The organism is Burkholderia metallica (genome assembly GCF_902832845.1).
GTDB lineage: Bacteria > Pseudomonadota > Gammaproteobacteria > Burkholderiales > Burkholderiaceae > Burkholderia > Burkholderia metallica.
Genome location: NZ_CADFDB010000006.1, coordinates 341,575 through 397,433, shown reverse-complemented (window position 1 = coordinate 397,433; position 55,859 = coordinate 341,575). Strand labels below are relative to the sequence as shown.

General features: G+C 67.1%; 56 protein-coding genes (1 of these 56 running past the window's edge). 28 read left to right on the top strand and 28 right to left on the bottom strand.

What is annotated here, in order from left to right:
* On the top strand, window positions 1–886 hold the 3' portion of the coding sequence (locus HWX08_RS19395) for an epoxide hydrolase family protein (RefSeq protein WP_174920124.1). 440 nt of this gene lie to the left of the window's left edge; the window shows 886 of its 1,326 coding nt (coding positions 441–1,326); its start codon lies off the left edge, out of view; the stop codon is at window positions 884–886.
* Between the two features lie 270 nt (window positions 887–1,156).
* On the opposite strand, the gene HWX08_RS19390 is transcribed toward HWX08_RS19395, so the two are convergent.
* The 14 genes from HWX08_RS19390 to HWX08_RS19325 form a co-directional block, all read right to left on the bottom strand.
* Complete coding sequence (locus tag HWX08_RS19390; protein WP_174920126.1) at window positions 1,157–2,182, bottom strand: MerR family transcriptional regulator; 1,026 nt, start codon at window positions 2,180–2,182, stop codon at window positions 1,157–1,159.
* Window positions 2,183–2,307: 125 nt separating this feature from the next.
* Window positions 2,308–3,774: a xylulokinase gene (gene xylB, locus HWX08_RS19385; protein WP_174920128.1), complete on the bottom strand. Its 1,467-nt coding sequence runs from the start codon at window positions 3,772–3,774 to the stop codon at window positions 2,308–2,310.
* Entirely contained in the window at window positions 3,771–4,706 is a 936-nt protein-coding gene (locus tag HWX08_RS19380) for an AraC family transcriptional regulator (protein ID WP_174920130.1), read from the bottom strand. The genes xylB and HWX08_RS19380 overlap by 4 nt, the downstream gene beginning before the upstream one ends.
* Before the next feature lie 32 nt (window positions 4,707–4,738).
* Window positions 4,739–5,932, bottom strand: coding sequence for an ABC transporter ATP-binding protein (locus HWX08_RS19375; protein ID WP_174920131.1), 1,194 nt, complete (start codon window positions 5,930–5,932; stop codon window positions 4,739–4,741).
* A gap of 3 nt (window positions 5,933–5,935) precedes the next feature.
* A complete protein-coding gene (locus HWX08_RS19370) occupies window positions 5,936–6,970 on the bottom strand; it encodes an NAD(P)-dependent alcohol dehydrogenase (RefSeq protein WP_174920133.1) in 1,035 nt (344 codons plus the stop codon).
* Between the two features lie 10 nt (window positions 6,971–6,980).
* A complete protein-coding gene (locus HWX08_RS19365; RefSeq protein ID WP_107310675.1) occupies window positions 6,981–7,820 on the bottom strand; it encodes a carbohydrate ABC transporter permease in 840 nt (279 codons plus the stop codon).
* A complete protein-coding gene (locus HWX08_RS19360) occupies window positions 7,808–8,776 on the bottom strand; it encodes a carbohydrate ABC transporter permease (protein ID WP_226243243.1) in 969 nt (322 codons plus the stop codon). Before HWX08_RS19360 ends, HWX08_RS19365 begins: the two co-directional genes overlap by 13 nt.
* Window positions 8,760–10,025, bottom strand: a complete 1,266-nt coding sequence (locus tag HWX08_RS19355) for an ABC transporter substrate-binding protein (RefSeq protein WP_264162242.1) — start codon at window positions 10,023–10,025, stop codon at window positions 8,760–8,762. Before HWX08_RS19355 ends, HWX08_RS19360 begins: the two co-directional genes overlap by 17 nt.
* A 190-nt stretch (window positions 10,026–10,215) precedes the next feature.
* Complete coding sequence (locus HWX08_RS19350; protein ID WP_174920137.1) at window positions 10,216–11,175, bottom strand: amidohydrolase family protein; 960 nt, start codon at window positions 11,173–11,175, stop codon at window positions 10,216–10,218.
* A gap of 1 nt (window position 11,176) precedes the next feature.
* Window positions 11,177–12,124 carry a YncE family protein gene (locus HWX08_RS19345; protein WP_174920139.1) on the bottom strand — a complete coding sequence of 316 codons (948 nt, stop codon included), beginning with the start codon at window positions 12,122–12,124 and terminating at the stop codon, window positions 11,177–11,179.
* A gap of 43 nt (window positions 12,125–12,167) precedes the next feature.
* A complete protein-coding gene (locus HWX08_RS19340; RefSeq protein ID WP_174920141.1) occupies window positions 12,168–13,460 on the bottom strand; it encodes an MFS transporter in 1,293 nt (430 codons plus the stop codon).
* A 194-nt stretch (window positions 13,461–13,654) separates the two neighbouring features.
* The gene (locus HWX08_RS19335; RefSeq protein ID WP_174920143.1) at window positions 13,655–14,572 is read right to left on the bottom strand and encodes a dihydrodipicolinate synthase family protein; all 918 of its coding nucleotides are present in this window, start codon (window positions 14,570–14,572) and stop codon (window positions 13,655–13,657) included.
* A gap of 8 nt (window positions 14,573–14,580) precedes the next feature.
* Entirely contained in the window at window positions 14,581–15,753 is a 1,173-nt protein-coding gene (locus HWX08_RS19330) for an L-rhamnonate dehydratase (RefSeq protein WP_174920145.1), read from the bottom strand.
* A 50-nt stretch (window positions 15,754–15,803) separates the two neighbouring features.
* Window positions 15,804–16,859, bottom strand: a complete 1,056-nt coding sequence (locus HWX08_RS19325) for a 4-hydroxythreonine-4-phosphate dehydrogenase PdxA (RefSeq protein WP_174920147.1) — start codon at window positions 16,857–16,859, stop codon at window positions 15,804–15,806.
* 114 nt (window positions 16,860–16,973) lie between these two features.
* On the opposite strand from HWX08_RS19325, the gene HWX08_RS19320 reads away from it, so the two are divergent.
* Complete coding sequence (locus HWX08_RS19320) at window positions 16,974–17,921, top strand: LysR family transcriptional regulator (protein ID WP_174920149.1); 948 nt, start codon at window positions 16,974–16,976, stop codon at window positions 17,919–17,921.
* Between the two features lie 255 nt (window positions 17,922–18,176).
* Here HWX08_RS19320 and HWX08_RS19315 read toward each other — a convergent pair whose 3' ends face one another.
* On the bottom strand, window positions 18,177–19,454 hold the full coding sequence (locus HWX08_RS19315; protein ID WP_174920150.1) for an MFS transporter: 1,278 nt from the start codon (window positions 19,452–19,454) through the stop codon (window positions 18,177–18,179).
* Window positions 19,455–20,103: 649 nt separating this feature from the next.
* Here HWX08_RS19315 and HWX08_RS19310 point away from each other — a divergent pair.
* From HWX08_RS19310 to HWX08_RS19270, 9 genes are all read left to right on the top strand, one after another.
* Entirely contained in the window at window positions 20,104–20,631 is a 528-nt protein-coding gene (locus HWX08_RS19310; RefSeq protein ID WP_174920152.1) for a CS1 type fimbrial major subunit, read from the top strand.
* Between the two features lie 89 nt (window positions 20,632–20,720).
* Window positions 20,721–22,976, top strand: a complete 2,256-nt coding sequence (locus HWX08_RS19305) for a TcfC E-set like domain-containing protein (RefSeq protein ID WP_174920154.1) — start codon at window positions 20,721–20,723, stop codon at window positions 22,974–22,976.
* Window positions 22,977–23,009: 33 nt separating this feature from the next.
* Window positions 23,010–23,696: a pilus assembly protein gene (locus HWX08_RS19300; protein ID WP_174920156.1), complete on the top strand. Its 687-nt coding sequence runs from the start codon at window positions 23,010–23,012 to the stop codon at window positions 23,694–23,696.
* A complete protein-coding gene (locus HWX08_RS19295; protein WP_174920322.1) occupies window positions 23,696–24,169 on the top strand; it encodes a hypothetical protein in 474 nt (157 codons plus the stop codon). The genes HWX08_RS19300 and HWX08_RS19295 overlap by 1 nt, the downstream gene beginning before the upstream one ends.
* Window positions 24,170–24,411: 242 nt before the next feature.
* Complete coding sequence (locus HWX08_RS19290) at window positions 24,412–25,383, top strand: hypothetical protein (RefSeq protein WP_174920158.1); 972 nt, start codon at window positions 24,412–24,414, stop codon at window positions 25,381–25,383.
* Window positions 25,384–25,391: 8 nt separating this feature from the next.
* Entirely contained in the window at window positions 25,392–26,429 is a 1,038-nt protein-coding gene (locus HWX08_RS19285; protein ID WP_174920160.1) for a hypothetical protein, read from the top strand.
* 8 nt (window positions 26,430–26,437) lie between these two features.
* Window positions 26,438–26,989: a hypothetical protein gene (locus HWX08_RS19280; RefSeq protein WP_174920162.1), complete on the top strand. Its 552-nt coding sequence runs from the start codon at window positions 26,438–26,440 to the stop codon at window positions 26,987–26,989.
* Window positions 26,990–27,305: 316 nt separating this feature from the next.
* Window positions 27,306–27,881, top strand: a complete 576-nt coding sequence (locus HWX08_RS19275) for a hypothetical protein (RefSeq protein ID WP_341773838.1) — start codon at window positions 27,306–27,308, stop codon at window positions 27,879–27,881.
* Window positions 27,882–28,055: 174 nt separating this feature from the next.
* On the top strand, window positions 28,056–28,742 hold the full coding sequence (locus tag HWX08_RS19270) for a hypothetical protein (RefSeq protein WP_174920165.1): 687 nt from the start codon (window positions 28,056–28,058) through the stop codon (window positions 28,740–28,742).
* Window positions 28,743–28,785: 43 nt separating this feature from the next.
* Here HWX08_RS19270 and HWX08_RS19265 read toward each other — a convergent pair whose 3' ends face one another.
* The 3 genes from HWX08_RS19265 to HWX08_RS19255 form a co-directional block, all read right to left on the bottom strand.
* A complete protein-coding gene (locus HWX08_RS19265) occupies window positions 28,786–29,871 on the bottom strand; it encodes an ATP-binding protein (RefSeq protein WP_174920167.1) in 1,086 nt (361 codons plus the stop codon).
* Window positions 29,872–29,875: 4 nt separating this feature from the next.
* On the bottom strand, window positions 29,876–30,613 hold the full coding sequence (locus HWX08_RS19260) for a response regulator (RefSeq protein WP_174920168.1): 738 nt from the start codon (window positions 30,611–30,613) through the stop codon (window positions 29,876–29,878).
* A gap of 106 nt (window positions 30,614–30,719) precedes the next feature.
* Window positions 30,720–31,613, bottom strand: coding sequence for a LysR family transcriptional regulator (locus HWX08_RS19255; RefSeq protein ID WP_226263664.1), 894 nt, complete (start codon window positions 31,611–31,613; stop codon window positions 30,720–30,722).
* A gap of 173 nt (window positions 31,614–31,786) precedes the next feature.
* On the opposite strand from HWX08_RS19255, the gene HWX08_RS19250 reads away from it, so the two are divergent.
* Window positions 31,787–32,800 (top strand): NAD(P)H-quinone oxidoreductase, encoded by a 1,014-nt coding sequence (locus HWX08_RS19250; protein WP_174920324.1) that lies wholly within the window; start codon window positions 31,787–31,789, stop codon window positions 32,798–32,800.
* 132 nt (window positions 32,801–32,932) lie between these two features.
* Here HWX08_RS19250 and HWX08_RS19245 read toward each other — a convergent pair whose 3' ends face one another.
* Both HWX08_RS19245 and HWX08_RS19240 read right to left on the bottom strand, forming a co-directional pair.
* The gene (locus HWX08_RS19245) at window positions 32,933–33,271 is read right to left on the bottom strand and encodes a hypothetical protein (RefSeq protein ID WP_174920170.1); all 339 of its coding nucleotides are present in this window, start codon (window positions 33,269–33,271) and stop codon (window positions 32,933–32,935) included.
* 172 nt (window positions 33,272–33,443) lie between these two features.
* On the bottom strand, window positions 33,444–33,599 hold the full coding sequence (locus tag HWX08_RS19240) for a DUF3309 family protein (protein WP_069258938.1): 156 nt from the start codon (window positions 33,597–33,599) through the stop codon (window positions 33,444–33,446).
* 209 nt (window positions 33,600–33,808) lie between these two features.
* Between HWX08_RS19240 and HWX08_RS19235 the strand changes: the two genes are divergently transcribed.
* The 6 genes from HWX08_RS19235 (at window position 33,809) to HWX08_RS19210 (ending at window position 39,379) form a co-directional block, all read left to right on the top strand.
* Window positions 33,809–34,483 carry a histidine phosphatase family protein gene (locus HWX08_RS19235; RefSeq protein ID WP_174920172.1) on the top strand — a complete coding sequence of 225 codons (675 nt, stop codon included), beginning with the start codon at window positions 33,809–33,811 and terminating at the stop codon, window positions 34,481–34,483.
* Window positions 34,484–34,502: 19 nt separating this feature from the next.
* Window positions 34,503–35,534, top strand: coding sequence for a phosphotransferase (locus HWX08_RS19230; protein WP_174920174.1), 1,032 nt, complete (start codon window positions 34,503–34,505; stop codon window positions 35,532–35,534).
* 54 nt (window positions 35,535–35,588) lie between these two features.
* Window positions 35,589–36,353 carry an SDR family oxidoreductase gene (locus HWX08_RS19225; RefSeq protein WP_069261050.1) on the top strand — a complete coding sequence of 255 codons (765 nt, stop codon included), beginning with the start codon at window positions 35,589–35,591 and terminating at the stop codon, window positions 36,351–36,353.
* Between the two features lie 7 nt (window positions 36,354–36,360).
* Window positions 36,361–37,119 (top strand): SDR family NAD(P)-dependent oxidoreductase, encoded by a 759-nt coding sequence (locus HWX08_RS19220; protein WP_174920176.1) that lies wholly within the window; start codon window positions 36,361–36,363, stop codon window positions 37,117–37,119.
* A 33-nt stretch (window positions 37,120–37,152) separates the two neighbouring features.
* The gene (locus HWX08_RS19215) at window positions 37,153–38,397 is read left to right on the top strand and encodes an acyl-CoA dehydrogenase family protein (protein ID WP_107310692.1); all 1,245 of its coding nucleotides are present in this window, start codon (window positions 37,153–37,155) and stop codon (window positions 38,395–38,397) included.
* A 76-nt stretch (window positions 38,398–38,473) separates the two neighbouring features.
* The gene (locus HWX08_RS19210) at window positions 38,474–39,379 is read left to right on the top strand and encodes a LysR family transcriptional regulator (protein WP_069258943.1); all 906 of its coding nucleotides are present in this window, start codon (window positions 38,474–38,476) and stop codon (window positions 39,377–39,379) included.
* Between the two features lie 28 nt (window positions 39,380–39,407).
* On the opposite strand, the gene HWX08_RS19205 is transcribed toward HWX08_RS19210, so the two are convergent.
* From HWX08_RS19205 to HWX08_RS19185, 5 genes are all read right to left on the bottom strand, one after another.
* A complete protein-coding gene (locus HWX08_RS19205) occupies window positions 39,408–40,427 on the bottom strand; it encodes an AraC family transcriptional regulator (protein ID WP_174920178.1) in 1,020 nt (339 codons plus the stop codon).
* Window positions 40,428–40,527: 100 nt separating this feature from the next.
* Window positions 40,528–41,724: a porin gene (locus HWX08_RS19200; protein ID WP_069258945.1), complete on the bottom strand. Its 1,197-nt coding sequence runs from the start codon at window positions 41,722–41,724 to the stop codon at window positions 40,528–40,530.
* Window positions 41,725–41,862: 138 nt separating this feature from the next.
* A complete protein-coding gene (locus HWX08_RS19195; protein WP_174920180.1) occupies window positions 41,863–43,047 on the bottom strand; it encodes an MFS transporter in 1,185 nt (394 codons plus the stop codon).
* Window positions 43,044–44,450, bottom strand: coding sequence for a D-arabinono-1,4-lactone oxidase (locus HWX08_RS19190; RefSeq protein WP_174920182.1), 1,407 nt, complete (start codon window positions 44,448–44,450; stop codon window positions 43,044–43,046). Before HWX08_RS19190 ends, HWX08_RS19195 begins: the two co-directional genes overlap by 4 nt.
* Window positions 44,451–44,524: 74 nt before the next feature.
* Window positions 44,525–45,751 (bottom strand): amino acid deaminase/aldolase, encoded by a 1,227-nt coding sequence (locus tag HWX08_RS19185; protein WP_174920184.1) that lies wholly within the window; start codon window positions 45,749–45,751, stop codon window positions 44,525–44,527.
* Window positions 45,752–46,180: 429 nt separating this feature from the next.
* On the opposite strand from HWX08_RS19185, the gene plcR reads away from it, so the two are divergent.
* Together plcR and HWX08_RS19175 are read left to right on the top strand one after the other, a co-directional pair.
* Window positions 46,181–46,894: a phospholipase C accessory protein PlcR gene (gene plcR, locus HWX08_RS19180; protein WP_174920186.1), complete on the top strand. Its 714-nt coding sequence runs from the start codon at window positions 46,181–46,183 to the stop codon at window positions 46,892–46,894.
* Window positions 46,895–46,958: 64 nt separating this feature from the next.
* Window positions 46,959–48,335, top strand: a complete 1,377-nt coding sequence (locus HWX08_RS19175; RefSeq protein WP_174920188.1) for a pectin acetylesterase-family hydrolase — start codon at window positions 46,959–46,961, stop codon at window positions 48,333–48,335.
* An 82-nt stretch (window positions 48,336–48,417) separates the two neighbouring features.
* Here the strand turns inward: HWX08_RS19175 and HWX08_RS19170 are convergent, their stop codons facing one another.
* The 3 genes from HWX08_RS19170 to HWX08_RS19160 form a co-directional block, all read right to left on the bottom strand.
* Window positions 48,418–49,545 (bottom strand): J domain-containing protein, encoded by a 1,128-nt coding sequence (locus HWX08_RS19170; RefSeq protein ID WP_174920190.1) that lies wholly within the window; start codon window positions 49,543–49,545, stop codon window positions 48,418–48,420.
* A 108-nt stretch (window positions 49,546–49,653) separates the two neighbouring features.
* Window positions 49,654–49,986 carry a DUF4148 domain-containing protein gene (locus tag HWX08_RS19165; RefSeq protein ID WP_174920192.1) on the bottom strand — a complete coding sequence of 111 codons (333 nt, stop codon included), beginning with the start codon at window positions 49,984–49,986 and terminating at the stop codon, window positions 49,654–49,656.
* 153 nt (window positions 49,987–50,139) lie between these two features.
* Window positions 50,140–52,518 carry a DNA polymerase II gene (locus HWX08_RS19160; protein WP_174920194.1) on the bottom strand — a complete coding sequence of 793 codons (2,379 nt, stop codon included), beginning with the start codon at window positions 52,516–52,518 and terminating at the stop codon, window positions 50,140–50,142.
* 352 nt (window positions 52,519–52,870) lie between these two features.
* On the opposite strand from HWX08_RS19160, the gene HWX08_RS19155 reads away from it, so the two are divergent.
* The 8 genes from HWX08_RS19155 (at window position 52,871) to HWX08_RS19120 (ending at window position 55,796) form a co-directional block, all read left to right on the top strand.
* A complete protein-coding gene (locus HWX08_RS19155) occupies window positions 52,871–53,155 on the top strand; it encodes a hypothetical protein (protein WP_069258954.1) in 285 nt (94 codons plus the stop codon).
* A gap of 273 nt (window positions 53,156–53,428) precedes the next feature.
* Window positions 53,429–53,632 (top strand): cold-shock protein, encoded by a 204-nt coding sequence (locus tag HWX08_RS19150; protein WP_069258955.1) that lies wholly within the window; start codon window positions 53,429–53,431, stop codon window positions 53,630–53,632.
* 233 nt (window positions 53,633–53,865) lie between these two features.
* A complete protein-coding gene (locus tag HWX08_RS19145; protein ID WP_174920196.1) occupies window positions 53,866–54,021 on the top strand; it encodes a hypothetical protein in 156 nt (51 codons plus the stop codon).
* A 411-nt stretch (window positions 54,022–54,432) separates the two neighbouring features.
* Window positions 54,433–54,711 carry a hypothetical protein gene (locus HWX08_RS19140; RefSeq protein WP_069258956.1) on the top strand — a complete coding sequence of 93 codons (279 nt, stop codon included), beginning with the start codon at window positions 54,433–54,435 and terminating at the stop codon, window positions 54,709–54,711.
* A gap of 47 nt (window positions 54,712–54,758) precedes the next feature.
* Window positions 54,759–54,968 (top strand): hypothetical protein, encoded by a 210-nt coding sequence (locus HWX08_RS19135; RefSeq protein ID WP_069258957.1) that lies wholly within the window; start codon window positions 54,759–54,761, stop codon window positions 54,966–54,968.
* Between the two features lie 34 nt (window positions 54,969–55,002).
* Entirely contained in the window at window positions 55,003–55,215 is a 213-nt protein-coding gene (gene rpsU, locus HWX08_RS19130) for a 30S ribosomal protein S21 (RefSeq protein WP_069258958.1), read from the top strand.
* Between the two features lie 9 nt (window positions 55,216–55,224).
* Window positions 55,225–55,431, top strand: a complete 207-nt coding sequence (locus tag HWX08_RS19125; RefSeq protein ID WP_069258959.1) for a hypothetical protein — start codon at window positions 55,225–55,227, stop codon at window positions 55,429–55,431.
* Between the two features lie 50 nt (window positions 55,432–55,481).
* Window positions 55,482–55,796, top strand: a complete 315-nt coding sequence (locus HWX08_RS19120; protein ID WP_107310704.1) for a hypothetical protein — start codon at window positions 55,482–55,484, stop codon at window positions 55,794–55,796.
* Window positions 55,797–55,859: the final 63 nt, after the last annotated feature.

The following is a 55,859-nucleotide window of genomic DNA, read 5'->3' as shown; positions in this document are numbered from 1 at the left end:
TGTCACGCACGGCTGGCCGGGTTCGATCGTCGAACAGCTGAAAATTGTCGATCCCCTTACCAATCCGACAGCGCATGGCGGGTCGCCGTCGGACGCTTTCGACGTCGTGATTCCGTCGTTGCCGGGGTACGGTTTCTCGGGCAAACCCACGACGACCGGCTGGGATCCCCAGCGCATCGCGCGCGCGTGGGTCGTGCTGATGCAACGTCTCGGGTACGAGCGATACGTCGCGCAAGGCGGTGACTGGGGAAATGCGGTCACGGAGCAAATGGCCCTGTTGAAGCCGCCGGGGCTGCTCGGCATTCACACCAACATGCCGGCGACCGTGCCGGACGACATCGCGACGGCACTGAAATTCGGCGATCCGGCACCGTCCGGACTCTCGTCCGATGAAAAACACGCGTTCGACCAACTCGATTTCTTCTACAAGCACGGGCTCGGTTACGCGCAGGAAATGGCAAACCGGCCGCAGACGTTGTATGCGATCGAAGATTCGCCCATCGGCCTCGCCGCGTGGATGCTGGACCACGACGCGTCGGGTCTCGCACTCATCACACGCGTCTTCAATGGCGAGTCTGAAGGGCTCACACGAGACGACGTTCTCGACAACGTCACGTTGTACTGGCTGACGAACACGGCCGTTTCATCGGCGCGACTGTACTGGGAGAGCAAGCTGAGCTTCTTTGCCCCGAAACATGTCGTGATTCCGGTGGCCGTCAGCGTCTTTCCGGACGAGATCTACGCTGCGCCGAAGCGTTGGGCGGAAGCCGCTTATCCCAGGCTGGTTCACTTCAATCGGTTGTCGAAAGGTGGGCACTTTGCAGCGTGGGAGCAGCCTCAAGCGCTATCGGAAGAGCTTCGCGCGAGTTTCAGGACGCTGCGCTGAACGCAGTGAATGACGCAGCCTGCCGCGAGGTTTACGCGCCAACCTGTCGCGATGGCGTGCCGGACTGCCGATGTGCGTCATCGTTGCAAGCGCCGCAGTAGAGCGGTTTCACAAACTCCGCCACCCGCCCCGTACCAGTGACGCGCCCTGACGCAACTCGCTGATTTTCTGCGCACACCATTGCCGATACTCTGGCGCCCTACGGCACCGGCGGCCCGGACCCGATACGCCGGTCATCGCCGACAGTAACTGCGAACCCGGGCGACACCATCACCCGCCCTCCGGCCGCCGCGCGATCCTTGCGCGGACGGCGGGCGACGCCAGACAAGTGGCCACCGCTTCATACCCGGGTGCGCCGGGGTACGGTGCGACGCGGGCCGGCGGGCTATGGTTGGCGGGACACAGAATGATCGCTTCGTCGGGGCCGACGGCCGACAGGTCCAGTATCGACGACGAGCGCGTCAGCATGAACAGCGGCCGCCGGCCGTCGGCCCTGGCGCGGCGGCGAAGGTACGCAATCAACGCCTCCTGCGTCGGCCGGTCGAGATCCTGTTCGATCATGTCCACGACCCGGGCGCCGATGCCGTCCGCTTCGAGGCCGACGAGCAGCGCGGTCAGCGCCGCGGACGGTGTGGCGCCTTCGTCCGCGAGCCATGCCGACGTGCGCTCGACGCGCGCCTTCAATGCCGGATCGGCCTGCAACGCGGCGAAGGCAGCCGCGCCGTCGTGCTCGAGCCGCTCCAGCCCGATGAACGCAGCGCCGGGCAATGCGTCGGCCAGCCGCAATGCGAGCCGTGTCTTGCCGCTGCCCAGCGAACCGATGATGTAGTTCAGCGGACGGATATCGCGCCACTCGAACCATTCGCCGCCCCACGGCCACGGCAGGCTGAACGCGACGCCGGCAGCCGCCGGATCGAGCAGGCGCGTCAGTTCGCCGTCGTCGGGCATGCGGCCGCGCGCGAGATCGGCGCGGATCGCGCGAACCTTGTCGACCTGGCCGACCAGATCCTGAATGCCGCGTTCGAGCGTCGCTTCATGCGTCGCCAGTGCATCGCTCAGGCTGCGGGCGTCGCCGCTCAGCACGTTCGCGACTTGGGCAAGGCTCAAGCCGAGCGCGCGAAGCGCCGCGATGTCGGCGGCACGCGCCAGATCCTCCGGGCCATAGGCCCGGTATCCGGCCACCGTTCGCGCGGGCGTGACCAGTCCTTGCCGCTCGTACAGCCGCAGCGCCTTGACCGATACGCCGAGCCGGGCAGCGGCTTCCGATGCGCTCAGGCCACGCGTGACGTCGTTCATGGGTCACCTTCGGGTCGTCGATTCGTGACGATCAGCATAAAGGCGGCCCCAGGGGCCGGGTCAAGCGGGCGTGATGTCCGCGGCGACGCAGCCCGAGAAGAGATACACGCCCACGCGGCGAGCGCTCAGTCAGCCGCCGCGAACTCGTCCTTCAACGCGCGATACAACCGCCGATACCGCGCGAGCCGCCCGGCCAGCAGATCGACCGATGCGGCATCGGGCGTGACCGTCTCCGTGACGGGCGGCGCGACGCAGACTTCCGCGAGCGCGTCGTCGGTCGCGGCGACGCGCGCGAGCCGCGCGGCCCCCAGCGCTGCGCCAACCGCGCCGTCCGCGTGACGATGCATCGCAAGCCCCGTCGCATTCGCGCACAGCCGTGCCCAGAACGCGCTCTTGGAGCCGCCGCCGATGAACGACACCGCGTCGAGCGTCGTGCCGGCCGCGCGCAGCGCGTCGTAGCCGTCGGCCATCGCGAACGCGACGCCTTCCATCACCGCATACGCGAGATCGTCCGCGGCGTGCTCGTTGGCGAGCCCGAAGAACACGCCGCGCGCATGCGCGTCGTTGTGCGGCGTGCGTTCGCCGCCGAGATACGGCAGGAACAGCGGCGCACGCGCCGGGTCCGCGCGCTCGGCGCGTGCGGCCAGCTCGCCGGCGGTCGTGCCGTGCGCGCGGGCGAGCCAGTCGAGGCTCGCGGCGGCCGACAGGATCACGCTCATCTGGTGCCAGCGCCCTTCGATGCAATGGCAGAACGCATGCACGGCCGCGTCCGGGTTCGGCGCGAAGCGGTCGTTGCCGGCGAACAGCACGCCCGACGTGCCGAGCGACAGGAAGCCGCTGCCGGCGCCCGTCACGCCCATGCCGATTGCGGACGCCGCGTTGTCGCCGGCGCCGCCGGCGATCGTCACGGGCCCGGCGATGCCCCATTCGCGGCGCAGCGAGTCGCGCAATTGCGCGGCGGGCGCGTTGCCTTCGACGAGGCGCGGCATCTGCGCGCGCGTCAGCTCGGTCGCGGCGAGCATCCGGTCGGACCAGTCGCGGCGCGCGCAGTCGAGCCACAGCGTGCCCGACGCATCGGACATCTCGGACACGAATTCGCCGGACAGGCGCCAGATCAGGTAGTCCTTCGGCAGCAGCACCTTGTGCACCGCGCGGAATACGGCCGGTTCGTACTTCGCGAGCCACAGCAGCTTCGGCGCGGTGAAACCCGGCATCGCCATGTTGCCGGTGATCGTGCGCGATTCGGGCACCAGCGCTTCGAGTTCGACGCATTCGGTGCCGGCGCGCGTGTCGTTCCACAGGATCGCGGGGCGCAGCACCTGGTCCGCGCGGTCGATCAGCGTCGCGCCGTGCATCTGCCCGGACAGCGCGATGCCGCGCAGCGCGGCGAAGCCGGCCGGATGCGCGGCGCGCACCGACGCAATCGCGTCGAGCATCGCGTGCCACCACGCCTGCGGGCTCTGTTCGGACCAGTGCGGATGCGGCCGGCTGATCGACAGCGCGGCCGAGCCGGTCGCGAGGGGCACCGAACGGGAATCGGTGAGAAGAACCTTGACCTCGGACGTGCCGAGATCGATGCCGAGAAATGTCACGGGTGAAGCGTCCTGTCTGGGGCGCGCGGCGGCGTACGCCGAAGCGGCGGTGCGTCGTCGCGGCCGTGCGGTTCGTTGAGCCGGTGCAGCGCGCGGAACTTCGACGGCGGCACCTGCTTCATCGCGAGAAACTGACGGTTGAAGTTCGACAGGTTGTTGAAGCCAACCCGGTAGCAGATGTCGGTCACCGTCAGGTCGGAAAACATCAGCAGCTCGCACGCCTCGTTGATGCGCAGCCGGTTCAGGTAGCGCACGAACGACGAGCCGGTATGGCGGCGAAAAAACCGCGTGAAGGTGCTGACGCTCATCCCGGCGAACGCGGCGACGTCGGTCTCGCGCAGCATGCCGGGCAGGTTCTGCTGCAGGTACGACAGCACCTGGTTGATGGTCGACGACATGTAGTGCTGCGCGTCGCTGCGGTAGCCGGGGCCGGCGAGCACGCGCCGCTCGCGGCACGACGACAGCCGGTCGAACAGCGACATCAGGATCTCCACGCGCCGGCAGCCGTGCGCGTTCGCGAGTTCGAGCATTAGCGGCGCGACGTCGAGCCCGACGCGATCGGGAAACTGCACGCCGCGCGCCGCATCGTCGATCAGGTCGATCACCGGCTGCAGCTCGCTGAACGCGCCGACCATCTTCTCGATCGCATCGCGCGAGAACTGCAGCACGACGTCGCGCGACGGCACGCGTTCGCCGTCGGCGAGTTCGCTGACCCAGTTGTGCGGCAGGTTCGGCCCGGTGACGATCAGGTTGCCGGGGCCGAAATCGCCGATGTGATCGCCGACGAACATCTTGCCGTGCGACGACTGGATCAGATGAATCTCGTACTCGGGATGGAAGTGCCACTTCGCGACCGAATGCGGATAGTCGTGAATCCACGCGCGGAACGACTCGTCGCGGTGGGTGGGAACGATCTCGAGATCCGGGTTCATCGTGAGCTCCGTCTGCGGGGCGTGCCGGCGTGCTACGAACGGGACATCGACCAGCCCGTCGCGGCGGGCGGCGCGGCGCGCGAAGCGGCCGCCGGCGGCGCCGCGTGCGCGATCGGGTTCGCGTCCGGCAGCGCGACGTTGCGCTCGGTGCCGGCGTCGAACAGATGCAGGGCTTCTTCGTCGAAGCGCAACGCTACCACGGCGCCCGGCGCCGGAGCCATCGGGGCCGGCACGAGGGCCGCGCACGGCTGGCCGCACCAGTCCAGCGTGACGAGCGCCTCGGCGCCGAGCAGTTCGACGAGTTCGACGGTGCCGGTCAGCGCGAGCGGGCCCGGGGTCGGATCGGTTTCGGCGACGAGCCGCAGGTGGTTGGGGCGGATCGCGGCCTTCACCTGCTGGCCGTCGTGCAGCCCGGCGAAACGCGGCGATGCGAGCGGCCAGCGCGTGCCGTTGCATTCGAGCAGCACGTTCGCACCGAGCCGCTCGATCGTGCCGTCCGCGAAGTTCATCGCCGGGGTGCCGACGAAGCCGGCGGCGAAGACCGTGTGCGGCTGCCCGTACAGTTCGGCCGGCGTGCCGATCTGCTCGATGTGGCCGCCGCGCATCAGCACGACACGGTCGGCGAGCGTCATCGCCTCCAACTGGTCGTGCGTGACGTACAGCGTGGTCGTCTTCAGCCGCTGGTGCAGCCGCTTGATGTCGCCGCGCAACTGCGTGCGCAGCTTCGCGTCGAGGTTCGACAGCGGCTCGTCGAACAGGAACACCGCGGGCGTCTTGATCATCGCGCGCGCGATCGCCGCACGCTGCTGCTGGCCGCCCGACATCGTTCGCGGGCGGCGGTCGAGCAGCGCGTCGAGGCTCAGGATGCGCGCGACGTCGCGCACGCGGCGGTCGATCTCGTCGGCCGGCACCTTCAGGCGTCGCAGGCCGAACGCGATGTTGTCGTACACCGTCATGTGCGGGTACAGCGCGTAGTTCTGGAACACCATCGCGACGTTGCGCTCGCGCGACGGCAGGTCGTTGACGACCGCATCGCCGATCACGAGCTCGCCGCCGGTGATCGCCTCGAGGCCCGCGATCATCCGCAGCATCGTCGACTTGCCGCAGCCGGACGGGCCGAGCAGCACGATGAATTCGCCGTCGGCGATCTCGAGGTCGAGGGGGTGCAGCACGGCGGGGCCGCCGTCGTAGTGCTTCGACAAAGCCTTGCAGGTGATCCGGGCCATGGCTCAATCCATTTCGATCTGAATCTTGACGTCGCGCGGGTGGCCGCTCGCCGCTTCCTCGAACGCGCGCACGCCTTCGGAGAACGGGAACGTGCGCGAGATGAACGGCTTCACGTCGATCGCGCCGGACGCGATCAGCGCGAGCGCGCGCGGGAAGATGTTCGCGTAGCGGAACACCGATTCGATGCGGCCTTCCTTCGCCTGCAGCGCGACCACGTCGAGCGGCACCGGGGCGACCGGCATCCCGATCAGCACCGCGCAGCCGCCCGGGCACATCAGGTCGACGAGATCCGCATACGCGTTCGCGCTGCCGCTCGCCTCGAACACGACGTCCGCGCCCCAGCCGCCGGATGCTTCCGCCACCGCATCGGCGAGCGGCCGCGTGCGCACGTCGACGGTCGTGACGGCCGGGTTGTCGGCGAACAGCGCGAGCTTGTCGGGCACGATGTCGGCGAGAATCACGCGCGCGGCGCCGCCCGCGAGCGCGGCGAGCGCCGTCATCGCGCCGATCGTGCCGGCGCCGATCACCACCGCGAGGTCGCCCGGTTTCATCGCCGCCTTTTTCGCGGCCTGCAGGCCGATCGATAGCGGTTCGACGATCGCGCCTTCGGCGAACGACACGTTCTCGGGCAGCCGGTACGTGAACGCGGCCGGATGCACGACGTAAGGCGTCAGGCAGCCGTGTATGGGAGGCGTCGCCCAGAAACGCACGTCGGGATCGAGGTTGTAGAGCCCGCGCAGCGTCGCGGGAGAATCGAGGCGCGGCACGCCGGGCTCCATGCACACGCGGTCGCCGACGCGCAGGTGCGTGACGCCGGCCCCCGTCTCGACGACGGTGCCGGACGCCTCGTGGCCGAGCACCATCGGCGCGTCGACGCGGAACGGGCCGATCCCGCCGTGAACGTAGTAGTGCACGTCGCTGCCGCACACACCGACCGTATGCACCTTGATCCGGACGTCGCCGGGGCCGACCGCCTGCGGCAGGTCGATGTCGCGCAGCGCGAGCTCGCGCGTGCGTTCGAGTACGAGCGCTTTCAACACATCCTCCTTATTTTCCGTTGACCATCGAATTGAGCAGCCGGCTCAGGATGCCGACGAACACGAGCGGCGGCAGCGCGAGCAGCACCGTCGACGCGTTGATCACGCCCCACGGCACTTCCTGGCCGAGCGACGTGAACGCGGAGGCGACCACCGGCAGCGTCGCGCTGCGCGACGACGTGAGCGCGAGCGCGATCATCAGTTCGTTCCACACCAGCACGAAGCTGAACACGATGCCGCCGAGCAGCGTGCTCGCGCACACCGGCAGCGCGATGTGCCAGAACACCGCATACGGGCCGTAGCCGTCGAGCGCGGCGGCTTCCTCGATCTCGCGCGGCAGCCGGCGGAACACCGGAATCGACAGCCACGTGATGGTCGACAGCGTGACGAGCAGGTACGTGACGATCATCGACAGCTTCGTGTCGTACAACCCGAGATCGACCCAGATCGCGATCAGCGGCAGCGCGACCGCCACGGGCGGCAGGAAGCGCAGCGACAGCAGGAAGAACTGGATGTCGCGCTTGCCGCGCACCGGATAGCGCGCGATCGCATACGCGGCCGGCACGCCGAGCACCGCGCCGATCAGCACGGCCGCGCCGACGATCGCGATGCTGTTGCCGAGCCCGATCAGCACCTCGGGGCTCGACAGCACCTGCTCGTAGTTCGCGAGCGTCGGCGTGAAGAAGAAGCGCGGCGTGGGCGTGACGATGTCGAGCAGGTGCTTGAGCGAATTGAGCACTGCCCAGAACAGCGGGAACGCGGCGACGAGCAGGATCGCGCCGGCGATCGCGACGGTCGATGCGGTCGAAATGCTTGCGCCGCCGCCGCGGCGGGCCATCAGTCGTCCCATTTGTTGACCCTCTTCCAGATGAGCGTGAAGACGAGCGTGGTCGCGACCATCATCAGCACGGCCATGCTCGACGCATACGACACCTTGCCGGCGAGGCCGATGCCCTGCTGGTACGCGTAGAGATCGAGTGTCTCGGTCGCGATGCCGGGGCCGCCCTTGGTCATCACGTAGATCAGGTCGAACGAGCGCAGCGATTCGACCATCTTGATGAACACGAGGCTCACGAGCGGCGCCTTCAGCATCGGCAGCGCGATGTACGCATGCACCTGCCACGTCGTCGCGTAGTCGAGCCGCGCGGCTTCGAGCGGTTCGGGCGGCAGCGTCTCCAGCAGCTTCAGGATCACGACCGCGAAGAACAGCCCCCATTGCCATACGTCGACGAGCGCGACCGCGTACAGCGCGAGATGAGGATCGGCGAGGAACGCGGTGTTTTCGATGCCGATCGTGCCGAGCAGCCAGCTCAGGATGCCGGTGAGCGGCGCATACATGAACTTCCAGATGAACGCGGCCGACACGCGCGGCAGCAGCACCGGCATGATCAACACCAGGGACGCGACGCGGCGCCAGCGGCCGTGTACGCGCTCGAACAGGAACACGGCGAGCGCGATCCCGACGATCACCGCGCCGGCCACCGTGACGACTTCCCACAGCACCGACACCTCGATCGCGTTCAGGAAGCGCCGGTCGGCGGCGAGCCGCACGAAGTTGCGCAGGCCGACGTATTCGCTGTCCGGATAGCGCAGCACGCGGTTGCGCAGCGCGAGGTTGATCGCGGCGACGGTCGGGACGAGGCTCAGGACCGCGAGCAGCGCGAGCGTCGGCGCGAGGAACACCCACGGCAGGCTCGTGCGGTCGCGGCGCGCGCGGCCGCGCCGCGCGGACGGTGCGGCAGGCGGGGAAGGGGCCGGGCGGACGTCGAGCGCGCGTCCGCCGGCGCCGTCATTTGCGAGCGCCATGTTCGAGCGCGTCCTTCGCGTACTGGGCCGCATCGTCGAGCGTGCCGCGCACGTCCGTCTGCGTGCCGGTGAACACCTGTTCGAGCGCGATGCCGAGGTTGTCGCCGATGTCGGGCCACTGCGGCGTGCGCCAGATCGTCACCTGCGTGACCGGGTTGGTGTCGTTCAGCCCGGCCTGGATCTGCGGTGCGACGTGCTGCCTGAAGTACGGGCTCGCGATCGTGCTCGATCGGTTGTAGTCGCTGAACACGCCGTTGCGCAGCCGCGCCTGCTCCTGGTCCTTGCTGGTCGCCCACGCGATGAAGCGGCCAGCGGCCATCCGCGTGCAGTCGTCCTTCGCGCCGACCGCCGAGATCGCGAAGCCGTGTCCGTAAGCGGCCGACGGCAGCGGCGCGGGCGGGCGCGTGTAGCCGACCTTGCCGGCCACGCTCGACTTGCTCGCATCCTCCATCCAGTCGGCGAACGGCGTCGATTCGATCATGAATGCGACCTTGCCCGAGCGGAACGCTTCGAGCGCGTTGCTCCAGTCGTAGGTCGCGGCGCCCGGCGGCGCGTACTTGAACAGTTCGCTGTAGAGTTGCGTGGCCTTCACCGCGGCCGGCGAGTTGAACGCGGGCTGGCCGGCCTTGTCGGTCCACGCGCCGCCCATCCCGAGCATGAATGGCGACCAGCGCCATACGTTCATCCCCGAGCCGCGCTGGCCGCGCGCGACCCAGCCGTACAGCTTCGGCGGCGCGTTGAGCTTCCTGATCGCGGCGACGAGCTGGTCGAGCGTCTTCGGCACCGGGATGTGCGCGGCGTCGAGCAGGTCGCGGCGGTAGAACAGGAAGTCGCCGCCGCCGATCAGCGGCGCGAAGTACGCGACGCCGTTGTAGCTTGCGACCGCGCGGCGGCCGGGCAGGAAGTCGTCGTAGTCGTATTCCTTCGGGTAGTACTTGAGGAGCGGCACGATCCAGTTCGCCGACGCGAATTCGGCGACGTTCGCCTCGTCGACGTAGTAGATCTGGTACGAACCCGCGCCGGTCGACGCGTCGAGCCGCGATTTCGCGCGGCGGTCGTTTTCGCCGAAGTAGCTGATCTCGACCTTCGTGCCGCTCTTCTTCTCGTAGTCGGCCAGCGATTTTTCCATCACCGACAGGCCGAGGCTCTTCTGCGCGAGCACCCGAAGGGTCGGCACCTTGCAGGTTTGCGCGGCCGCGACGCCCGGCAGACAGGCGCCGAGCAGCAGGCCGGCTGCGACGATTCGCATCTTGTTCACCCGTGTCTCCTTGATTCTGCTTGTTCGAATGCCGCCGATGACGGCAGGAACAATGGTGTGACGGGGGCGATGCGATCACCACATCAAAAGAATTCGCGGACCGATACTTTTTGCTCAGCGTGCGTCGTGCGATGCACAAAATGTGGTGGTGGGGTGCGGGGGCGAGGCGGGGCAGCGTGCGTTATCCAGTGATCGGGCGAGCCGACGCATCGAGTGCGATCCGGTACACCCGCAGCGCGTTGTCATGCCAGATCGCACGGCGCGCGGCGTCGTCGAGGTGCGTCATCGAACGCGCGAACGTACGCAGCAGCGCGGGATACGACACGCGCAGGCCGGCCACCGGGAAGTTGCTCGCGAACAGGCAGCGCTGCGCGCCGAAGATCGCGATCGTGTCGCGGATGATCCGTGCATTGTCCGCGTCGTTCCACGCCGCATCGCGCAAGCCGAGTTCGGAAATCTTCACGGCCACGCGCGGCCACGCGGCCAGCGCCGCCATCCCGCGCCGCCAGCGCGCGAGCCCCGCGTCCGAGCGATCCCACGGCAGCCCCGCATGTTCGAGCACGACGTCGACATCCGGTGCATCGGCCAGCAGCGCGGCCGCGTCGTCGAGATGCCAGAACGGCACGCGCAGATCCCAGCACAGCCCGTGCGCGGCGACGCGTTCGAGCGCGGCCGGCCAGCGCGGATCGCGCAGCGTGCCCGGCCCGTCGACCAGCGCATCGGGCGCGGCCGCGGTGCGCGGCTTGAAGCGCACGCCGCGCACGCGCGGCCATGCGGCCTGCTCGGCGAGCCGTTCATCCGCATCGCCGGCGAGCAGGTCGACCCACGCGACGACCGCCGACGGCAACCCGTGCGACGCCGCGACCTCGTGCAGCCAGCGCGTTTCCGCCAGCGCCTCGCCGCGCGCCCGTTCGGCCTCGACGTGCACGCTGGCGACGATCGGTGTGCGTTGCGCCGCGCGCCGCAGATCGTCCACGCCGAAATCGCGGCACAGCGCCGCGTAGTCGCCGAACATGAAGCGCGCCGGATCGTAGTCCTCCTGCAGCCACGGATAGTGCGCGCCCGCGTCGAGCCGCCACAGGTGGTGGTGCGCATCGACGAGCGCATCCGGCAGGCCGTCGGGCGGCGGCGGGGTGTGCATGTCAGCGGGCCCCGGCGAGCACGTACGACGCATCGGGCTCGCGCAGCGTCGCCAGCGCGCCGACGAAACGCCACGTATCGAGGTCGAGCTCGCGCACGTAGTCGTCCTGGAACGACACGTACGCGACGCGCCGCGACGGATGGAACGACAGCGCGGTCGGGTTGGCCGGCAGTGCGATGCGTTCGATCTCCTCCAGCTGCTGCGCATCGAACACGGAGATCGACCGTTCGCCCGAATTGGTCAGCAGCAACAGGTCGCGGCCGTCCGGCGCGCTTGCGCGGTAGATGCGGTTCGGATCGCTGCGCGTCTTCACGCGGCGGCCGCAGGTCATCGTTTCGGTGTCGATCGCGACGAGCGTGTCGTCGCCGCGATTCGCGACGAACAGCGTGCGCTCGTCGCTCGACAGCGCGTTGCCTTCGGGGCGCGGGCCGGGCATCACCGCGCGCGGCGCGACCGTCGCGTCGCGCGGATGGAATTGCGTGACCGTATTCGACAACAGGTGCACGCCGTACGCACGGCTCGCGTCGCGCGTGAGCGTGACGAGGTGCGTCTTCACGCCGCCGGACGGCACCGCCATGTTCGGCACGGGCTGCTTGGTCGGCTCGTCGAACACGAGGAGCATGTCGTGCGCCTCGCTCATCGCGTACAGCCGGCCGTCGCGGTCGCTCGCCATCCCGTGCGGCCGGTAGTACGGCCACAGGTCGAGCATGCGCGTATGCGTGCGTTCGACGAGGTCGATCTCGGCGATCCGGTGATCGCCTTCATGGCCGCGCGACCATGCGGTCTCGATCCCGAAGATGCCGACATACGCGTAGCGCTCGTTCACGTCGACGGTGAACTCGTGCGGGAAGTTCGGCAGCACGACGTGCCTGAGCGCGGTTTTCGTGTCGAGGTCGTAGAAGCTGAAGGTATGGGCGCATTTCTGCACCAGCAACAGGATGTCGTTCATGGTGTGTCTCCGTCGATTCGTTCGTTGTCCCGTATATCGGCCATCAGTCCTCGCAGCGCTTGGGCAGCGTCAGCGCGAGCAGGCCGGCCACCGCGAGCGTGATCGCGAGGCTGTACACGCCGGCCGCCGCGCTCACGTGCTGGGTCAGCACGCCGACCGCATACGGGCCGCAGAACCCGCCGAGATTGCCGAGCGCGTTGATCAGGCCGCGCGCGCTGCCGGCCGTCTCGACGCTGCAGAGCTTCGGCGGAATCGCCCAGAACACGCCGGCGGCCGCCTGCAGGAAGAAGCCGCAGCCGATCAGGAACGCGAACGACACGGCCATCGACGCGTGCGTGAGCACCGACAGCGCGAGGCACGCGGCGAAGCCGACGAGCGGCAGCAGCACGAACAGGCGGCGCTTGCCGGTTCGGTCAGACAAATACGACGTGACGAACATCCCGATCACCATCGCGACGTACGGCAGCATCGCGAGCAGGCCGATCTTGCCCATCCCGGTGTGCGTGAGGTTTTTCAGCAGGGTCGGCAACCACATCGTATAGCCGTAGATGCCGACCTGATAGCAGAAGTTGATCGCGATCAGCAGCCAGATCGTCGGGTTGGGCAGCATCTCGCCGAACGACGCGGCAGCCGGCGTGCCGGCTGCGCGCTTGCGTTCCTGTTCGTCGCGCAGCGCGTCGAGGATGTAGGCTTTCTCGCGCGGCGACACCCAGCGCGCGGTCTCGGGGCCGTCGTCGGCGAACATCAGCCATACGACCAGGCACAGCAGCGACAGCGCGCCCGCGCTAAAGAACAGGTGATGCCAGTCGTACGCGGCGAGGATGAAGCCGGACAGCGGCGCGGTGATCATGCCGGCGAGCGGCACGAACATGATGACCATCGCATTCGCGCGCCCGCGCTCGCGGTCGGGAAACCAGTGGCTGACCATCGTCAGCACGACGGGCAGCATCCCGCCCTCGGCCACGCCGAGCAGGAAGCGCAGCGTCAGCAGTTGCCAGGTGTGCGTGACGAGCCCGGTCAGCACCGACAGCACGGCCCAGCTCACGAGCGACCACGCGATGAAGGTCTTGCCGCTGCCGAGCGCCGCGCGCCGGCCGCCGGGAATCTGCAGGAACAGGTAGCCGAAGAAGAAGATGCCGCCGGCAAGGCCGGCCATCGTCGCGTCCATGCCGAGATCGGCGTTCATCCCGCCGGGCATCGCGAACGCGATGTTCACGCGGTCCATGTAGGAAATGATGCAGGCGAGCAGCAGCGGCGGAATCACGCGCAGCCAGCGGCGGCGCGGAATGGCTTCGCCGGCTTCGTAGGCCGGGGTGGCCGGGTTCAACGAATTCATGATGTCTCCAATATTGTCGATCTGCGGCAGCGATCTTCTGATGGACCGCTGTCACGCCGTGACGAATCCGCACGGGGCTAACCGCCGATGCGCAACGCAGGTACGCATTTCCCATCGGCGCGAACGTCTGTCCGGCTGCACGGCGTGCGCGTCGGGCAGGAGCCGTGAAGCGCACACCGCAGGCGTCCGGACGCCTAATGCCCCCAGCGCAGCACGAGCGGATCGAGCCGCCGCGCCGTGTCGAGCAACCCGGCGCGCACCTGGGGATGCAGCTCGGGCCACGGCGCGCGCGGGGCGTCGCATGCGATCACGCCGCCTTCGCGCATCAGCGCCTTTGCGGTGAGGAAGCCCGACTGGCGGTTTTCGTAGTTGATCAGCGGCAGCCAGCGCACGTACTGCTCGACTGCTTCGTCGCGGCGGCCGGCGAAATACGCGTCGGTGATCCGGCGAATGCCGTCCGGATAGCCGCCGCCCGTCATCGCGCCGGTCGCGCCGGCATCGAGATCGGCGAGCAGCGTGATGCCTTCCTCGCCGTCCCACGGCCCCTCGATCGCATCGCCGCCGAGCGCGATCAGCTCGCGCAGCTTCGACGCGGCGCCGGCCGTCTCGATCTTGAAGTACGACACGGCGTCGATCTCGCGGGCGAGCGACGCGAGCAGCGCTGCCGGCAGCGCGACGCCGCTAGCGGGTGCGTCCTGGATCATCAGCGGAATGTCGAGGCCGTCGGCCACCTCGCGGAAGAACGCGCGCACCTGCGCTTCCGGCACGCGGAATGTCGCGCCGTGGTACGGCGGCATCACCATCACCATCGCGGCGCCGAGCGCCTGCGCGTGCCGGTTGCGTGCCGCGCAGATCCGCGCGCTGAAGTGCGACGTCGTGACGATCACCGGCACGCGGCCCGCGACGTGCTCGAGCGTGACGCGCGTGATCAGGTCGCGTTCGTCGTCGCCGAGCGAGAATTGCTCGGAGTAGTTCGCGTGGATGCAGATGCCTTGCGAACCGGCATCGATCATGAACTCGAGGCAGCGGCGCTGGCCGTCGAGATCGAGCGCGCCGGTCGCGTCGAAGATCGTCGGCGCGACCGGAAAGACGCCCTGGTAGCGTGCGTGCATGGCGGGCCTCACTCGACGATGTCGAACTGGTCGAGAAACGCGGTCTTCAGCGTGAGGCCGAGGCCTGGCACGTCGTCGCGCAGCTGCACGAAGCCGTTCTCGGCCACCGGCTCGCCGTCGAAGATGTAATAGAACAGCTCGTTGCCGACCTCGACGTCGAACATCGGGAAGTACTCGCTCATCGGCGACGCGAGCGTGCTCATCGTCAGGTGATAGTTGTGCATCTGGCCCGCATGCGGAATCACCGGCACGCTGTACGCCTCGCACAGCGCGTTGATCTTGTGCGCCATCGTGATCCCGCCGACGCGGTTCGTGTCGTACTGGACGACCGACACGGCCTTGCGGTCGAGCAGTTGCTTGAAGCCGTACAGCGAGAACTCGTGCTCGCCGCCGGAGATCGGGATGCGCGTCAGCTGGTTCAGCTCCGCATAGCCGTCGATGTCGTCGGCGATCACCGGTTCTTCCAGCCAGCGCGGCTGGTATTTCTCGAGCTTCGGCAGGATGCGCTTCGCGTACTCGAGGTTCCAGCCCATGTAGCACTCGAGCATCAGGTCGTTGTCGTAGCCGATCACCTCGCGGATCGCGGCAACCGACTTCAGGTTTTCGACCACGCCCTGCTGCCCGTGCGCGGGCCCGTAGCCGAAGCGCATCTTGAACGCGCGGAAGCCTTCCTTCAGGTAGCGCTGCGCTTCGTCCTGCATCTCTTTCAGGTCGGTGCGGTAGAGCTTCGAGTAGTAGCAGGGGATCTTTTCCTTGGTGCGGCCGCCGAGCAGCTTGAACACCGGCTTGCCGACGCTCTTGCCGAGGATGTCCCAGATCGCGATGTCGACCGCCGAGATCGCCGCCATGCCGATGCCCTTGCGGCCCCACGCGTGGGTCGCGCGATACATCCGCTGGTTCAGGTATTCGTAGTCCCACGGGTCGTGGCCGATCACGAGCGGCGCGAGGTACTGGTCGATGATCACCTTCGCGACGTGCGGCGCGAGCGCGACGTTGCCGAGGCCGACGATGCCGTCGTCGGTCTCCACCTCGACGACCGTCCACGAATGGAAGCGGAACGTGCTCATCGTTTCCTGCGGCGCGTACAGCAGATCCATCGCGTTCGAGCAGAAGTTGCCCTGGGGCGGAACGGTCTTGCCTTTCCACTGGAATACGCGTGCGCGCACGGAACGGATTTTCATGATGGTGTCTCCGGTAATTGGTGTTGTCGGGTGCGGGAGGCGCGCGAACGTCACGCCGAAACGGTGGCAGTGCGGCGCGCGGCGCCCATCCGGCACGCGATCTGCAGCGCCTGCCAGGTTGCGCCGACGTCGGCCGTGCCGCGGCCCGCGATGTCGTACGCGGTGCCGTGCGCGGGCGTCGTGATCGGCACGGGCAGCCCGCCCTGCACGGTGACGCCGCGCGAGAAGCCGAGCAGCTTGATCGCGATCTGCCCCTGGTCGTGGTACATCGTGACGATCGCCTGGTAGTCGCCGGCCTGCGCCTTCAGGAAGATCGTGTCGGCGGGGAACGGGCCGTGGAACGGCGCGTCGGTCGGCCAGTCGCGCGCCTGCAGCTTGCGCACCGCCGGCTCGATGATGTCGACTTCCTCGCGGCCGCAGCTGCCGCCGTCGCCGCCGTGCGGGTTGAACGCGGCGATCGCCACTTTCGGCGCCGCGACACCGTTCGCGAGCAGCGACCGGTAGATCAGTTCGGAGGCCTGCTCGATCCGCTCGATGCTCAGGTAGCGCGGCGCATCCTTCAGCGGAATGTGCGACGAGATGCGCGCGGTCCACAGCTCGCCGAGCGTGTTGAATTCGCAGAAGTAGCCGGTCACGCCGAGCGCTTCGGCGAAGTGGTGCAGCTCGTCCTCGTGTTTCAGCCCGCCGAGCTTCATCGCGTACTTGTTCAGCGGCGCGAAGCAGATCGCGTCGATGTCGCCGGCGAGCGCCGCGTCGAGGCACAGGTCGAGCACGGTCAGCGTCGAGCGGCCGCCGGCCGCGCCGGGCTGCCCGACCGTGACGTCGGCCGGGGCGATCGTGTCGACGGCGACGAACGCGGCGCGCGCGGTCGAGCGCCGGCCGCGCGCGGCGGCGAGCGACGCGACGGGCTCGACGTCGACCGCGACGCCGGCGAAGCGCTGGCCGGCTTCCCACAGCCAGCGGTCGCCGATCAGCACGAGATTTGCATGGGCGGTTGCGTCGGGGCGCGCGAGCAGCTTCGCGATCAGTTCGGCGCCGATGCCGGCGGGGTCGCCGAGCGTCAGCGCGACGACGGGCAGGGGGGCGGCGGGCGAGGGGGTGGTCATGCGTGTCTCCGGTGGCGGCGCGTGGCCGTTTGTCTATGGGGTTGATGCTAGGTAGACGGAATGAGTCGGTAAATTGAAAACTCTTGATGAATCGATAACCTGGAGTAATCAGAGATGGGCTCGATCGACCGACGGGACTCGACCCCGCAGTTGCTGAACCGGCTGCGGATGCGGCAGATCGCGCTGCTGCTGGCCGTGGACGAATGCTCGACGCTGCGCGCGGCGGCCGATCAGATGGGCCTCACGCAGCCGGCCGCGACGAAGATGCTGGCCGAACTGGAGAGTGCGCTCGGCCAGCGGCTGTTCGATCGCGTCGGGCGCGGGCTCGTGCTGAATCCGGCCGGCGCGCGCGTGCTCGGCTATTTCCGCGGGATCCGCGGCAGCGTGGAGGCGCTGAACCGCGAGCTCGGCGAACTGCAGCTCGGCAGCGCGGGGCGGCTCGCGATCGGCAGCATCATGGCGGCGTCGCCGGGGCGGCTCACCGAGGCGCTCGTGCAATTGAAGGCGCGTTACCCGCTGCTCGCGATCGACATCGCGGTGGATACGAGCGACCGGCTGATGCCGCAACTGCGCGAAGGCGTGCTCGAAGTGGTGATCGGGCGCCACGTCGGGACCGATTGCGACTTCCGCGTGGTGGACGACGAGGCGCTCGCGATCATCGCGGGCCGCGACCATCCGCTCGCGGGTGCGGGGGCGGTGGAATTCGACGCGCTGCTCGATTACACGTGGATCCTGCAGCCGGCCGGCAGCCCGGCGCGCGAGGTCGTCGAGCGGGAGTTCAACGCCCGGCATCAGCCGATGCCGCGCGGGCTGGTCGAAACGGGGTCGATTCTGACCACGATGAACCTCGTCGACCGTTCGCCGATGCTCGGCGTGATTCCGCTGACGGTGGCGCGGCGCAATGCGGCGCACGGGCTCGTCGCGATCATCGATTACACGCTCGAACAGAAGCTGCCGTCGTACGGCAGCCTCGTGCGGCGCGACCGGCCGCTGAGCATCCCCGCGCAGCAGTTTCTCGCGCTGTTTCACCAGGACGGGGCGGGCGATGACGGCCGCGTGTAACGGGGTGGTTTGCCAGCCGAGGCGGCCGAGCCCGCCGCGCCGGCCGCGTTGGCCGAACCAGCCGCGGCAGCCGGAGCGGCCGAACCAGCCGAGTGAGCCACGCCGGACGAACCCGCCAAGTCAGCCGCGCCGGCCGAACCAGCCGAACCAGCCAGGCAAACCGGGCCGGTCGCACGCCGCCATCGCGGCACACGGTGACGCGTGACGGCGCCGCCGCCCGGACGGCTGACGCAGGCGAACCCTGAGCGAGCGGTGTCAGTGCGTCGACGGCGCGGCGGGCGCATCGACGAGCGCCGGCATCGATTCCGCGAGTGTGCGCTCCGGCCGGATCCGCAGCGCGGCGACGATACCGATCAGCAGCATCGCGACCGAGCCGATGAACGGCACGGTCCAGCTTCCCGTGCGATCGACGAGATAGCCGAACAGGATCGGCGACAGGATGCCCGAGATCGCGGAGCCCGCGTTCATCATCCCGCTCGCGATGCCGGCGTGGGTCGGCGCGATGTCGCTCGGTACGGCCCAGATCGGCCCGATCGTCAGTTCGAGACACAGGAACGACCCCGACAGGCACAGCGCGACGCCGGCCGTCGAATGCACGAGCGCGAGCGGCAGCAGGCACACGAGCGCGCCGACGAAGCTCGCGACGATCACGCTCTGGCGCGACAACGCGAGATTGCCGGTCTTCCGGTAGATGCGGTCGCACAGCCAGCCGCCGAGCGTGTCGCCCGCCACGCCCGCGAAGAACACGCCGGACGCGAACAGCGCGGTCGATTTCAGGTTCAGCCCCTGGCCGTTCAGGAAGAACGTCGGCAGCCACGTGAAGAACAGCCACGCGGTCCAGCCGTAGCAGAAGTACACGAAGATGGTCGGCGCCATCCGGCGGAAAAGCGGCCCCCACGGCGTCGGGCCGGCCGGCGGCGCGGGGCGCGCGGGATGCGGGCGGCCGCCGGCGGCTGCGTCGCCCAGCGGATGTTCGCGGAAGCCGACGATCCACCACGCGAGCCACACCAGCGTGACCGCGCCGATCACGAAGAACGCGGCGCGCCACGACAGCCAAGTCATCAGCGCGGCGACGATCGGCGGCGTGACCGCGTTGCCGAGCCGCGAGAACGAATGCGTGAAGCCCTGCACGACGCCGCGCCGCTCGCGCGGGAACCAGTGGGTGATCGCGCGGGCCTGGGCCGGCAGCGTCGCGCCTTCGCCGATGCCGAGCAGCAGGCGCGCGGCGAACAGCAGCCCGAGGCTGTGCACGAACCCGGTCGTGAAGGTCGACACGACCCAGATCAGCCCGCAGCCGATCAGCGTGATGCGGGCGCCGAAGCGGTCGGCGATCCAGCCGCCGCCGATCTGGCAGATGGCATACGAATACGCGAACGCGGAGAATGCGACGCCAAGTTCGGTATTCGACAGGCCGAGTTCGGCCTTGATCGCGCCGGCCGCGGTCGCGAGGTTCACGCGGTCGACGTAGAGGATGAATGACAGCGCGCACAGCAGCCACAGCGTGTGGCGCCGTTGACGGTGATCGTTAGGCATGTGTCTCGCTCCGTTGTCGTGCGCGGCGTTACACGGACGCCGCGTCGATTGGCGCAGCCAGCATCGCGCGCCGGGGAGAGGCCGTCTAATGAATCTTTTGGATCGGTTGATAACCTGAGGCATTCATTTCAGCCCGGGCGCATCGACCTGATCCGTGGCGGTGCGGTCGACTGCAGGTTCCGTGCAGTAGCGCTTTCCTCGCCTTCGATGCGCTGACACGGCGCCTGCTCCGCGCGGCACACCCGCCATCCCGAACACCCCGTTCCATGCGCGTGGATGCGCCTGCCCGGCACACAAGCCGTCTCGCCACGCGACAGCCGCTGCCTGCCGCGGCGGCGGCGTGCCGATCGACGCCTGAGCGCTGCAACCACGCGCACTCGATCCGCTGCGAAAAGCATTCTGCTTGCCTCGCCTCGCACAATTCTTTAAATCAACGTAACAATCATGGGCTTAAGGTGACAGTTTTATATTTTTTGGAACTTGAACTAGTCATTTTCATTCGCAATTAAGAACTCGTCTCATTTTCAGCTGGCGTCTACGTCCATAGACTTGCAGCGGTGGGATCTATTTCTCACGTATCGAATTTCCATCGATTATTTATTCAATGCGATTCGAACTAAGAAGCTCATTCTTTAATAGGAATTACTCGATGAAACTCAGCAAACTCGTTTTGGCAATGGGCGTCACCACGGCACTGTTCGGCATGGCACATACGGCACAGGCCGATACGGTGTCGAAGAAGATCACGCTGACCGCCCAGATCAACGACGGCATTTTCGTGTCGAAGCCGGACGGCTCGACCTGGTACGGCACGGAAGAACTGAACGCTACCGACTACACGCAGGCCAAGTTCGAGAAGACGCTGCCGATCCGCGTCTGGTCGAAGAACGCCGACTTCAACGTGTCGCTCGCACAACCGCTGAAGATGTCGAGCGGCGCGTACGAAATGAAGAACGCGAAGGTTTCGCTGACGGGCAACGGCGGCGATGCTGAAGTCAAGTTCGGCGCGGTCCAGAAGGTCACGCAAGTGACGGCTGGCAACGGCGGTTTCGACGAAATCCACAACCTGAAGATCAACGTCGACGCACCGATCCAGGTCGGCACGAACAGCACGAACGGCAGCTACAGCGGCGATCTCGTGATGGTGTTCGAACCGGTCGCAGCAGCAGCACCGTAACCCGTCCCGTACGGAGCCCCGATTCGATCGGGGCTCTCCCTGAAGAATTCCATGCCAGCCCGTCCCAACCCTCCCTAGAAGAAATCAGCGTGGTCGCCTATCAAGCTCCTTTCCGTTTCAACAAGCTGTGGCTGGGTGCGTTTCTTTTTGTTTCGTCATACTCATTCGCACAACTAAAGGTAACGTATGGCGTGCCAGAAGGGTTCAGTGCGGCCGAACTGGACGATAGTGCGAACTATGTCGCGACCTTCAACGGGCGCACGCTGCCGGGGTTCATCAGTTATTCATCGAAGGCCGCGTCGCTTGAATTCGACGCGGCCAAGTATGCAGCAAACGGTATTTCCCCCGACGACGTCGACACGATCCGGAGCGTGATCTCGCAGCTCGACTACAAGCGCTGCAGCAAGGGTTGCGACATCTTGATAGACGGGTACCACGTTACCGTCGACAAGCTGAAGCGGTCGATCTCGATCCGCGATTCGCGCGAAGACTACATCGCGCCGGAAACGGGTTTCGGGCTGGTCAACAACCAGGCGCTCGACTTGCGGGCGGCGTCCGACGGTTACCGTGCGGTCAACGTGAACGGCAACACGTATGTCGGGCTGCCGCTCCAGAGCTTCGGCTACATGAGCTGGTACGCGAACCGTACCGAAATGCGCCATTCCAGCGCCAGCCAGCAGGGGCTGTCTTCGTACTACCTGCAGAAGAATTTCGCCCAAACGTACGTGCGGGCGGGCAAGCAGAACAACATCGATTACGCGGCCGGCACGGTCAACACGCTGCTGTCGCCGAGCTTCGACCAGTTCGTGACAGTCGGCAGCCAGACCCACCTGCAGGTCGACAGCAAGGCCGGCTCGCTGATCCTCTACGCGTCGGCCGAAGGCAACTACGAGTTCTACCGGAACGGCCGGCAGATCCTGAAGCGGCCGGCCGTGCTCGGCCGCAACGAGATCAGCTTCGCCGATCTGCCGGGCGGCTACTACTCGGTCGAGGTCCGCCTCGTCGACCGCAACGGTAACGTGGTCAACCGCGAAACCCGCGAGGTCAACAACCTCAATTTTGGCGCGAGCAGCGGCAACGCATGGCACGTGACGGCCGGCAAGGAGATGGGCAACGGCGGCTATCTGCTCGAGGCCGCGGTCAGCCGGAACTTCAAGCAGTTCTACCTGAACGGGTCGATGCTCGCCGGAAAGGGCGGCAAATGGGCGGCCGAAGTCAACATCACGCGGCCGATGCAGCTGGGCGGCGTCGATATCACGCCCACGCTCGGTCTGTTGAGCGGAGAACGCAGCACGGGCGGCTACGTCAACCTGTCGATGGCGAGCGAGGCGCTTGGCAGCCTGATGGTCAGCCGCTACCAGAATACCGCCGTGTCGCGCTTCTACATCGGTCAGCCGAGCACGGCGGTGTCGTATAGCCGCGCGTTCCGCGGCGTGACGTTCGGCTACAACTACCAGCGCTCGACGTTCAGCGAATCGCAGCAGGCCGAGGCGCGCTGGAACTACCGGCCGAACGGCCTGTGGAGCACGTTCGCGCTCGGTGTGCAGAAGGGCGGCTATCAGGGCCGCGGTGGCTACGGCGTGTATTTCAACATGACGATGATGCTGGACAGGGCGCAGGCGAGCTTCAGCGCCGCGCATTCCGGCGGCCAGACGCAGATCAGCGGCGACGTCCGCAAGGATTTCCAGGACGGCTTCGGCATGACATCCGTCGGCCTGACGGCGAACCGGATCGGCACCAATTACGGCGTGAACGTCTACGGTACGCGCTCCGGCACGCGCGGCGACGCGTCGCTGAACCTGGGCCAGAGCAGCGGTGGCGGCAACGTCGATTTCAACTACCGCGGCATGGTCGCGGCCAGCAAGGACGGCGTTGCGTTCGGCCGTTACAGCTCGAGTGGCAGCGCGATGCTGTTGAAAACGCCGGACCTTCAGGGCGTGAAGTACGGGTTCAACGTCGAAGGCAGCCCGGTGGCCGGCAACAGCACGTATGCGGTGCCGCTCAATGCGTATCGCGACGTGTCGTTCGCGCGCGTGATGAGCAACAGCGAGCAGTTCGACATGAACGTCGAGGTGCCGGCGAACATCGTCCGGGCTCACCCGGGCCAGGTCTACGCGGCATTGGCGAAGGTCGACATCAACATGGTGTACAGCGGCTTCCTGAAGGACACGAACGGCAAGCCGGTGAGCGGCAAGGTGATCGAAACCGGCGACACGGTGCATCCGAACGGGCTGTTCTCGATTGTCAGCAAAACCTTGTTGTCGCAGATCACGCTCGACCAGGACGGCCATCACTACACGTGCAGCCTGAAGGACGCCGGCGGAAACGACTTCCGCTGCCAATGATGGCGCACCCAACCATTGACAGGAATTGACGACATGAATCTGAACTTGCGAACCGCACTTCCGCTAGCGTGCGCGCTGCTGTTTGCCGCCGCTCAACCGGCGCATGCCGAAGGTGAGCTGATGGTGATGCCGGCCACGACCAAGGTATTCAACAATCACGACCAGACCGTCACGGTGAAGAACATGGGCGACGCGCCGCTCTACCTGTCGATCTCGGCGCAGAAAGTGATGAATCCGGGCAAAACGCCCGAAGAGAAACAGAACCTCGGCGAGCTGCAGCATCCGGGCGTGCTTGCGAGCCCGGACAAGCTGACGCTCGGCCCGAACCAGTCGCGCTCGATCACGCTCAGGTCGCTCGCGGAGCCCGAGAACGAAGAACTGTACCGGCTCTATATCGTGCCGGTCAGGTCGCTCAAGGTGGACGACGCGCCGCAGGACAAGATCACCGCGCCGATGTCGGTATCCGTCGGTTATGGCGTGCTGGTGCGGCACATGCCGCCGCCGGGCAAGCAACGCGTGAGCTGGGCGCACCGTTGCGAGAACGGCGGCCTGACGCTCGAGAACACCGGCAACGTGCGCCAGGTGTTCAACGATGCGAAGTATGACGGCGCGGCGGCTGCACAAACGATCGCGGTATTCCCGGGCACGCCTCAGCACTTCGCGACGAAGCGGATGACGTTGCGTGTCGACGACAAGCCGCAGACGCTGGAGTGCCCGTGATGATGCGCGTGGCGCGCACCGCAATCGGGGTGCTGGCCGCGCTGGCCTGCACCTCCAGCATGGCCGCCGGCGTGCTGAAGCTGTCGCGCATGGAGCTGACGCTCGAGCCGGAAAAGCCGGCGCCCGAACTGTATGTCGAGAACGCCGGCGACACGCCGCTTTACCTGGACATCGAGCAGCACCTGCTGACCAATCCGGGCGATTCTCCCGAGCATCGGGTGCCGGTAGGAGAAGTGGAGCGACCCATGCTGCTGGTGGTGCCCGGGCGCTTGGCGCTGGCGCCGGGGCAGAAATATCGAATCGGGCTGAAAGAACTGGCTGTGCCTTCGAAAACGCAGGTATGGCGCGTTACGTTCCGGCCAAACGAGCGGATTGCTGTCGATGCCGGTCAGAGCGAAGGTGCGCCGGCTCCGCTGTTCGTCAATGTCGGATATGGCGTGGTGATCTACCAACGTGCGGCGTTGGCTCAGTAACCGGCGGTTGCCGAAACAATGTGCGCCCCTGCCGTCGAGATGACGCGTGGCTGTACACAATCGCACATGGAGTGTTGCGCGGATAAGGTCGTTTCCTCACATCGCCAAGCATGCAACGCAGGTCGCAGGGGCCATTTCCAGTTATGGCCAGCTTGACGTATTGACTTAATCGGAATGAAGAATCGATGAAAAGCTTCGGAGTTATTCGGCGATGGCGAGGTTGCATCTTTGGTGCATGTCTGATGGTGCTTTCGTTCAACGCTGCGGCCTACAAGCTTCAGTACGCCAGTGTGATCACCAACTACAGCGGGTGCGTGTGGAAAAACAACGGAGACGGAACGAGTACGCTTCAGGTGACCGCTAATTTTAAATCCATTACGGGTAATCTAGGGGTATTGCCGAACGGTAAACCCTCGCCTGACAGTGATTTTATATCTAGAGGTATCCTGATCTATACGTATGATGCTAATGGGAACATGCTGCCAAGCAGCAACGCGGCGAATTATGTCGCTATTAACGGCAGTAAATCCACTAGCGGCTTTGTGAGTGACGATTACGTGATATATAGGCTCGGCGCGAGCGAGTGGGATCCTTCCAACTGGAAAAATAGAAATCCGTTCACGGCTGTGATCGAGGTGATGATCAACAATGCCGAAATCAGGGACTGGCCCGGCATTTCCATCCGTGCCGGCAACTACAAGATAGGCGACGACGTTGGCGAGATTACCGGCGGGGCCTATGTCACCAACACTGGCAGTGCCAACACCTGCCAGGTGATCAATCCCGAAGTCCCGCCACCGCCGACGCCCTCTCTCGTGGTAGATGTGGCGGCACCCGACTGGAATCTCGAGGAATTGCCGCGAGGCGATGGCGAGAAGACGCTCGCCGGTGCGGCGCAGCAGCTCTGCTTCACGTACACGGGCCTCGACGGCTATCGTAATTTCGTGATCAATGCGTCGAGCGCGAACGGTATTTCGGGTAACCGTTATCTGCTCAGGAATACCAGCAAGCCGTCCCAGACGATTCCGTACGACATGACGCTGGACAGCGGTAGCGCAACGTTCCGGCTGCCGAATGCGAGCGCAAGCCCGGTGCGATTGAACGACAGCGCGCGCACCTGCTTTGTTCCGACGTTCAGGACCTCGGTCAACGCGACCGTGGATGCTGGCGACTACAGCGATGTGCTGTCGTTCACGGTCGTCACGAAATCATAGGAAGCGAAATGAGCAAAATCATCCTGAGCGGATTGCTGGCTGAAAAATCGATGAAAAAATTCGGAATGATTCGGCGGTGGCGAGGTTGTCTATTCGGCGCATGCCTGATGGGCCTTTCGTTGAACGCATCTGCTGGGTGGGACCTTATACCCGCCGACCTGGTTTATAGCTATGATGCGTGCGCGTGGATAAATAACGGGGATGGGACCAGTACTCTTCAAGTGGTATTTGACTATAAGGCTTCCGATTTGAACATCGGATTCAGCACTTTCGTATCCCGGGGCGTTCTGGTCTACACGTATGACGCGAACGGAAAGATGAAGCAAAGCACGGCGGCGGCAAAGTCTGTCAAGATGCGCGGCGTTGAACACTTTAGGGCGTCAATTGTTGGCAACTATCACGTGACGTATTGGGGGCAGTATCTCTGGGCAGCACGCTACGCACACAAGGCCCAGGTCGAGGTGATTATCGACAATGCCATCATCAAGGATTGGCCCGGCATTACGCTCCGTGCCGGCATCTTTACTGATGCCAACGATCGCGGCGAGGTTACTGGTGGCGTCTATCTCACCCCCGTGAGCGGGAGCAGTTCATGCAAGGTGATCGATCCCGAGGTCACGCCGCCGGATCCGCCGGCCATTCTCGCGGTAGATGTGGCGGCACCCGACTGGAATCTCGGGGAATTGCCGCGAGGCGATGGCGAAAAGACGATTGCGGGTGCGGAGCAGCAGCTCTGCTTCACGTACATGGGGTTCAACGGCGGTAGTCGCAATTTCGTGATCAATGCGACGAGTGCGAACGGTGTTTCGGGTAACCGGTATCTGCTCAGGAATGCGAGCAAGCCTGAGCAGACGGTTCCGTACGACCTGACGCTGGACAGTGGCAGCGCGACGTTCCGGTTGCCGAATACGAGCGCCAGCCCGGTGCTGTTGAACAACAACGCTCGGACCTGCTTCGTGCCGACGTTCAGGACCTCGGTCGACGCAACTGTGGACGCTGGCGACTACAGCGATGTGCTGTCGTTCACGGTCGTCACGAAATCATAGGAAGCGAAATGAGCAAAATCATCCTGAGCGGATTGCTGGCGGCGCTGGCGCTCCAGCCGATGTACACGTCGGCGGAAACCCTGGAGATCAAGGGCAAGACGCAGAGCAAGATTACGGCCAAGGTCGTGCGCCCGAACAACCTGATCATCACCGACGACAAGGGCGGCTGGTTCGGGCAGGGCCTGACGATGCAGCAGTTCGGCGGCTGGGAGACGGCGTACGAGGTGGACGCGCGGCTGCGCGTGGTATCGACGACGGGCAGATTTCAGGTCCGCATGGATCAACCGCTCGATATCCGGAATCAGGCCAAGCCGACGCTCGCGTTCCGCAAGCCGGCGGTCAGCATCGGCGCCGAAGGGGCCGACCCGAAGCCGCTCGTCGTCGGGCAGGTGGTCGAATTCAACAACCCGGCGCCGCCGTCGCCCAATGTCGATTCCGAAGGCTATTACCGTCTCGCCGTTTCCGCGTATCCGCCGGAAGGCGACTTCAGGAGTACGGTCGGCACCTATACGGGCACGCTGTCGCTCGTGTTCGAGCCGGTCGTCGTGAAACAGCAGTAGCAGTGGTCGTCTCCCCGTCGCGGAGACGTTCCGGTTCTTCACCGCCCGCCGTGTCGCGGGCGGTGTGCTTTGGATTTTCCGTTTCCGAGTGTCGTCTGCGTCAAGACTTGCATGCGCGCATGCGAATGGCAAATCGGGCGCGACGGCAGCACCGGCATGCCTTCCCGGGGTGCCGACTCAACTGGACCCCAACATGAGATTGCGTTCACTCTTTCTTCCGATTGCGGCCACGCTCGCCGCGCTGATTCCGGGCGTCGCGGTTGCGACGATCGACGTGTTTCCGAAGGAAATCCCGGTCGATTCGGGCACGGCAAACGTGCAGATCGTCAACAACGGCGATCGCCCCGAGTACGTGACCATTTCATTGTCGCGCCTGCTCAATCCCGGCGTGCCGCTGAAAGACGAGAAGCTCGAGCCGGTCGGCAACGAAGCGAATCCGGCGCTCTATGCATTCCCGTTCAAGCTGACGCTCGCGCCCGGGCAGACCAAGAGCATTGCGTTGAAGCCGTTGCGGGCGGTTCAGGCCGAGACGGTGTATCGGCTGGATGTCAAACCCGAGATCAAGGTGATGCCGCAGGGGCAGCAGAAGGCGACCGGGAGCATCGTCGTCAATCTGGGATTCAGTGCGCTCGTCCGGCAAATGCCGGAGAGCCGGAAGGAGGCATTGTCCGTTGCGTGCGACGCGCACGGCGCGCGGCTGACGGCGACGGGAACCGTACGTTATGCGGTGAAGGACGCGAAGGTCGACGGGCAGGCGGTCGAACCGTTCAATGTGTACCCGGGCGTGCCGCGGCCGCTGCAAGGGCGCGTCGTCGAGATTCCGGGGCAGCCGACGTGTCGCGGTGGGGCCGCTCCGGCGGATGCGAGCGCAAGCGGAGCGGACGCCCTCTGACCGCGTCGACAGGCGAGCCCGGCATCGCCCGTCGGCGAAGGGGCGAATGAATCTTCCGGATCATTTGATAACCTGACGCATTCGTTTGCCTGTCGGGCCGCCTCTCGCGCCGGATCGGGCGGGCGACGCAACGCGATGCCCGGACGGAACGGGATCGCACAGGCAGGTGAGACCGTGAACGATATCGAAGAACTTTCGCTCCACCGGGACAGCCGCTTCTGGGAGTGGCCGCCGGTGAAATGGTGGATCCGCGGGCATGGCCGCGGCGGCTATTCGTTCCGTCTGCTGCTGTGGCCGCCGGTGATCGTGTTCCTGCTCGAATTCGTCTGCATGCTGTTCGACGCGCTGTACACCAGCATCGGCATCAGCGCGGTCGCGACGTTGTTCCTCGGCTTCGCCGGATATCACGGCGCGCAGCGCGAATGGCTGGTGCCGTCCGCGGCCACGCGCGCGCTCGTGAAGGCCCGCATGAAAAAGGCGGCCGAGCGGTTCTCATCGCTCGGCGTAGGCGCGACCGTGCTCGCGATCTTCGTCGCGGCGACGTCGCTGTCGCTCGTGATGTCGGGTCAGCCGGTGCTCGACAGCGCATCGAAGGACACGGTGTCGATCTTCATCGCGCTGGTGTTCCTGCCGGTGTACGTATCCGGCGCGGTGCGCAAGCTGGCGATCGCGCGGATCGAGGAACTGGAGGCGCTGCGCAACGCAACCGTCGGCACCCGCCTGAAATTCGACCGGGCCGGCGCCGTGCGCGCGGTGGTCGTGCAGGGCGCGGCCGGGAAAGGGACGGTGTCCGTGCGGGAGTACACGGTGCTCGGGTTCCACCCGCCGCTCGAAGAGATCGGGCGCGAACCGCGAGCGTGAAAGCGTAAGGAGGTGAAAGCGCGAAAGCGTTGAGGCCCGCTTCTCAAGCCGGAAAGCGCGCGTTGTCCGGCGTCGGCACGAGATTGTCGGGCCACTGCACTTCGAACCGCGTACCGCCCGCGCCGGTCGGCATGCAGACGGCCTCGCCGTGATGCGCATGCGCGATCGCCGCGACGACCGCGAGCCCGAGGCCGCTGCCGCCCCGTTGCGTGCCGTCCGCGCGCCGGAATGCCTTGAACACGTGCGGCGCGAACTCGGCCGGGATGCCGGGGCCGTCGTCCTCGACGCGCAGCCGGCACATCCTCTGTTCGATACGCGTCTGGATGCGGATCGCGCCGGGCACCGCGTGGCGGCGCGCGTTTTCCAGCAGCGCCAGCAGCGCCTGACGAATGCGCACCGGGTCGCAGCGCATGCGCCGCGTGTCGAGATCGAGCACCGGATGCTGGCCGGCGGCCTGCATCGCGTGCGCGTACACGTCGACCACGGCGCGCACTTCGGCGGCAAGATCGGTGTCGCGGATCTCGATGCTCAGGTGGCCGCTGTCCGCGAGGCTGACCACGCGCAGATCCTCGATCAGCCGCGTCAGCCCTTCGACCTGCGCGAGCAGGCTGCGGAACTGCGCTTCGTCGGGCCTGAACACGCCTTCGGCGAGCCCCTGCAGGCGCCCGCGCAGCACCGTGACGGGCGTGCGCAGCTCGTGCGCGATCGCGGCGTTCCAGATCGCCTGCTCGTTGGTCACGCGCTGCAGTTCGTCGGCGAGCGCGTTGAAGTTGTCCGCGAGCAGTGCGGCTTCGTGCAGCGAGCGGTCGCCCGCGACGGCGCGCGCGTCGAGATCGCCGCGCGCGACGCGGCGAATGCTGTCGGTGACCGAGTTCAACGGCACGAGGATGCGACGCGCGAGATTGACGGCCACCGCGACCGACAGCACGAGGCCGACCGACGTGGTCGCGATCAGCCACAGCCATTCCGGCGCGGTCGGCAGCCAGCTCTTCGTGTTGAAGTGCGCGGGCCAGTAATTGAACGCGACGTAGTAGAAAGCGATGGCGGTGAGCACCATCAGCAGCGTCACGCCGAACACCATTCCGGCCATGGTCAGCGCGATCTGCCGGCTCAGACCATCGAGCTTCACGTGTTCAGCTCCAGAGCTTGTAGCCGACGCCGCGCACGCTGACGGGCACGCCCTGCACGCCGAGGTCGTCGAGCTTCTTGCGCAGCTTGCTGACGTGGCTGTCCACCGTGCGCTCCAGCGCGTCGCCTTCCGGCAGGCAGGTCGCCATCAGCTCGGCGCGGCTGAACACGCGCCGCGGCGCGCGCGCGAGCTGCGCGAGCAGCTTGAATTCGGTGAGCGTCAGCGCGAGCGTGTGCCGTTCGCTGCCCACTTCGAGCGTGGCTTCGTGGCGTTCGAGGTCGATCTCGAACGGCGCGACGCGCAGCACGCGCTGTTCTTCCTGGCGCGCGCCGGCCATCGAGCGGCGCAGCACCGCCTGCGCGCGCGCGACGACTTCGGCGGGATTGAACGGCTTCACCACGTAGTCGTCGGCGCCGATGCGCAGGCCGGTGAGCTTGTCGATGTCCTGGTCGAGCGCGGTGAGCATGATCACCGGCGTGTCGCCGCGATGACGGATTTCGGCGAGCACCTTCCAGCCGTCGATGTGCGGCATCTGCACGTCGAGCAGCACGAGGTCGGGCTTGAGCTGCAGGTGCAGTTCGAGTGCGCGGCGGCCGTCGGCCGCATGCACGGTGCGCAGGCCGCCGCGCGCGAGATAGGCGGTCAGGATCTCGGCGATCTCGGGTTCGTCTTCGGCGATGAGGACGAGCGCCTGCGCGTCCGGGCCGGCGCTGGAAAGGGGCGGGAGATCAGGCAGGGACATTCGTGTGAATCCGTCGGGGTTTCCATCGAGTCGCCATACTACCGCATGGGAAACGCCGTCGAACGGAGGCCGGGCGGCGGTGCGCGCGGGGGTATGCCGGCGTGTTTTACCGATGCGTGTCGAACGCGGACACGATCTCGTCGATCGTCGCGCGGATGCGCGCGGTGTGGCGCAGGTCGCGATGCGTGACGAGCCAGACCTCGTAGGGCGCTTCGCGCATTTGCGCGGGCAGGACGCGGGCGAGGCCGTCGCGTTCGCCCATGTACACCGGGATTTCGCCGATGCCGAGGCCCGCGCGCAGCGCGGCGCGCATCATCAGGCTCGAATTCATCCGCGCGACGATGCGCCCGGCGTCGATCGGCACGCCGGCGATCGCCGGCTTCCGGCTCGCGTCGACATACGGCTGGTAGACGACCAGGTCGTGCCCCGCGAACGCGCTGCCTGGCGCGGGCTCGCCGTGCCGTTGCAGATAGTCGTGCGAAGCGAACAGGCCCATGTCCCAGCACGCGAGGCGGCGCGCGACGAGGTCGGGATTGTCGGGCCGCACGGTGCGCACCGCGATGTCGGCCTCGCGCTTCGCCAGGTTCAGGACGTGAGTCGACGTGTTCAGCGACACGCATACGTCGGGATGCTTCGCATGCAGCCGCGCGATCGACGGCATCACGAATTCGAGCGCGAGCGCATCGGTCGTCGTGATCTTGACCTCGCCGGCGAGCCGCCGGTCGACGCCCTGCGTCAGCCGGACGAGTTCGTGCGCGTGCAGCTCCATCGCCTCGGCGGCGCGCAGCGCCAGCTCGCCGACCGGCGTGGTCAGGTAGCCCTTCGACGAGCGCAGGAACAGCGTGGCGCCGAGCATGTGCTCGAGCTGCGCGAGCCGGCGCCCGACCGTCGCCTGGTCGACCCCGAGCGTCTGCGCCGCGCGGCGCAACGTGCGTTCGCGATGGATCGCGAGGAACACGCGCGCGTCGTCCCAGTTCATCGCTTGTGCTGACTGATGCATTTTTGCATTCCTCGTTCGGCAATTCACTGCGTGCCTGCGAGCGGCACCGTCCCTAGACTGTCTTCACACCCATTGCGATGCCGCGATTCGAGGATGATCCGCGAATCGGCCGCGCATTGACGAACGTTGAGGATCATATCGTGACTGATGAAATGAAACCCCTGCCCGCCCGCATGACGGCGATCGAAATCGTCCATCCCGGCGGCCCCGACGTGCTCGTGCCGACCACGCGCGACGTGCCGTCGCCGGCTGCGGACGAAGTGCTGATCCGCATTCACGCCGCGGGCGTGAACGGCCCCGACGTCTTCCAGCGCAAGGGGCTGTACGATCCGCCGCCCGGCGCGTCCGACATTCCCGGTCTCGAGGTTGCCGGCGAAGTCGTCGCGATCGGTCGCGACGTCACGCGCTTCGCGGTCGGCGACGAAGTCTGCGCGCTGATCCCGGGCGGCGGCTACGCGGAATACGCAGTGGCGAACGAGAGCAATACGCTCGCGATTCCCGAGGGCCTCGACATGACGGAAGCGGCGGCGATGCCCGAAACCTTCATGACGGTCTGGCTGAACCTGTTCCAGCGGGGCGGGTTCAGGGCCGGCGAAAGCGTGCTGATTCACGGCGGCGCGTCGGGCATCGGCACGACGGCGACGATGCTGGCGAAGGCGTTCGGCGCGTCGACCATCATCACGACGGTGGGCTCGGACGCGCAGCGCGACGCGAGCCTGCGGCTCGGCGCGGATCTCGCGATCAACTACCGCGACGAGGATTTCGTCGATGCGGTCAAGCGCTTCACTGACGGCAAGGGCGTCGACGTGATCGTCGACATCATCGCGGGCGACTACGTCGCACGCAATTTCGCGGCAGCGGCGATGAACGGCCGCATCGTTCAGATCGGCGTGATCAACGGGCCCGCGAAGGAGCTCGACCTGTTTCCGATGCTCACCAAGCGGCTCACGCACATCGGCTCGACGCTGCGCTCGCGCACCTATGCGGAGAAGGCGCAGATCATCCGCGAACTGGAAGAGGCCGTGTGGCCGCTGATCAGGCAGCGCACGGTGACGCCGCAGGTGTATCAGGCCTTCGACCTGCGCGATGCGAGCGCGGCCCACGTGCTGATGGATTCCGGCCGCCACATCGGCAAGATCGTGCTGCGCACGCCGGCTTTCGCCGCAGCGGGCAAGCATGCCGCGTGAGCGGGCCGTGATTCAGCCCGGCAGACGTGGGCGGCTGAGTTGCAGCGCTTCGCAACTGCCGGACCCTCGGGGCGATCTGGCTGCGAACGACCGCAAGCGTGACGCCACGACGCCGCAGGCGCGGCCGCCCCGCTATGAACAGTCGAAATACTTCGCGACCGCCTGCCGGTCGCCATCGAAATCGATGGTGGGACACGAGCCGATCTCGGGGCGGCCGCCCCAGGTGAGATGCAGCGCGGAATAGCGTCCGGGTTCGTCGACGTGCGTACACAGCACATCGTCGCAACCCAGGGCGTGCGCGACGACTTCGAGACGGCGCCGGTAAAACGGATGCGCCGGGTGTATTTCGATCTCCAGCTCCGCCTGGATGCGCGCATGATCCGTATCGCACTCGGGTGAGCGCGCATCGAAATTGCACCATCCTTCCAGATTCGCCACGGGGGCGACGCGTGCTTTTCCGTCTGCATTCATGGCATGCGTCTCTTACGGATGACGGTGATCGACGCCGCGTGACGCGCGTCGTTCCGATGAATCGAACGCCGGCCATCCCGGTGTCGCGATGGACACGTTCCGGTATGCCCGGCCGGGCCGTTCGCCATTGTTTCATAAGGGGCGCGGCCTGCCCGGCCGGCGCGCTGCGGCGTCAGATGCGACCCAGCAGCACGAGTATGACGACGATGATGACGATCAGCCCGACGGTGCTCGAAGGCCAGTAGCCCCAGCTTCGGCTGTGAGGCCATGCAGGAAATGCACCGATGAGTAGCAGAATCAGTATGACGATAAGGATCGTACCGAGCATCGCACCCCTCCTGGAATGGATTGGACATCGCGGTTCTCCCGCCGAAGCCGAGTGGAGCAATTCGTGTGCCGCGGCGACGGCGTGCGGGGCGTCGGCAAGATTCGGCAGACACCGAATTCACAAAATGAATACCGGGCGATTCAGAAAATAAAGTTTAAAAATGTGTGGCGGCCCCCTATGCTGAATCCTTCTGATCTGGCGGACAGGCGATGGCTGAACTTTTTCTGGTACGGCACGGGCAGGCGTCCTTCGGCGCGGACGACTACGACCGTTTGTCCGCGGCGGGCGAGCAGCAGGGCGTCTGGCTCGGCGAATACTTCGCGCAGCAGGGCCTGGCGTTCGACCGCGTGGTGTGCGGCACGCTGCACCGCCACGCGCAGACGGTCGACGCGATCCTGCGCGGCATGGGCCGCGAAGGCGCGCCGGTCGAGCGCCATCCGGGCTTGAACGAATACGACTTCCATGGGCTGTTCGCCGCTGCCGCGCACGACTACCCGGACATCGCCCGCCTCGCGGCCGGCTCGATGAAGGAGCATTTCCGCGCGCTGCGGCAGGTGCTGCAGCTCTGGTCGGAAGACAAGCTCGGCGATTCGGCGCCCGAGACCTGGGCGCACTTCCAGCAGCGCGTGGCCGATGCGCGCGCGGCCATCCGCCACGGCGGCGGCCAGCGCGTGCTGGCGGTGAGCTCCGGCGGCCCGATCGCCGTCACCGTGCAGCAGGTGCTGGCCGCCCCGCCGGCGAGCGCGATCGCGCTGAACCTGCAGATCCGCAACAGCAGTCTTTCGCAGTTTTTCTTCAACGCCGATGCGTTCCACCTCGCGTCGTTCAACGGCATCCCGCATCTGGAGGATCCCGAACGACACGCGCTGCGAACCTACGGCTGACCCACGAACGATCGCGACGATGACGAACCCTACCCAGCAACTCGACGTAGCCCGCCTCACCCGCTATCTGGAAGCGCACGTGCCGGGCTTCGAAGGCCCGGTCGACACGGAGAAGTTTGCCGGCGGCCAGTCGAATCCGACTTTCCTGCTGAACGCGAAGAGCGGCCGCTACGTGCTGCGCCGCCAGCCGCCGGGCGAACTGCTGAAGTCCGCGCACGCAGTCGACCGCGAATTCCGCGTGCTCAGCGCGCTGTCGGGCACCGCGGTGCCGGTCGCGCATCCGTATCACCTCTGCGAAGACCGCGACGTGATCGGCAGCATGTTCTACGTGATGAGCTTCGAGGACGGCCGGATCTTCTGGGACCCGGCGCTGCCCGAGCTGCCGAAGGCCGATCGCGCCGCCTGCTACGACGCGCTGCTGCAGACGATGGCCGCGTTGCACGACGTCGACGTCGACGCGGTGGGCCTCGCCGACTACGGCCGCCCGGGCAACTACTTCGAGCGCCAGATCGGCGTGTGGACGAAGCAGTACCGCGCGGCGGAAACGGAGCGTCTCGACGCGATGGAGACGCTGATCGACTGGCTGCCGAAGGCGTGCCCCGCCGACACGGGCCGGCCGACGCTGGTGCACGGCGATTTCCGGATCGACAACCTGATGTTCGCGCGCGACAGCTACCGCGTGCAGGCCGTGCTCGACTGGGAGCTGTCGACGCTCGGCAACCCGCTCGCCGATCTCGCGTATCTCTGCATGTGCCTGCGGCTGCCGTCCGGCGGGCAGGTGGGCGGGCTCGCGGGCCAGGATCGCGCCGCACTCGGCGTGCCGGACGAAGCGGCGATCGTCGCGCGCTATTGCGAACTGCGCGGCATCGAGCCGATCCGCGACTGGCACTTCTACCTCGCGTTCAGCTTCTTCCGGCTCGCATCGATCACGCAGGGCGTGAAGGCGCGCGCGCTGCAGGGCAACGCGTCGAGCGAACAGGCGCTGCGCGTCGGCGCGATGGCCGGGCGGCTCGCCGAACTGGCCGTCGGCGTGATCGACGCGCATCGCTGAAGCGGCCGGCACGACGGACGGCACGACACCATATCAATGGAGGAGCACAGCAACATGGCAACGAATCTGTTCGACCTGACGGGCAAGATCGCACTGGTGACGGGCGCGAGCCGCGGCATCGGCGAGGAAATCGCGAAACTGCTCGCCGAGCAGGGCGCGCACGTGATCGTGTCGAGCCGCAAGCTCGACGACTGCCGGGCCGTGGCCGACGAGATCGTCGCGGCCGGCGGCCGCGCCGAGGCGCTCGCCTGCCACGTCGGGCGGCTCGAGGACATCGCCGCGACGTTCGAGCACATCCGCGGCAAGCACGGCCGCCTCGACATCCTGGTGAACAACGCGGCCGCGAATCCGTATTTCGGGCACATCCTCGATACCGACCTCGCCGCCTACGAGAAGACCGTCGACGTGAACATCCGCGGCTACTTCTTCATGTCGGTCGAAGCCGGCAAGCTGATGAAGACGCACGGCGGCGGCGCGATCGTCAACACGGCGTCGGTGAACGCGCTGCAGCCGGGCGACCGGCAGGGCATCTATTCGATCACGAAGGCCGCGGTCGTCAACATGACGAAGGCGTTCGCGAAGGAATGCGGGCCGCTCGGCATCCGCGTGAACGCGCTGTTGCCGGGTCTCACGAAGACGAAATTCGCCGGCGCGCTCTTCGCCGACAAGGACATCTACGAAACCTGGATGGGCAAGATTCCGCTGCGCCGTCATGCGGAGCCGCGCGAAATGGCCGGCACCGTGCTGTATCTCGTGTCGGACGCGGCGAGCTACACGAACGGCGAGTGCATCGTCGTCGACGGCGGCCTGACGATCTGAGCGCGCGATGAGAATCGACAGCTACGCCGGCCAGGCCGTGATGATCACCGGCGCCGCGAGCGGCTTCGGCGCGTTGCTCGCGAGCGAGCTGGCCGCGATGGGCGCGCGCTTGGCGCTCGGCGACCTGAACGGCGACGCGCTCGAACGCGTGGCCGCGCCGCTGCGCGCGGCCGGCGCCGACGTGATCGCGCAGCGCTGCGACGTGCGCGTCGAGGCCGAGGTGGCGTCGCTCGTGCATGCGTCCGTCGAGCGTTTCGGCCGGCTCGACGTCGGCATCAACAACGCGGGCATCGCGCCGCCGATGAAGGCGCTGATCGACACCGACGAAGCCGATCTCGACCTGAGCTTCGCGGTGAACGCGAAGGGCGTGTTCTTCGGGATGAAGCACCAGATCCGCCAGATGCTCGCGCAGCGCGAAGGCGTGATCCTGAACGTCGCGTCGATGGCCGGGCTCGGCGGCGCGCCGAAGCTGGCCGCGTACGCGGCGTCGAAGCATGCGGTGGTCGGGCTCACGAAGACGGCGGCCATCGAATACGCGCGCCACGGCATCCGCGTGAACGCGGTGTGCCCGTTCTACAGCACGACGCCGATGGTCACCGACAGCGATATCGGCGATCGGCAGGACTTTCTCGCGCAGGGCTCGCCGATGAAGCGGCTCGGCCGGCCCGAGGAAATCGTCGCGACGATGCTGTCGCTGTGCGCGAAGGACAACACCTATCTGACCGGGCAGGCCGTCGCCGTCGACGGCGGTGTCTCGGCCTTCTGACCGAACCGAACGAACGGAATCGAGGAGTCGATCATGGACTTTGGCTATACCCCGAAAGTGGAAGAACTGCGCAGCCGCGTGCGCGCATTCATGGACGCGCACATCGTGCCGCGCATCCGCCAGTGGAACGAGGAAGTGCACGCGGGCCAGTACCCCGTGTCGTTCATGGAGGAGCTGAAGGAGCGCGCGAAGGCGGAAGGGCTGTGGAACCTGTTCCTGCCGCACCTGAAGGACGACGAGCCGGGCACGGGCCTGACGAACCTCGAATACGCGCCGCTCGCCGAGATCATGGGCCGCGTGGGCTGGGCGTCGGAAGTGTTCAACTGCAACGCGCCGGACACCGGCAACATGGAGCTGCTGCACATGTTCGCGTCGCCGGAGCAACGCGAGCAGTGGCTGAAGCCGCTGCTGCGCGGCGAGATCCGCTCGGCGTTCGCGATGACCGAGCCGGACGTGGCGTCATCGGACGCGACGAACGTCACGACGCGCATCGAACGCGTGGGTGACGAGTACGTGATCAACGGCCGCAAGTGGTTCATCACCAACGCCGCGCATCCGAACTGCAAGATCTTCATCGTGATGGGCAAGACCGATCCCGAGGCCGAGTCGCACCGGCAGCAGAGCATGATCCTCGTGCCGCGCGACACGCCGGGCGTGACGATCGTGCGCAACATCACGGTGGTCAATCACGTCGCGCCGGAAGGGCACTGCGAAATCACGTTCGACAACGTGCGCGTGCCGGCGAGCAACCTGCTCGGCGAGGAAGGCAGCGGCTTCGCGCTCGCGCAGGCCCGCCTCGGGCCGGGCCGCATCCACCACTGCATGCGCTCGATCGGCGCGGCCGAGCTGGCGCTGGAGCTGATGGTCGACCGCGCTCAGTCGCGCGTCGCGTTCGGCAAGCCGCTGAACCGGCACGGCACGGTCGGCGAATGGATCGCGCGTTCGCGCATCGAGATCGAACAGGCGCGGCTGCTCGTGCTGAAGGCCGCGTGGATGATCGACAAGGTCGGCGCGAAGGCCGCGCGCAAGGAAATCTCGATGATCAAGGCGCTGGTGCCGACCGTGTACACGAACGTGTGCGACCGCGCGATGCAGGTGTTCGGTGCCGCGGGCCTGAGCCCCGATACGCCACTCGCCGACCTGTGGACCTGGGGCCGCGCGCTGCGCTTCGCGGACGGCCCGGACGAGGTGCACCTGCAGGCGATCGCGCGGATGGAAATCAAGGAAGGCGAGCCGGGCTCGACGGCCGCGTACCTGACGCCGCCGCCGCGCGCCTGAGCGTCGCGCCGCGATGCGCCGGGCCGTGGACGAACGAGAGGCGCACGCCGTAAGATGCCGGCAAGGAGATCCGGCGATGCGCCTTTCGAAGATTGACCTGAACCTGTTCGTCGTATTCGATGCGATCTACACCAAGCGCAACCTGACGCGGGCGGCCGAGGTGCTGAACCTCACGCAACCGGCCGTCAGCAACGCGCTGGCGCGGCTGCGCAAGACCTTGAACGATCCGCTGTTCGTCAGCACGCCGGCCGGGATGATGCCCACGCCGCTGGCCGAGAACATCGTCGGCCGCGTGCGCGAGGCGATGCAACTGCTCGATTCGAGCGCGCACGAAGGCGACGTGTTCGATCCGGCGTCGTCGACGCGCGTGTTCCGGATGAGCATGAGCGACCTGACCGAAGCGCTGCTGCTGCCCGCGCTCGGCGAACTGCTGCAGACGCATGCGCCCGGCATGCACGTGCGCAGCTACACGATGGACCGCCGCGAAGTGGCGACCGCGCTCGCGAACGGCTCCGTCGACCTCGCGATCGACGCGCCGCTGATCGGCGATCCGCATCTGCATCAGGCGCTGCTCGTGCGCGACCGCTATGCATGCATGATCCGCGACGATCATCCGTTCAGCGGCGACACGCTCACCATGGACGACTACCTTGCGATGGGGCACATCCACGTGTCGAGCCGCCGCAAGGGAAGCGGGCACGTCGACGCGGAACTGACGCGGCTCGGGCTGCGCCGCACCATCCAGATGCGCGTACAGCACTACATGGTCGCGCCGCTGATCGCGATGCGCAGCGATCTCGCGCTGACGGCGCCGCTGCGGCTGCTGCAGCGCTATCCGGCGCGGATTCTCGAACTGCCGTTCGAGATGCCGGGCCTCGAATACTTCTGCTACTGGCATCGCAGCGCCGATCAGGACCAGGGCAGCCGGTGGTTGCGCGAGCAACTGATGACGCTGATGGGCGGGATCGGCGACGCGGCGTGACGCGCACGCGGCGGCCTGCGATTATTGCTTACGCGGGGCGCTGCCCTTCGCGCGGCCCGTGCCCGGTCCACCGCTTGAACGCGCGCCGGAAGTTGTGCGCGTCGCTGAAGCCGACTTCGTGCGCGACGTCCTCGATCGACAGTCGCGGGTTGCTCAGCAGCGTGAATGCACGCTTGCGGCGGATCGTGTCGATCACCGTCTGATACGACACGCCCTGATCGGCGAGCCGCCGCCGCAACGTGCGCTCGCTCATGCACAGCTGCGCGGCGATCGCCGCGAGCGACGGCGCATGCCGCAGGTCGCGCCGCATGATCCGTTCGATCGATTCGAGAAATTCGGTGCCTTCGGGCTCGGGCGGCAGCGCATCCTGCAGGAATTCGAGCGCCTGGCGATGCGCGAGCGGATCGTGGGTCGCGATCGGGCGGTTGCCGAGCGCGGCGTCGCATGAAAACAGGTTCTGCTCCTGTTCGAAGCGCACCGGGCACGGGAACACGCGCGTGTAGTGGTCCGCATAGGCGGGCGGCGGGTAGCTGAGATCGACGACCTTCGGCTGGAACGCGGGGCCGACGAGCGAGCGCCCGATCTTCATGAAGCTGCCGAACGCCTCTTCGACGAGGAACGCTTCGATGTCGGGTTCGAGGAACACGTTGGTCGCGCGGATCGACAGCGTACGCGCATCCGACACCACTTCGAAGCGCATCAGCGGCCCCGTATGGCGCTGCAGTTCGATGCCGACCACGATCGCATCCTTCAGCGTCGGGCTCGTCAGCATCGCATAGCCGACCAGGCCGATCGACGCGATCGTCTCGCTCGTGCCGAGTTCGAGGCCGAGCGCCCGCCCGGGCGCCATATCGAGCGCGCGGCGGATCATCGTGCTCGCCTGGCGCAGGGAAATCCGGCACGACGGGTTCGACAGGTCGGCAACGTCGAAGCCGAGCCCGAGGCACAGCCGCGTGGGGTCGATGCCCAGCTCCTTGCTTGTCTCCGCGAGGCACCGCAACAGATGGACCGGCAGATTCGCCGTCGTGTAACGGTCGGGTTCGTCCATGGATGCTCCGTATTTTTTTCCATGGATTGTACTCGTCCCGCCGGGCCGGAAACCCGGTGCTTCTCCTGCCGCGATCGCCCACATCCCGTGCGGCCCGGCGTCAGAAATAGTGCCGCAGGCCGACCGTCGCGCCGAGCTGCGTGGTGCTCGTGCTCGGCGACTGCCCGTTGATGCCGACCAGCTGCGCGCCAATCAGCCCGCCGCGGTAGATCGCATAGTCGACTTCCGCATACAGCATGCTGCGCTTCGACAGGCTGTAGCCGGCGATCACCTGGAACTGGCGCGCGCGGCCGTCGAAGTCCGGCGTGTAGCCGGACTGCGTGGTCCACCACGCGTTGACGGCGGCCGTGAACGCCGACGTGACCCGGTAGGTCAGCCCCGCGAGCGCCATCTTGCGGCGGCGGAACCCGCCGGGCACCGACGGATCGACCACCTGCGCGGGCGAGATGATGCCGAGCGCCGCGAGATCGGTCGGGCTGAACGGGCCGTTCTCGAACGACGTGAAGTCGTTGTCGCGCGCGTTCTCGATGTAGCCGGCGTTCACCGTCGCGTTGCCGAGCGTTACCGACCCGCCGCCGCCGTAGATGTCGAACTTCGCGTGCGTGGCGTCGTCCCAGCTGCGCATGAACGACGCGCCGAGCGTGAACGGCCCCTTGTCCGGCGCGTAAGCGGCCGCCGCACCGGCCTGGCCTCCGCGCACGCCGCCGCCCGCGTGGCCGCCCGGCGCGTACTGCGCGAGCAGGTACAGGCCGCCGAGCTGCGCGCCGTACTGGATCATGTTGCTGGTGCGCGAGCCCGCGAGCATCGTCTGCTCGGGCTTGAACAGGTTGAAGTACGGGTCCTGCGGGCCGGCCCACAGGTTCGAGCCGTAGGTCAGCGACACCATCTCGAACGGCACGTTGTACTGGCGGCCGAGCGCGAGCTGGCCGAGCGACGTCGACGTGAGCCCCACGTATGCGACCTGGAAGAAGTTCGGCGAGCCGGCCGGCACGATCGCGCCGCTGTTCGGGCCGAAGTGGCTTTCCACGTTGAACTGCGCGGACAGCCCGCCGCCCAGATCCTCCTGCCCCTTGAGGCCCCAGTAGCTTTCGGTCAGGCCGCCGCCGTCGGCCATCGAGATCTTGCGGCCCGTCGACGCCGGCGCACCGTCGGCGCCGTAGGACACGCCGTGCGTTTCGTAGCGGATGCCCGCGTCGATCACGCCGTACAGCGTCACGTTGCTTTGCGCGTGCGCGCCGGCACTGGCCAGGACCATCATCGCGCAGCACGCTGCGCGAATGCTATCGGGACGATTCATTCTTCTGGACTCCGCATCGAGCTGGGGGTGGACGGCGTGGCACCGTCGTGAACGACTGTAGAAAGCCAAATTTGCGCGGGCCACGGCCGCGGCGGCCATTCTCGTGGTGCGTCGCGGCCACGGCATGACGCACTGCGATCAGGACGACGCACGGGCCACGGCACCGGGCGCCGCGCGGCGCAGTGCAAGCCGCACGAACGGGGCGGCGGCCACCACCGCCACGCACAGCAGATGGGCGACGCGCGTGCCGCCGAAGCGGCCGAGCATCGCGCCGGACAGCGCGGTGCCGATGCCGGCCGCGAAGAACGTGACGACGAGCGTGCGCGCGACGAGCGAGCCGTCCGGGTCGACGTCGGACAACATCCCGGTGAGGAACGGCACGATCACGAAGAACGCGCTGTTCAGCACGAACTGGCTCAGGAAGTACGCGCTGCCGCCGCGCGCGCCGAAGAACCATTCGATCGACCCGATCATCGCGAGCTGCGCGGCCCAGATCAGCGCGAGGCGGTGCTTGTGGCTGGCCGGATGCGACGGAATCGCCGCGCCGACGAAGCCGAGCAGCGACGACACCGACAGCAGCATGCCGATCGTCGTCGGCGACAGCCCGGCACGCTCGCCGACGAAGCCGGCGATCGCCCATTGCGATGCCTGCACGCCGTAGACGAGCGCCGTCACGACCCAGATCGCGATCACCGGCCGCCACGGCAGCGTGCCGGCGCGCACGCGGGTTTGCGCGGCGGGGCTCGCGAACGCGTCGATGCCGCGGATCGCGGGCGCGAGCACTGCGACGACGGCCGCCAGCAGCGCGAACACCCAGCGGCCGAGCCACGCGGCCGGCAACGCGGAGATCAGCACGAGGATGGCGCCGTTGATGCCGCCCGCGAGCAGGTTGATTTGCCCCCACAGGCGGTCGGTCGATGCGCGTTGCGATACGCCCGACGCGACGACGACGAACAGCATCCCTTCGAAAAGGCCCGTCATTCCGCGCGCGGCGGCCGCCGATACGACGCCGGGCGCGGCCGCGCCGAGCGCCTGGCCCGCGACCGTGCCGACGATGCCGGCGAGCGTGAACGGCCGCGCGGCGCGCGCGATCCGGTGCGACAGCAGCGCGCAACTGATCGCGATGCCGAGAATCTCGGCACTGACGAGCGCGGTCGCGGTGCCCTCGTCGAGCCCGAAGCGCGTCATCACGGCCGCGACGAGGAACGGCGACAGGATCAGCCCGTTGGTGGCCGCCGCGAACGCGAGCGCGAGGCGGACGACGGCGCCCGTCGACGGATCGGGGCGCGACTGGGCGGCGGTGTGCAGCGTGGCGGTGGTCATGAAGCCTCCGGGTTCGATCGTGACCGATCCTGCGCGACGCCGGCCGTTTCGTGCATCGGGTGCGCCCCTCGGGCGAGCGCGGCGGCGCGCACGGCGGTGCTCGCGCCTGCGCGTGGCGGCAGCCCGAACAGCATGCGCAGGTAAGGCGTCAGGAAGCGGCCGTGCGGGTCCATCCGTTCGCGCAGCGCGAGGAAATCGTCCCAATGCGGGTAGCACGCCGCGAGTTCGGCCGCTTTCATCGCATGCACCTTGCCCCAGTGCGGCCGCCCGCCGTGATTGCGGCAGATCGCCTGCACACCGGAGAAGTACGCGTCGAACGGCATCCCGCGATACTGGTGCACCGAGATGCGCACACTGTCGCGGCCGTAGTCGGGGCTCAGCCAGATGTCGTCGCCGCGTACCCAGCGGTATTCGATCGGGAACATCAGCGGGAAGCTGCGGCGCGCGATGAACGCGCGGATTTCGCGCAGCGCGTCGGCGCCGCGTTCGGCCGGCACCGACCATTCCATTTCGTTGAAGCGCACGCGGCGCACCGTCGACAGCATCGCGTAGCTCGCATCGACGTGCCGGCCGGCCGACACGGTCGACGCGCACAGCCGGCTCAGCGCCGGACACAGCGACGGCACGCGTCGCCCGAGCCCGCACAGCGCGCCGAATACCGTGTTCTCGAGGAACGACTCGGACGCGCGGCTCGCCCAGTGCACCGCGCTGGCCGGCTCGTCGGTCAGGTCCCACGCCTTGGTCAGCACGGTGTCGGTATGCGGGAACCAGTAGAACTCGAACGAGCGGTGCGTCGCGATCAGCGCGTCCGCTTGCGCGAGGCAGTCGTCGAGCCGCATGCCGCCGCGTTCGAGGCGCAGCTTGAACGCGGGCACGAGGCGCAGGCCGATCTCGGTCAGCACGCCGAGCGCGCCGAGCCCGATCCGGCCGCCGGCGAACAGGTCGGGATGCGAATCGGCGCTCGCGCGGATCTCGCTGCCATCGGCGCACATGAAGGTCAGGCTGTCGATCTGCGTCGACAGGTTGCCGAGCGTGATGCCGGTGCCGTGCGTGCCGGTGCTGGTCGCGCCGGCGATCGACTGCACGTTGATGTCGCCGAGGTTCTCCATCGCGAGGCCGTGCGCGGCGAGCGCGGGGCCCAGTGCCCACAGCCGCGTGCCGGCATGCACGCGCGCGACGCGCCGGTCGCGGTCGACGTCGATCACGCCCTGCATCGCATCGAGCGACAGGATCACGTCGTCGGTCTGCACGAGCGGCGAGAACGAATGACCGGCGCCGGCCGCGCGCACGGTGGCGCCGGCCGCCGCCGCGTCGCGCAGCACCGCCGCGAGCGCGGTGCGCGAAGCCGGCGTCGACACGGTTGCATCAGGACTGCAGACATATCCCGACCAGTTGCGCCACATGGCTTTGTCTCCGTGGTTGTCGGTTGAACAGGTTGAAACGGGGGCGCTGCATGAACGACGGACAGCGACGCTCGCTAGAAAAAGCTCTTGCCTTCGCCGCGATAGGTGGGCGTTTCGCCGACCACCCGTCCGCCGCGGATCAGCAGCAGCGTGTTGAAGCGTTCGCACAGCTCGCCGGCTTTCGCGTGGCGGAACAGGATCGGCTCGCCGATCGCCGGGGCGACGCCGTGCGGCACGCGCACCGGCGTCTGCACTTCGCCCGCGCCTTCGTTGTCGATCAGCGTGCAGCCGGCCGGCAGCCACGGCCGCGGCAGGCGGCTCTTGCCGGCCGGGCCCGATGCGACATAGCCGCCGCCCGAGCAGGTCACGATGCCCGGCCGCGGAATCCGTACGACCGGCAGCGCGAAGCCGGCCGCCGGCTGCGCATGAAACGCCGCGTAGTGATCGAACAGCGCCGGCGCGTAGAGGCCCGAACCGGCCGCAAGCTCGGTGACCGATGCGTCGCCGAGCGTGCTTTCGAAGCTGCCGGTGCCGCCGCCGTTCACGAAGCGCAACGCGTGGCCCGCCGCCGCGAGCGCCTGCACGGCCGCATGGCGGCGCGCGTTGACCTCGCGCGCCGAGCGGCGCTTCAGGTAGCGCACCAGCGCATTGCGCGCGCCGCTGCCCGGCTGCGTGTCGGCCACGCCGGCGATCTGTCCTTCGTAGCCCATCAGCCCGTCGAGCCGCACGTGCGGCCGCTCGGCGATGCGGTTCGCGAGCGCGAGTGCGCCGGCCGCGTCGCGCACCGGCGAGCGGTACATGCCGAAGTACAGGCCCGGATACGCGGACGACATGTCGAGATCGATCGCGAGCGGGATCGTCACGCGTTCGTCGTGCGCGACGCGGTCGATCGCGTCGACCTGCGCCGCGTCGTCGACCATCAGCGTGATCGAGCGGCCGCGCCGAAGCTGCGCGGCTACCGCGCGCAGGTCGTCGGGCTCGACGCTCGGATAGGCGACGACGATGTCGTCGAACCCGCCGTCCGCGAGCCACGCGGCTTCCGCGGCCGAATAGCACAGCAGCCCCTGCATGAACGGGCCGGCGGCGAGCACAGCGCCGATCAGTTCGCGCGAGCGTACCGATTTCGTCGCGAGCCGGATCGGCAGGCCGCGCGCGCGGCGTTTCAGGTCGGCGAGGTTCGCGTCGAGGCAGTCGAGGTCGACGAACGCGGCGGGCAGGCGGCGGCCCGCGAGCGCGTCGCGATAGGCCGGATAGTCGTGGGCGGCGGCGGGTGCGCGATGCGGAAGGTCTGCACGGCTCATGGAACGGGCTCGGCTGGGTGAGGGGTGCGTCGCGCCGACCGTTCGGCGCGTGTCGGAAATCAGCATAGGGCCGGTCAAAATGACGACCAAGCGCTCAGCGGGTCGTTCGACGGGTCCGATCCGGCCATCCGTATCGGCCGTGCGGATGCGCGACCGTCGTGCGTCCGGGCAACGGGAGCGTTGCTTGCTTGGTGTCGCGCGCATGCGGCGCGTGCCGGCCCGGACCGCCGCCGCACGGGCGTGCACGCGACGTTGCGCGCCGGCGGCTGCCGCAACGAAACGCGTTTCAAACGTTTCGCCGCGCGTGGCCGATGCGCGCAGGTTTAGTGCCTGCGTTCTAGTTCCGCTTTTGACTGCATGCCGGATTCGACCTAGAACCTACTCGCGGATGCACCGGCGAAGAACGGCATGACGTGACGAGGAGGCGACGTGAAGAAGAACAGGGCACTCTGGCGGCGCACGGGCGCAATCGCGGCGATCGGCGTGGCCGCGGTTGCAGTCTGGCGATACGAGGCGGCGACACCGGCGCAGGCCGCGTCGTCCGGCACGCCGGCCGCGACGGCGAGCGCGCAGTCCGGCGCGGCCGATGCGTTCGGCACCGGCGCCGCGACGCCCGGCCCCGAGGAGCGGCAGCTCGACGTCGACGCGCTGCGCCGCAGCCTCGCGGGGCGCCCCGACGCGGATGCCGAAGTGAAGCGCATCGTCGCGTTCGCGCGCTTTCGCGACGCGGTCGCCGCGTACGGCGATCGCCGCAACGTCGTGCCGCAAGCGGAGCGCGCCGCGCTCGCGCGCCGGATTCTCGACGAACTGCCCGACCATGTCGCGCGCAACGAGATCGTGCCGGTGCAGGCCGAAGCGCTCAGCGCCGCGCTGCTGACCGATACCGAAGCCGACCCCGCGACGCGCAGCGCGGCGCTCCGGTCGATGCGCGCGCAATGGGACGCCTATGCGCAGCAGACGGTCGGCCCGTCGCCGGCGCAGGACCCGCGCTATCTGTCGTACGAACAGCAGAGCCGCGACGTCGTCCGGCAGGTTCAGGCGAGCATTCCCGATCCCGACCGTCAACAAGCCGTCATCGCGCAGCGCCTGCAGGCGCTGCGCGTCCGGCTGTTCGACGGCGCTTCGCCGTCCGGCGCGCACTGAGCGCCGAATCCGCGACGCCGGGGCGGCCCGGCGGCCGCGTCATGTCCATCGACAAGGAGGGGAGATGTCCACAGCACGATGCCTGCTGCGCGCGGCCTTCGCCACGCTGCTCGGTTGCGCGGCACTGAACGGCCACGCGGCCGATACGATGATGCCGGACCCGTCGATTCCGTATTATTCGTGGTACGAAGTGACGTTGCCGGAGAGCACCGGCGCATCGTGCGGCAACGGCACGCCGATGCGCTTCTACGTCAACCGTGCGCAGTCGGACAACCTGCTGTACATGATGGAGCCGGGCGGCGCATGCTGGGATTACGGCACCTGCACGCAGACGTCGACCGGCGCCGAGGCCGGCCTCGGCGGCTTCAACCCGGACGGCATTCCGCACAACTACATGAACGGCACCGCGAACGAGGCGCTGCTGTCGTCGTTCCTGTCGCCGCTGCTCACGCGAATGGATCTCGCGCACATTCTCGTCGGCGAACCGAAGGTCGAGACGCAGCAGTGGACACAGGTTTTCGTGCCCTATTGCACCGGAGATATCCACATGGGCAGCGCGGTGCGCAACTACACGTCGCCGAACGGCGACTGGCGGCTGCAGCACTACAGCGGGCTGAAGAACATCCAGGCCGTCGCGCAATGGCTGGTGTCGCACGGCTTCGGCAAGCCGAACCGGCTGCTCGTGTACGGGATGAGCGCGGGCGGCTACGGCACGCTCGCGAACTACGCGTCGCTGCGCAACACGCTGCAGCCGCAGGCGCATAGTTCGCTGCTCGACGACGCCGGCACGGTGTTCGACACGCCGTTCGGCGCGGACGCGGCCGCGCATCCGTCGGTCGGGCTGTACGACCGCGTGCGCACCGAGTGGGGGATGACGGCCCCCGACGGGATGATCACCGTGAACAGCCGGCTGACCAGCCATTTCGATCCGGGCAACATGGGTAGCGCGTATGCGGCGCTGTCGGCGACCTTTCCGCACGACCGCTTCGGTTTTTCCAGCTACCAGCGCGACAAAATCATCGCCGCGTATCACTATCGCGCGTTCGTGCCGGCCGTGATCGCGGCGCCCGACGACGCGACGAAGGATGCGCTGTCGCTCGCGATGTTCGGGCAGGAGCTGGACGGGCTGAAGCAGACGCTGAACCCGCTGCCGAACTTCGGCTACTTCATGCCGTGGGCGCGCAACGACTTCATCGCCAACCATCAGGTGACGGCGGTCAGCTTCACCGGGTCCGCGATCCACGAGAACGGCATCGACGCGGCTATCGGCACGTTCGTCGACAACCTGCTGAACCAGCAGGACCCGGCCGATACGCCGGTGATGAAGGCGTTCCGCACGCAGCAGTGGTCGGATTTCACGTTCTCGACGTTTCTTGCGTGGATCGACAGCGTGTTCAACCTGACCGGCGAAGCGGGGCCGATTTCGGGGCATCGCGCGTGATGCGCATCGGCGGTTCGCCCGAACGGGCGACCGCACCGCAGTACGATCGTCGGCGGGCAGATGCAGGCCCGCCTGACGGAAGCTAGTCGTCGTCGCGCGGGAATGCCTGCTGGCGCTTCAGGTCCTTCAGCCAGTCCTTGACGTTCGCAGGATCGTCGAATTCGCGCAGCGTCAGATTCAGGTCGTGGATGCCGCGCTGCGTGCTCGCGATGTCGCGTGCGAGCATGCGGATGACGGTGTCGGGCGCGACCTTGACGGACGGTGCGATCCCGTAAGTTCGCCGGAATCCGGTTTCGACGTCCTGAATTTCCTGATCCAGCTCGCGCAGTTGATCTTCCAGGATGCCGTTGTAACGCGCGAGCCGATCTTCGCCGAGGCCGTTGATCGCGTGCCGGTCGATCTGTTCGATCTCCAGTTGCAGCTCCAGCAGTTGAAGGAGCTTGCCGTTCGCATAAGCATGGTTGACCCGCTGCATCAGCACGGTCTTGCGTTCCTGTTCGCGGGGATCGGTTTCGCGATCGGGGTGCAGCGCGCTCGCCAGCTTCCGGTAGACCTCGCGCAGCGACCGGCTCGCTTCGGCCTGCTCGGCTTCGCGCTTCGCCAGCGCGGCGGACTGCCGGGGCGCTTTCCTGCGCTTGGCGCGCTGCGCCTCGCGGGCCGCATGCTCGGCCATGTCGCGCTCGAACTGTTCGTCCAGTTCGGACTGCACGCGCGCGATGAGTTCGTCGGGCGACAGCGCGTCGAGATCGTCGTCGGCGGCGACGTCGGGCGTCGATTGCGGTTCGGGCGCCTCCGGTCTGGCCCGCCTGCGTCCGGCCGCCGCGTGGCTGCCGGGGTCGGCTGCGCGGTGCCGGTCGTGGATAGCCTTCAACTGCGCGTCGTCGCTGACGTCGAGCAAGTCGCGCGCCATGTTGACGATCATCGCGGAAAGCGTGTGCTGCTCGGCCTTGCTCAGTCCTTTTTGCAGGAATGCGTCGTCGAGCTGGTTGAGCAGCCGGATCCGCAGCGCGGTCGACGCCTGTTCGAGCGGCAACAGCTCGTCGACGAATTTCTTCTGGAAGGCCGGCATCACGGCTTCCCACGCGCCGAGACGCTCGCGCCGCTTCTCGATCTGCTTGACGAGCGTATTGAACGTTTTCTGGGCGTTCGACAGGCTGGCTGTCTCATGGCCGGGTGCGATGACGACCGCGGCACCGCGATGTGCGGTCATGTTGAATGTCCTCCGGCCGCGGCGGGAGGCGCAGCAGCCCGGTATTTTAGCCGGACGGGCTGCGGGAGGCACGCCGGGGCGCGGATCCCCGATGCGACCGGCGGCGCGTTACTGCTTCACCGCCGCAACGGCCGGCGCGCCCGACTCCGTAACGGGTATGCCGTTCGACCCATAGGCCGGTTCGGCATGCTTGCGTTCGGCGACGCGCTTGGCGGCCAGGCGCTCCTGCGCGGCGACGATGTCGCCCGGATAGTTCTCGTCGTCGGCGGCGATCGGGTCGTAGCCGACCGATTCGAGGTCGAACAGCTCCTGGCGCACCTGGGCGCGCGTGAGCGTCGAGTGTGACGACTCCGACGACTGCGCGTACGACGCGGCCGGTGCGGCGAGGAGAACGGTGGCGGTAGCGGCGACGCCGGCGACGGTGACGATGATGAATTTCACGATTTCCTCAGACGGTTTCGTTACGGTCCTGCACGCATTCGCTTGGCTGAACCGACGACACGAGTTTAGGAACCCGGACCGTCCGGATAAATGGAGAATCCGCGACTGCAGTGTTTCCGAACGAGCAAGAGTGGGCAGCGCGGCGGCGTTGCATCAGTCGCCAAACAACTGCCCCTGCCCGGAGATCACGCGTTCGAAATCGTCGCGCAGGAACGGCAGGATCGCGTCGGCCACGGGCTGCAACTGGCGGTTCAGGTAGAACGCATAGTCGATCGGCGAGCGCATCGTCTCGAGCGGCTCGGGGCCGGCCGTCGTCATCACGTAGCTGATCCAGCCGCCCCGCTGATACTGCAGCGGCCGGCCATGCGCGAGGTTGAACTCGTCGGCGATCCGTGCCGCGCGCACGTGCGGCGGCACGTTGCGCTCGTATTCGCGCAGCGGCCGGCGCACGCGCTTGCGGTAGACGAGCTGGTCGTCGAATTCGCCGGCGAGCGTGCGCCGCACGGTGTCGCGGATGAAATCCTGGTACGGCTCGCGGCTGAACACGCGCCGGTACAACTCGCGCTGGAACTGCTGCGCGAGCGGCGTCCAGTCGGTGCGCACCGTTTCGAGCCCCTTGAACACGAGATCCTCGCCGCCGTCGGCCGCCGCCGCGAGGCCCGCGTAACGCTTCTTGCTGCCTTCTTCCGCGCCGCGCACGGTCGGCATCAGGAAGCGGCGGTAGTGCCGCTCGTACTGCAGTTCCAGCGCGCTCTCCAGCCCGAACTGGTCGCGCAGGTGCGCGCGCCACCAGCGGTTCACGTGCTCGACGAGCGCGCGGCCCTTCGCGCCGGCTTCGTCGTCGTCGTGCGCGCGGCCGAGCCACACGAACGTCGAATCGGTATCGCCGTAGATCACTTCGTACCCCTGCGCTTCGATCAGTGCGCGCGTGCGGTGCATGATCTCGTGCCCGCGCATCGTGATCGACGATGCGAGGCGAGGGTCGAAGAAACGGCAGCCCGTCGAGCCGAGCACGCCGTAGAACGAGTTCATGATGATCTTCAGCGCCTGCGACAGCGGCGCGTTGCGCTGCCGCTTCGCATCGTCGCGGCCTTCCCACACGCGGCGCACGATGTCGGGCAGGCAGTGCGCGGTGCGCGAGAAGCGCGCGCCGAGGAAGCCGGGCACCGACGCGTCGTCGCCGGGATTCGCGAGCCCTTCGATCAGCCCGACCGGATCGATCAGGAACGTGCGGATGATCGACGGATAGAGGCTCTTGTAGTCGAACACGAGCACCGAGTCGTACAGCCCGGGGCGCGAATCCATCACGAAGCCGCCGGGGCTGTTCTGCCCCGTCACGTCGCCGAGGTTCGGCGCGACATAGCCGAGCCGGTGCATGCGCGGCAGGTACAGGTGCGTGAACGCCGCGACCGACCCGCCGGTGCGATCGGCCGCGAGGCCCGTCACGCTCGCGCGTTCGAGCGCGAAGGACAGCAGGTCGGCCTTGTCGAAGATGCGCGTGACGAGTTCGCAGTCCTTCAGGTTGTAACGCGCGAGCGCCGGCTTGTCGTGATCGAAGCGGCGCTGGATCTCGTCCATCCGCTGGTACGGGTTGTCGATCGACTTGCCTTCGCCGAGCAGCGTCTGCGACACGTATTCGAGGCTGAACGACGGGAACGTCCACGTCGCGGATTTCAGCATGTCGATGCCGTCGAGGATCAGCCGGCCGGCCGCACCCGCGAAGAAGTGGTCGGGCTGCTGGCCGTGCGCGCGCCAGTCGAGCACGCTGCCGCCGCGCCCGAGCTTCAGCGGTATGCCGTACTGCTCCGAATGCGCATGCAGGATGCGCAGGTCGAACTGCACGAGGTTCCAGCCGATCACCGCGTCGGGATCGTGTTCGTCGAACCATTCGTTGAGCCGCGCGAGCAGCGCGGGCCGGCTGTCGCAGTAGTCGAGGCGGAAGTCGATGGCGTCGGCGTGCGCGTCGCCGTTCGGCGGGCCGAGCATGTAGACCTGACGCTGCCCGCAGCCTTCGAGCGCGATCGAATACAGCTCGCCGTGGACGCTGGTTTCGATGTCGAGCGACACGCAGCGCAGCGCCGGCCGATAGCCGGTCGCGGCTTTCAGTTCGGCGGCGGTCAGCGTGCCGTCGGGGCCGGGCTGTCCGCGAAACTGCACGCACGCGGTGATGAAGCGCTCCATCGCGTAGCGGTCGGGCGGCTGCACGTCGGCTTCGTAGACGTCGACGCCGGCCGCCGCGAGGCGCTTCTGCAGGCCGGTCAGATGGCGGTAGCGCTTGCAATAGAGGCCGACGACGGGGCGCCGCCGGAAGTCGCGCAGCGCGAGCGGGCGCAACTCGGCATCGCGCTCGCCGGCCAGCGCGCGCTCGGCGAGCGCCTGCTGTTCGGCCGGAATGAACGCGACGGCTTCCTGCGGGCGCAACCGCACGCGGCGCGGACCGTTTCCGGTTGCCAGCCAGAACTCGATCTCGATGCCGGATGCGGTGTCCCGCCAGTGGCGGGTGAGGATGAAACCCTGCTCGAACGCCGTCAAAACGCTTGCTCGTCGTGGATGCCCAGGCGGCGGATTTTAGCGCTTGGACGACGGCTGTGCCGGGATCGCGCGCAATGGCACCAGGCGGCAGGAACGCGCGGTGCGATGCGCGATTCGGTGCGTGCCGCGTTGGCGGGTCGAAGCAGGGGTTCGGGTTGCCGCGAAGGTGTGCGCGGCGGCGGCAGCGCGTATAGTGGGGCAAGCCTTGTCGCCGGTTCCGTGAACGGTCGTCGCATTCAGCGGCGACATCGTCAGGGCGTCGGGTCGCGCAGCGGCGTGGATGCTCCAGTCGACCTTGAAGCAGGCCGCCCCTTGGCCTGCACGAACCGGATCCGGACAAAACGGCGGCCCCATGAAAATCGATCACAGCTCCATTCCCTGCTATCTCGTCCTGCGTGCCGGCTCGCCCCCCTATGTATTGAATGCGGACCGTCTGGTGCTGCGCCGCCAGGCCAGCCCGTTGCTGCATGCGTTTGCGCGAGCGCGCGGCGGGTTCGCCCATGTCGACGACGTCGCGTGGAACGTCTTCTCCGCTGCCGAGGGCCTGTCGGTGGTCGAGCGTCGGGAAACCGGGTTCTTTGCGCTGATCAATGGAACCGAGACCGAGCATCAACTGCGTTTGCTGGCCACCCTCTGACGGGGTCGCAGGAATGTCTGCGGTCGGCGCCCGCTTCTCCAGTCCGGGCATCGAACGGCGAGTGCCGGCCCGCTGCCGCGTGGTCTGCCCCTCGTCGAAAGCGCTTGACACACTCTGTGATGGCACGTACTGTCGCTTGCTGAAGTCTTCAAGAAGCGCGATTGCTGCTCATCATCGACCGCAGCCTGCGGTATTCGTTGTCCTCTCCCTCCTTGATCCATTTCCCGCGTCCGCTTGGGGCGCATTTGCTCGTCCATTTTCAGGAGATCCAACATGGATACCGGTACCGTCAAGTGGTTCAACGATAGCAAGGGCTTCGGCTTCATCACGCCCGACAAGGGCGGCGACGATCTGTTCGCGCACTTCTCCGAGATTCGCGGCGACGGCTTCAAGACGCTCGCCGAAGGCCAGAAAGTCAGCTACGAAGTGAAGAACGGCCCCAAGGGCCTGCAGGCGTCGAACATTACCCCGCTGTAATCGCCTGAGCGTTTCGCCTCGTTCACGAAGCGGCACGTCACCGCCGCTTCTTGCGCCCCGCGCCGTTGTCGCGGGCGCCACGTATCCCGATGCAGGCCCGCCAGGGCCGGCCGTTTCGCATCGGGATGCCGAATCCGCGTGAAGGCCGATGCGTCAACCGCCTTCGCAGCACGTGCATGACCGGACGAGCCGCGCTCGTCCGATCGTGCACGCGGCGCACCAGGAGAGTCCGCATGACCCGAATTCAATCCCGCAGCAACAAGGCGCCGCCGCGCATCAAGCAGGCCATGATGCTGCCCAGGCTCGGTACGGCACTGAACTGGGTGCCGCCCACGCCGGCCTCGGCCACGCAATCGCGTTCGACCAAACGCACGCCGGCTGCGCAATAGCGATCGGACCCCTCCCGTACGACGAAAGGCGGCTACCGCCCGCTTCGCCACGAACGCGATGCGCGACGGCGGCCGGATCGCGGCCGCCTTCGTCCGGACCAGACGGCGCCCTTCGCTCGATACGTCGCAGCCCGAGGTCGTGCGTGTGCCGGGATCGCCGTGCGCTGTCCTGCGCGGTCGTGCGTAATCCGGAATAAGTCGGGCGCTCGGCAGGCGATGCGCGTATGATGGGTCCATCCGATCGAACCGCGTCGTCCGGTCGTTCGCTCCTCCCGCTATCCGCTGCTGCATCGCCCCGCCTCCGCGCTGCAACGTTGTCCCTTTCATCCCCCTGGCCCGCCCCGCAACCGGGATGCCGGCCGGCTGTGTTCGCCCGTGCGATGTGTCGCGGCCGAACGTCAGGAGCCTGTCATGAGCATGCATATCTACCGTGGATTCGAGATCTATCCACTGATTTATCCCCACGTGTCGGCGCCGGATGGCTGCTCGCACAACTACGATGCCGGCTTCGATGCGGCGGTCAAGATTTGCCTGCGCGGCGATACGTCGACGTCCAGCCAGACGTTCAGGTTGCGCGACAACGGCCCGTTCGGTAGCGCCGGCGATGCGCGTCGTGCTTCGGTGCGCTACGCGGAAAACTTCATCGACGACAATCGCGACAAACAAGGGTTCCTTTCCGGTACGCCTTGACGTGAACCGTCGAAGCACCACGGTGTGTCTTCAATTTGGAGGTCTAAATGATCATCGACGAACTGCTCGGTTTGATCAGGCGGAATGAGGTCATTCGGACCGACGCCGTCCTGCCCGCCGGAATAGGCGATTCAGCACGGTGCCATCAGCAGGAGCTACAGATGTTCGTGGCGGTACGCGCATTGACGATCGGGGCCGGATATTCGGAGTTCGAGTCCGACGAGATAGCGAGCGCCGTCATGACGCGACTCGGCTAGGCCTCCGTTCAACCATTCGAAAAACAGGATAACCATGACGACCGTTACGCTGAAGATCAATGAGCCGATCGATGTCGCGCTGCGACGATTCCGTCGCACCATCGAGAAAACCGGGCTGATTCGGGAGTTGCGCAGTCGCACCGGCTATGAAAAGCCCACGACGGAACGCAAGCGGAAAAAGGCGAGCGCCGTCGCCAGGCAGCGTCTGCGGGCGAAGCGCATGTTGCCGCCGCGCAAGATGTACTAGGAGCGCATCGTGTACAACCTGCCGGCGGAGGTACCCCCGTTTTTCCCCCTGACGAAATGCGAAGTCGATCTCGATCGGACGAAGGACATGGTGACGCTGCTGCCGAGCTTCTACGCGTTCGGATGCGAGTACACCAGCCGGGGTTTTCTGATCGGACGCGACGATGCGTTCAAGTTGATTGCCGCGATCGAGAAAGCGCTCAGCATCCAGGGATGAGCTGGCGACGGCACACACACCCGCGGGCATCGTCAACCAAAAGACCAACCATGCGCGTCGCGACGAAGTACGTGGATCTGCTGTATTTCCTGGTGGTGCTGCAACTCGTCACGCAAAGGCAGAATCGCGAGTGGCTGTCGCCGTTTCAACTCGTCGAATCGCTGCAAGGGTGGCTGGTGATCCATCGTGCGAAATGTGACTGGCGCGATCGTGTCTGGATAGGCCATGCTTCTCTTCAGATCGCGAAGTCGGTCCGCCCGGTCGGCAATGCCGAACTGGCGGAGGCGGATGCTCCACCCGATGCGCTGGCAGATCGCTCGAGTGTGCGGATGAAGTGCATCCGCTATCTTCGGGAACATGTCTGAGCGGGTTGCGCTCTCACGGCCGGCACTCGCGTTCCCTGTTCATCGGCATCGCGATCGCGCAGC

What these genes read in the sequence shown, in the direction of transcription:
- HWX08_RS19390 (WP_174920126.1), bottom strand. Translation starts at nt 2,182, where the DNA reads ATGAACGACGTCACGCGTGGCCTGAGCGCATCGGAAGCCGCTGCCCGG.
- HWX08_RS19380 (WP_174920130.1), bottom strand. Translation starts at nt 4,706, where the DNA reads ATGAACCCGGATCTCGAGATCGTTCCCACCCACCGCGACGAGTCGTTC.
- HWX08_RS19375 (WP_174920131.1), bottom strand. Translation starts at nt 5,932, where the DNA reads ATGGCCCGGATCACCTGCAAGGCTTTGTCGAAGCACTACGACGGCGGC.
- HWX08_RS19365 (WP_107310675.1), bottom strand. Translation starts at nt 7,820, where the DNA reads ATGGGACGACTGATGGCCCGCCGCGGCGGCGGCGCAAGCATTTCGACC.
- HWX08_RS19360 (WP_226243243.1), bottom strand. Translation starts at nt 8,776, where the DNA reads ATGGCGCTCGCAAATGACGGCGCCGGCGGACGCGCGCTCGACGTCCGC.
- HWX08_RS19355 (WP_264162242.1), bottom strand. Translation starts at nt 10,025, where the DNA reads ATGCGAATCGTCGCAGCCGGCCTGCTGCTCGGCGCCTGTCTGCCGGGC.
- HWX08_RS19350 (WP_174920137.1), bottom strand. Translation starts at nt 11,175, where the DNA reads ATGCACACCCCGCCGCCGCCCGACGGCCTGCCGGATGCGCTCGTCGAT.
- HWX08_RS19345 (WP_174920139.1), bottom strand. Translation starts at nt 12,124, where the DNA reads ATGAACGACATCCTGTTGCTGGTGCAGAAATGCGCCCATACCTTCAGC.
- HWX08_RS19340 (WP_174920141.1), bottom strand. Translation starts at nt 13,460, where the DNA reads ATGAATTCGTTGAACCCGGCCACCCCGGCCTACGAAGCCGGCGAAGCC.
- HWX08_RS19335 (WP_174920143.1), bottom strand. Translation starts at nt 14,572, where the DNA reads ATGCACGCACGCTACCAGGGCGTCTTTCCGGTCGCGCCGACGATCTTC.
- HWX08_RS19330 (WP_174920145.1), bottom strand. Translation starts at nt 15,753, where the DNA reads ATGAAAATCCGTTCCGTGCGCGCACGCGTATTCCAGTGGAAAGGCAAG.
- HWX08_RS19325 (WP_174920147.1), bottom strand. Translation starts at nt 16,859, where the DNA reads ATGACCACCCCCTCGCCCGCCGCCCCCCTGCCCGTCGTCGCGCTGACG.
- HWX08_RS19320 (WP_174920149.1), top strand. Translation starts at nt 16,974, where the DNA reads ATGGGCTCGATCGACCGACGGGACTCGACCCCGCAGTTGCTGAACCGG.
- HWX08_RS19315 (WP_174920150.1), bottom strand. Translation starts at nt 19,454, where the DNA reads ATGCCTAACGATCACCGTCAACGGCGCCACACGCTGTGGCTGCTGTGC.
- HWX08_RS19310 (WP_174920152.1), top strand. Translation starts at nt 20,104, where the DNA reads ATGAAACTCAGCAAACTCGTTTTGGCAATGGGCGTCACCACGGCACTG.
- HWX08_RS19300 (WP_174920156.1), top strand. Translation starts at nt 23,010, where the DNA reads ATGAATCTGAACTTGCGAACCGCACTTCCGCTAGCGTGCGCGCTGCTG.
- HWX08_RS19295 (WP_174920322.1), top strand. Translation starts at nt 23,696, where the DNA reads ATGATGCGCGTGGCGCGCACCGCAATCGGGGTGCTGGCCGCGCTGGCC.
- HWX08_RS19290 (WP_174920158.1), top strand. Translation starts at nt 24,412, where the DNA reads ATGGTGCTTTCGTTCAACGCTGCGGCCTACAAGCTTCAGTACGCCAGT.
- HWX08_RS19285 (WP_174920160.1), top strand. Translation starts at nt 25,392, where the DNA reads ATGAGCAAAATCATCCTGAGCGGATTGCTGGCTGAAAAATCGATGAAA.
- HWX08_RS19280 (WP_174920162.1), top strand. Translation starts at nt 26,438, where the DNA reads ATGAGCAAAATCATCCTGAGCGGATTGCTGGCGGCGCTGGCGCTCCAG.
- HWX08_RS19260 (WP_174920168.1), bottom strand. Translation starts at nt 30,613, where the DNA reads ATGTCCCTGCCTGATCTCCCGCCCCTTTCCAGCGCCGGCCCGGACGCG.
- HWX08_RS19255 (WP_226263664.1), bottom strand. Translation starts at nt 31,613, where the DNA reads ATGCATCAGTCAGCACAAGCGATGAACTGGGACGACGCGCGCGTGTTC.
- HWX08_RS19250 (WP_174920324.1), top strand. Translation starts at nt 31,787, where the DNA reads ATGACGGCGATCGAAATCGTCCATCCCGGCGGCCCCGACGTGCTCGTG.
- HWX08_RS19245 (WP_174920170.1), bottom strand. Translation starts at nt 33,271, where the DNA reads ATGAATGCAGACGGAAAAGCACGCGTCGCCCCCGTGGCGAATCTGGAA.
- HWX08_RS19240 (WP_069258938.1), bottom strand. Translation starts at nt 33,599, where the DNA reads ATGCTCGGTACGATCCTTATCGTCATACTGATTCTGCTACTCATCGGT.
- HWX08_RS19235 (WP_174920172.1), top strand. Translation starts at nt 33,809, where the DNA reads ATGGCTGAACTTTTTCTGGTACGGCACGGGCAGGCGTCCTTCGGCGCG.
- HWX08_RS19230 (WP_174920174.1), top strand. Translation starts at nt 34,503, where the DNA reads ATGACGAACCCTACCCAGCAACTCGACGTAGCCCGCCTCACCCGCTAT.
- HWX08_RS19225 (WP_069261050.1), top strand. Translation starts at nt 35,589, where the DNA reads ATGGCAACGAATCTGTTCGACCTGACGGGCAAGATCGCACTGGTGACG.
- HWX08_RS19220 (WP_174920176.1), top strand. Translation starts at nt 36,361, where the DNA reads ATGAGAATCGACAGCTACGCCGGCCAGGCCGTGATGATCACCGGCGCC.
- HWX08_RS19215 (WP_107310692.1), top strand. Translation starts at nt 37,153, where the DNA reads ATGGACTTTGGCTATACCCCGAAAGTGGAAGAACTGCGCAGCCGCGTG.
- HWX08_RS19210 (WP_069258943.1), top strand. Translation starts at nt 38,474, where the DNA reads ATGCGCCTTTCGAAGATTGACCTGAACCTGTTCGTCGTATTCGATGCG.
- HWX08_RS19205 (WP_174920178.1), bottom strand. Translation starts at nt 40,427, where the DNA reads ATGGACGAACCCGACCGTTACACGACGGCGAATCTGCCGGTCCATCTG.
- HWX08_RS19200 (WP_069258945.1), bottom strand. Translation starts at nt 41,724, where the DNA reads ATGAATCGTCCCGATAGCATTCGCGCAGCGTGCTGCGCGATGATGGTC.
- HWX08_RS19195 (WP_174920180.1), bottom strand. Translation starts at nt 43,047, where the DNA reads ATGACCACCGCCACGCTGCACACCGCCGCCCAGTCGCGCCCCGATCCG.
- HWX08_RS19190 (WP_174920182.1), bottom strand. Translation starts at nt 44,450, where the DNA reads ATGTGGCGCAACTGGTCGGGATATGTCTGCAGTCCTGATGCAACCGTG.
- HWX08_RS19185 (WP_174920184.1), bottom strand. Translation starts at nt 45,751, where the DNA reads ATGAGCCGTGCAGACCTTCCGCATCGCGCACCCGCCGCCGCCCACGAC.
- HWX08_RS19175 (WP_174920188.1), top strand. Translation starts at nt 46,959, where the DNA reads ATGTCCACAGCACGATGCCTGCTGCGCGCGGCCTTCGCCACGCTGCTC.
- HWX08_RS19170 (WP_174920190.1), bottom strand. Translation starts at nt 49,545, where the DNA reads ATGACCGCACATCGCGGTGCCGCGGTCGTCATCGCACCCGGCCATGAG.
- HWX08_RS19155 (WP_069258954.1), top strand. Translation starts at nt 52,871, where the DNA reads ATGAAAATCGATCACAGCTCCATTCCCTGCTATCTCGTCCTGCGTGCC.
- HWX08_RS19150 (WP_069258955.1), top strand. Translation starts at nt 53,429, where the DNA reads ATGGATACCGGTACCGTCAAGTGGTTCAACGATAGCAAGGGCTTCGGC.
- HWX08_RS19145 (WP_174920196.1), top strand. Translation starts at nt 53,866, where the DNA reads ATGACCCGAATTCAATCCCGCAGCAACAAGGCGCCGCCGCGCATCAAG.
- HWX08_RS19140 (WP_069258956.1), top strand. Translation starts at nt 54,433, where the DNA reads ATGAGCATGCATATCTACCGTGGATTCGAGATCTATCCACTGATTTAT.
- HWX08_RS19135 (WP_069258957.1), top strand. Translation starts at nt 54,759, where the DNA reads ATGATCATCGACGAACTGCTCGGTTTGATCAGGCGGAATGAGGTCATT.
- rpsU (WP_069258958.1), top strand. Translation starts at nt 55,003, where the DNA reads ATGACGACCGTTACGCTGAAGATCAATGAGCCGATCGATGTCGCGCTG.
- HWX08_RS19120 (WP_107310704.1), top strand. Translation starts at nt 55,482, where the DNA reads ATGCGCGTCGCGACGAAGTACGTGGATCTGCTGTATTTCCTGGTGGTG.